Source organism: uncultured Desulfovibrio sp. (genome assembly GCF_910584445.1).
GTDB lineage: Bacteria > Desulfobacterota > Desulfovibrionia > Desulfovibrionales > Desulfovibrionaceae > Desulfovibrio.
The window spans coordinates 57,185-112,783 of the sequence record NZ_CAJUBO010000005.1 but is presented as its reverse complement, the minus strand read 5'-3'; the positions used below and the strand labels follow the sequence as shown (position 1 = coordinate 112,783).

Below are 55,599 nucleotides of genomic sequence, written 5' to 3'. Positions count from 1 at the left end.
CCCTCGGGACCCGGTTTACGGCACACGGCCCGAAGAACCAGCTGGAGAGTCCGGCGGTGGCCGCGCATCGCGCGGCATCTGCCTGGCGCGAACGCGGGGCGCCGCGTCGGTTCGCGGGCCGATGTCAAAAAAAATTCCAGTCCTTTGTGAATAGCGTAAAGCCCATTCAAAGCGCAAGAGGGAAGGGAAATTTTTCCCGGTTCCCCCGTACGCCATCAGGGCGCCGGTTCCGATGAGCAGAGGGGAGCGATGCGCGGCGCCGCCGGCCTTCCGGCGGGAGCATGGGGCTTTGCCGCGCGCTCCCGCACATGAAGGAGGGTGCGCCATGACGGCAATGACGAAAACAGCAGCGCAGCGCGGGCTTCCGGGAGCAAGGCAGCGGAGCCTCGACCATTTTCTCGCCAGCATCTACCTGCCGCAGGCGCGGTGCCGCAAACGAAGCTGGCGGGTGGACGAGCGCATCGCCCGGCAATACCTGTCGCCCACATTCGGCAGGAGCAGGCTGCCGCGCATCACCCGGCCCGCGGTGGAGAGCTGGCTGGACGGCCTGCGCGCGGCCGGGCTGAAGCCCTCCACCTGCAACCGCATCCTGGCGGTGTTCAAGAGCGTGTGCGCCCAGGCCGTGGCCTGGGGCTGGCTTTCGCAGTCGCCGTGCCAGGGGGTGCGCTGCCTCAGGCAGCCGCTGCCCCCCGCCCGCTGCCTGGACGCGGTGGATGCCCGCCGCGTGCTCCGCGCGCTGGAGACGAGTTCCGCGCAGGAGGCCCTGGCCCTGCGCCTGCTCCTGCTCACCGGGGGCCGCAAGAACGAGATCCTCAGGGCGCGCTGGGAAAACGTGTGCCCCGAAACGCGCGTGCTGCTCGTGCCGCTCTCCAAGTCCGGCGCGGCGCGGCAGATCGCGCTTTCCGACCCGGCCCTGGCGGTGCTGGCGGCCATTCCGCGCAGGGAAGGATCGCCCTGGCTCTTTCCCGGGCAGCGGCCGGACAGGCCGCTGGCGGATATCTACCGCTTCTGGAACGCCCTGCGCCTGCGCCTGCGCCTCGGGCCGGTGCGCGTGCATGACCTGCGCCACACGTTCGCAAGCCTGCTCGTCAATGCCGGGCACTCGCTCTATGAGGTGCAGCGCCTGCTCGGCCATGCGGACCCCCGCACCACCATGCGCTACGCGCATCTGGGCCAGGGAACGCTGGTGCGCGCGGGCAATGCCGTGGGTGCGCTGCTGGGCGCCTCGGGGAACGCTGTCCCGCAGGAAGGGGCGTGAGAGACAAGAGAAAAAGGGAAGGAATGACAGTATAACGTGTTGAGAGAAAAAAACAAACCGCATCAACAGAAGCACTGTCGATGCGGGAGGCGCGCCTGTCGTTGACAGAAGCACTGTCGCTGCCGTTTGGAATCCTCTACTACAACGGCGGCGCATTTGGCAAGCCCCGGGGCACGGTAAAATAAAAAAATTTTTACCGCACCCCGGGGCTGCTTGCTTGCAGGCCAAGGTTTTTCCTTCCTTTTCCGCCTCCCGCATCGACAGTGCTTCTGACAGTTCCTCTCCCGCACGGGAGGACCCTGTCGGACGGGGCTTTTCCCGCGCCTGGCCGCCGTATGCCGCCCGATGCGGCCGGCCCGGGGCGCGCGCCCCCAATGCCGGAGGGATGCCCATGGAACCTTTGCACAACGACGACAGCCACCGCGCGGACGCGCGCCGGACAGGGCGCGATGCGCCCTCGCTGGCGGACTTCGTCCGTGGCACATGGCTGCCGCGCATCCGGGCGCGCAAGGCAAGCTGGAGGCTGGAGGAAAACACCGCCAAGAACCACATCCTGCCGGTGTTCGGCCAGGAACGCCTCGACGCCATAGCCGAGGCGGACGTGCGGCGCTGGCTCGCGGGCTTTGAACGGCAAAACTGCGCCCCGGCCACGCGGAACCGGCGCTTCCATGTGCTCAAGGGCATTTTTGACCTGGCCGTGGAAACGGGCGCCCTGGCGGCGGCTCCCACCCGGCGCATACGTTGCCCGCGAGTGGCGAAGACGCGCTGGCCCTCGCTGGACAGGGAGCGTCTCTCCCGCCTCCTGGACTTTCTGGACAGGAGCGGCCGGCGCGAGGCCCGCGCCCTTGCCCTGCTGCTGCTCACGGGCGCGCGCAAGAACGAGATCCTCACCGCCCGCTGGGAAAATCTTTTTCTGGAGGAAAACCTGCTGCTTGCGTCCAGAACGGGAACGTCCGCCCTGCGCCGCGTATGGCTCTCGCCCGAGGCCGCGGCGATCTTCCGGCGCATTCCCCGGCAGGCGGATTCTCCGTGGATATTTCCGGGCAGGGACAAGACGAGACACGTTTCGGATGTCTTCCTGTTCTGGAAGGAGGCGCGCGCGGTGCTGGGGCTTGAGGACCTGAGCATCCGCGACCTGCGCTATGTGTTCGCGGACTGGCAACTGCGGTCCGGCATGGCCCTGCCCACGCTCCAGCGCTGCCTGGGCATCACGGATATGCGGGAACTGCATGCGCGGTTGCTGTGTCCGGGCGCGGGGCGGGGTCCGGTCCCCGCCTGACCGTTCCGTCAAGCCGCTTCAGCGGCTGAGATGGCGCAAACACCGCGAAGCGGGGTTTGTCATCAGTCTGACCCGGCCATGCGCCGGGCCAAAACCTTTTGCGATTACGCAAGGGAGGAAGGTATGCAACTCACCAACAGCGCCTTGAGCATGCTGCTCAAACGCTACCGGGCGGTTCTGTTCAAGTGCCGCACCCTCAACTGGCTCGGCGGCACCGTGCTGGCCGCGGGCCTTGTGCTCGGCGCGGCCTCGGGCGCGCTGGCGGCGCAGCCCCCCGTCAATGTCTGGACGAGCCAGGCCGATGTCGTCTCGACACAGGATGTTTTTGCCAGTGAGGCGCTGGTACTGGAGAAGGGGCAGTTCACCTTCGGGGCGGACACAACGCCCGGCGGCATCTATCTTACCGTGCGGGATGGCGCCAAGATCACCCTTAACGGCAATGATTACTATACCACGAGCCTGTTCGGCTACAGCGCCGAGGCGGATGCCGACGATGCCACGGCAGTGCCCACCACCATCACGGGCGCGGGCACCCAGGTCACCATCAACACCGGGTCCATTGGCGCGGGCCTGCCCGGCGCCGGCAACGGGGCGGGTCCGTACGCGTTCACTATCAGCGATGGCGCCACGGTGCTCCTGAACGGCGCGGAGAAGCATCAGGCGGTCATTCTTGCCACGGCGGCCAAGGCTGACCAGATGGTCACCACCATCAGCGGCCAGGGCACCACTGTTGAGGTGGCCGCAGGCAAACACGGCACCATTGACGCTCCCTTTGGCAATGTCTCCGTCGCCAATGGCGCCACGCTGGCCGCCAATGGCGATTTGCGTCTGATTGCGGGCGGTCTGAGCTATGATAAGGCAACAGGCGCTGTTTCGTATGACGACACCGCCACGCATGCCGCCGCGTTTTCCATCAATGACGGCGGCACGCTCAGCGTGGGCAGCCAGGGCAAATTGCATATCGGCAAAGATGTTACGCTCAAGATCAACGGCGAAAGCGCGACCTTCGCCAATGCCGGTGAAGTAGTCAATTTCGGCACACTTTCTGCTGCAAACGGCGGCCATGCGGACCTGAGCAGCGGCACGGTGAGTGGCGCCTCCACCGGCACCTTTGCCGTGGCGAACGGCGGCCACATTAAGTTCAGCGAGGCCAATCTCAGCAATGTCGTCAGCGGTACTTCCATCGTGAAAATCAGCAAGGGCATGGTCTCTGTTGATGAGGCGACGCTCACCACGAAGCAGCTGGAGGAGCGGTTCTCCTTCGACGCCGCTGGCGGCGTCCTGAAGGTCGGGACGCTCAATCTTAAGGGTGACACGGTCGCGATCACCACCTTTTCCTCCCGGATGGCTCGCGTTGCCGTGCCCAATGCGCCCGCCATCTGGGCCGGAGAGGTGGTGCTTGACCCCGCAACGGCAGACAATGACGTCACCCTGGCGACGGACCTGACGCTCACGGGCGAAAATGCCACGCTTTCCGTGAACGGCACTGGCAGCCTGATAGTTGACGATGGTTCTCTCGGCGTGGACGGCACGGCGAATATCGACACCAAGGTCACTGTGGGTGGCACCAACGACGGAAGCGTTGCCGTGGCGGACGGCGGCAACGCCACCTTTGCCCAGGATGTGACCGTGATCAAGGGCGCCGTGACTGTCGCCCAGGGCGGCACCGCCACCGTTGACGGGGGCACGCTGAAGATTGACGGCGCCAATGCCGCGGCTGACATCAAGGGTACGCTGGATGTCACCGGGGGCACGCTGGAGACGACCACCGGCGCGGACGTGACGGTAGCCACCGGCGGCGTGGTCAATGCCACAGTCGACTCTCTGGGAATCACCGCTGCGGACGGCGATACGGCGTCCACTACTGTCAAGGCGGCACTGAACGCTGAAGCCGGTTCCGTCATCAATATTGAGGGACTCCAAAAGGTTGATGCCGCCAATGCCGGCGCCCTCGTGACCGCTCTGACGAACGATGCGGGCGGCATGGTCAATGTGGGTACAGCGGAGATTGAGAACGTTGATGTGGCTCCGGACGGCACCATTGACGCGGGCAACCTTGTTGCCGGCCTGACCAATAACGCCCTGGCCGACGCCATTGCCACCAATGTCACAAAGGCCGCCGATGTCACGAGCGCGGTCAAGGGCGTCAAGCTGGCTGACTCCGTCGCGAACAGCACCCTGACATATGATGCTGCCAGCAAGGTCCAGCTCCTCGGTTCGGAAGAAGGCAACAACCTTGTGAGCGACAAGACCGACGCTTTGGGAAAGGTGAACTTCGGCGACAATGCGGGCATCCTGACCCTCGGTTCCGGCGACACGGCCAACAGCGGCACCCTGGGCACTGTCACCTTCGGGAATGCCGATGCCACCCTCAATGTGCTTGGCAATGGCGAGGGCGGCACCTTCACGCTGGGCGCCATTGACGGAACGACCGATGACAAGGGCACGGTCACCGTCAAGGGCACCACGCTGGTGACGGAGTCCATCGGTGCGACCAAGTCCATTGAAGCGCTGAATGTCTCCAACGGCACCGTGACCAGCGGCGCAATCAACACCAAGGGGCTGACCGCCAAGAACGGCAGCACCATTGCTGCGACTGGTGACGTCACGATCGGCGCGGGCAATCTGGAGCTGGATGAGAGCAGTGTCACCGGCACCGGCGACTTCACTTCTGCCGGCGCCAATGACCTGTATAACGCCCAGATCGAGCGCACGGGCGATATCGACCTGAGCGGGGGCGCAACCCAGATTGGCGGTACAACGAGTTCGATTGCCGCCACGGGCGGCGATGTGACCCTGGGCGCCACCACCATGAACGGCGGAACCGTATCGGCCAGCGCAAAGGATGACGGTAGCAAGGGTAACGTCACTGTGGGCGCGCTCACCGCGCAGAGTGGCACAAACTCCGTCACCGCCACCGGAGGCGACCTTACCCTGGGCGGCGCGGTGACCACGGCCGTTGGCGCGAGCCTCGCCCTGGAGGCCAAGGGCGGCGACATCATAGCCACAACCGCGGATACACAGGCCACCAGCCTGAAGGCCAGCGCCGCGGGCGACCCCGCCGCCGGCGGCGATATCACCGCCACCGGCAAGAACATCGACGCGCCCGTGGTGCAGGCCGACGGGACCATCGATGTGGCCGGCCTCACGGCCACCGGTACGGAAACGCAAGCCGCCAGCGTCACGGCCACCAAGCTGAACGCCACGGCCAATGTGGCGGTGAGCGACGGCACGTTCTCCCTCACCGGCGCCAAGGATGACGGCAGCACGGACAGCACTGTCGGCGGCACGCTGGGCCTGACCAATGTGGACGCCACCGTGGCGGGCAAACTCACCGTCACCGGCGGTCTGGCTACCATTGACGGCGGCACGTTCGAGGGCAAGAAGGGAAGCCTCGTGACCTACGGCCAGGGCGCGACCATCAAGAACGGCGCCGATCAGAAGTATGCCACCCTCGCCGTGAATACCGTCCCTCTTACGGTGGGCGATGCTGCGGACACTGAAAGCACCCGCGTGGGCATCAATGAGCTGGCCCTCAACGGCCAGACGCTCGCCATTGCCGGCAGCGAGGGCGCCCCGGCCATGGCGGCGGTGAACAGCTTCACCGATGGCGGCGACCCGGCCGATACCAGGGCCAATGGCAATATCACGGTGGGCGATAACGGCCAGTTCTCCTACGGCACCGCCGATGCCGGCTATGCGGCGCAGCAGATGGCCGTGGCCGCGGCCAACGGCATGGATACCACGGGCGTCAGCTCCGTCTTTGCCGTGGCCGGCGACTCGCCGCTGGACATGAACGGCAATGACCTCACTGTGGGCGCGGCCGCCAAGGCGGGGACCGCCGTGATCGGCGACGATACCCTGACCATCGTGAGCGCGGCCGCTGCCAAGCTCACCGACGGGGCGGGCGGCGCCGTGAACATTGGCGCCAGTAACGCCGAAGTGGGCGAGAACGCCAAGCTCTTCATCCCGGATGCACAGGTCGGCGCCTCCTATGCGGTGTTTGACACGACCGGCACTGTGACTCTGGATCCAACCGCCTGGACCGGCGCCAACCTTGCGGGCGACAATCCGCTGGTGGCGCTCCGGAATGACGATGGCGTCATCAACGCGCGCCTCAACTCGGCGGCCAATGTCATGCCCAGGCTGGACAAGGAGCTGGTCGGCGCCATCAACGCGGCGGCCGTTGCCAACCAGATCGGCACGGGCGAGCGGTTCGTGAACTCCCCCGAAAAGGGCGTGCGCTTCCTTTCGCGCGCCATTTCGCCGGACTATCTTGACGCGGCGGCCAATCCCGACCTGGCGGCCCAGACCATCGAGGGCGCGGCGCGCATGATCACCGTGGGCGCGGTGCCGCAGATGACCCGCGCGGCCAACCAGGCCGCCGGCGAGGCCGTGACCCAGCGCACCAGCCTGGCGCAGCCCACCGGCATCCAGACGCAGGAAGCGGGCGACCACTTCGCGCTCTGGATCATGCCGCTCTACCAGTCCGTCAACGGCTTCGGCATGGAGGCCGGCAACTTTGACGCCGACTTCAACGGCGGCCTGGGCGGCGTGGCTATCGGCGCGGACTACACGTTCGCAAACGCCATCCGCGCGGGCATCACCTTCAACATCGGCGGCGGCTACGCCACCGGCGGCGGCGACTTCGCCGACACCACCAACAGCATGAACTTCTGGGGTATCGGCGCGTACGCCGGCTGGACGAAGAACAACTTCGGCCTCGCGGCGGACGTGAACTTCACCAGCGCCTACAACAAGCTGGAGCAGGATCTGCCGGCCGCCATGGACATGCGCGACCTCAAGGCCGACGTGCGCTCCTACGCCTTCTCCACCGGCCTGCGGGGCGAGTACAAGCTGGAGACCGACGTGCTGGACATCATCCCGCATGTGGGCGTCCGCTACATGTACCTCAGCACCGAAGACTACAAGGTGAAGAGCGAGGGCACCGTGCTCAAGGGCGACGGACTCAACCAGAACATCTGGACCTTCCCCGTGGGCGTGAGCTTCTCCAAGAGCATCGACACCGGCAACGGCTGGCACTTCAAGCCCATGGTGGACCTCTCCGTCATCCCGGCGGCGGGCGACATCAAGGCCAAGGAGAACGTGCGCTTCACCGGCACGGACACCAGGGCCGAGCTTGAGACCCAGATCATGGACTACATCACCTACCAGGGCGGCCTCGGCTTCGAGGTCGGCAACGAGAACCTCGCCTTCGGACTCAACGGCAATGTGCAGTTCGGCGCCCAGACCTCCGGGTATGGCGTGCTGGGCACGTTCCGCTACGAGTTCTAGGGCGTGAGATCCGCGCGGCGGCCCCACTCTCCCGGAGCCGCCGCGCACGGGCCGGAAGCTGCGTACTCCGGCCCGGTTTGTCAGGGAATCCCGCGTCCTCCGGGGCGCGGGATTTCCCTGAGGCTGCCGACAATGTCGGCAGCCCCGAAAATCAGGAGCAGGTCGCGGCTTGGCCGCGCCGTGAGCGACTGATTTTCGCGTCTTTCCGTCAGGCCGCCGCGGCGGCCTTTGACGGCGCAAACACCGCTTTGCGGTATTTGTCATCAGTCTGAGGGGATCCCGCGTCCTCCGGGGCGCGGGATTTCCCGCTCTTTCACCGCAAACGGAAGTTCCGCTTCCGCTCCCGGAATCCCGCATGAACAACGGATGCAAACTTGCCCTGGCCCTTGTGCCCCTGGTCCTGCTCCTCACCGCCTGCTTCGGGGACCCGCAGAACAGCGCCGCCGCGCCCGCCGTCTATGTGGTGGACGTGGACAGGGTGCTCACCGCCTCCAACGCCGCCGAAGCCGGGCGCGCGCATCTGGCGCAGGCCCGCGCCGCGCTGGAAAAGGGCTATGCCGACCTTTCCAAAGCCTGGGAAAAACAGCCCGAGGCCGAACGCGCCCGCGTGCTCGCCGAGGGCGCCCGGGCGCTCTCCCGCCAGATGGGCATTGAACAGCAGGCGGTGACCGGCGTGGTGGCCGCCCTGATGCTGGAAGAGGTGAAAAAATGGCGCGCGGCCAACAAGGCCGGCCTGGTCATCGCCCGGAACAGCGTGCTCGACGCCGAGCCGGAAGCGGACATCACGGCGGCCATCATCGCCGCCATGAACACGCGCACCCCGAAATTCGCGGACCTGCCGGTGGTGAACGTCACGCGGCCCACGGCGCAGGGGACCGCCAAACGCGAGCTGCGCCCCGCGGAAAAGCCGGAACCCGCAAAGGCCCCGGCCCGTGAACGCGCGGGCCGCAACGGCGCGCAGGAAAAGAGGCGCTGACATGTCACAGGAACAGAACCCGGAAAACGTGCGTGTGGTCGTGGATGCCAGCCAGCTGCGGACCGGCTACGCCAATGTGTTCCAGACGCGTTTCACCCATGCCGAGGTGGTGCTCGCCTGCGGCACCGGCTTCAGGGAAAGGGCCGGAGAGGAAGATGTGCTCATGGTGCGGCTGGATCACCGGCTCATCATGACGCCGGACTCGGCCGCGCGGCTCCACGCCGCCCTGGGCGAGACGCTCGCCCAATGGCGCGGGAGCCAGGGCAAGGGGGACGCCGTGTGAGGCCGCGGAGTTTTTTATTCTGCCATAACAGTTGATGGATACTCTTCAAGTCCGCCCGAAGCGGAGCGAAGCGCCGTGCCCGTTCGAGCGAAGCGAGGTACGGGCATCGTCCGCAACGCGTCAGGCCAGCGCAAAAGCCACCCGGAGGGCGCGCCGCAGGCGCGTTTGCGTTGCCGCGCGAAGCGCGGCTTACGCAAATGGACAGCAACGCAAGGCTGTTTTTGACGGATGATTGTGGCATTGCATAAGCTGCATCTCCCAGGCAAGCAGCCACATCAACAGGTCCAGACTCTCAGGATGCTTCCGTGCCACTGCGGCCCGGAACGCCGCGCGGACGTCTTCCCCAGGGCTGTGTGGCCCGCGTCCGCCACTTTGGGCGGAAACTACCCCCCGCCCCGGCCATTTGGCCGTCTGGCCCGCGCCTGTCGCCTTCCGCAGGCGCGGGCATCTTTTCACGCTTTCGCAGGAGTTGCGCCATGGATGACTGGAATGAAGGCTATGTGACGGATACCGACTATACCTACGGCTACTATGCCGAGCTGAACCCGGCCCGGGCGCGTCTGCCCCTGCTGCACGCGGGCATCGCCGTGCCTGAGGTCGCCACCGCGTGCGAACTGGGCTTTGGGCAGGGCCTTTCGGTGAATATCCACGCGGCGGCGTCGGACACCTTCTGGTTCGGGACGGACTTCAACCCCGCCCAGGCGGCCTTTGCCCGCTCGCTGGCCCGGACCTCGGACAACGGCGCCCTGCTTTTCGACCAGTCCTTCGCGGAATTCTGCGCCCGCGAGGACCTGCCAGATTTCGACTTCGTGGGCCTGCACGGCATCTGGAGCTGGATCAGCGACGACAACAAGGCCGCCATCGTGGACTTTCTCCGCCGCAAGCTCCGGGTGGGCGGCATCCTGTACATCAGCTACAATACCATGCCCGGCTGGGCCGCCATGCTGCCCATGCGCGAGCTGCTCCTGCGCTACGCGGACGGCATGGGCATGGGCGGCGTGCTGGAACGGGTGGACATGACGCTCGGGTTCGCCGGCCGCCTTCTGGCGACCAAACCCGCCTTTGCCGCCGCCAATCCCCAGATCGCCACGCGCCTTGAGTCCATGCGCGGCCAGAACCGCCACTACCTCGCGCACGAATACTTCAACCGCAACTGGGAACCCATGACCTTTGCGCGCATGGCCGAATGGCTTTCGCCCGCCAAACTGGACTTTGCCTGTTCCGCCCATTTTCCCGACCTCGTGGATGTGCTCAACCTGAGCGACGAGCAGCGCGCGCTCCTTGCGGAGATCCACGATCCCATCCTGCGCGAGACCGTGCGCGATTTCATGTGCAATACCCAGTTCCGCAAGGAGTACTGGATCAAGGGACGGCGCGCGCTGCCCGCGCACGAGGTCCGCGAGGCGCTGGCGCGCGAGCGCCTCATGCTCGCCTGCCCGCGCGAAAGCGTGACCCTCACGGCCAGGGGCGCGCGGGGCGAGGCCCGGCTGGCGGAGGAAGTCTATGCGCCCCTGCTGGACATCCTCGCCGACCATGCGCCGCACAGTTTGGACGAACTGGCGCGCGGGACCGGCGGCATGGACCTGGCAAAGGTCGTGGAGGCGGCGCTCATCCTCTGCGGCAAGGGCGCGTGCCTGCCCGTGGCGCGCGGGGACGGCGCCGGGGAGGAAGCGGCGCGGGCCTCCTGCGCGCGGCTCAACGCCGCCCTTGAGGACCGCGCGCGCTCCGGCGGCGACATCGCCTGGCTCGCCGGGCCGGCCACAGGCGGGGGCGTGCCCGTGGGCCGCATCGAGCAGCTCTTTTTGCTGGGGCTGGAGAGCGGCGGGGAATCGCCGGAGGCGCTGGCGGCCTTTGCCTGGGAGCAGCTTGCCGCGCAGGGGCAGAAACTGCTGCGGGATGGCGCGGCCCTTGAGACGCCGGAAGACAATGTGGCCGAGCTGACACGCCAGGCAACGGATTTTGTGCGGACGCGCCTGCCCCTGCTCCGCGCCCTGGGGGTGACGGCCGGCCGCTGAGGGGCGCGGCATCGATGCAAAAGGCAGCAGGATGCTTTTTGGTCGATGTCGCGTTTGTAGCTATTGGGTACTGCCGAAATTCTCCGTCAAAAACACCTCCTTCGGCGCCGGCTGCGTCAGAGAAAAATTTTCTTGGTCGAGTACTTGAGTACACTCCCTGCGAAAATTTTTCTCTTCCTTGCCGGCTCCGAAGGATCTTATTTTTTAGGATTCTTCCGGCACCAGCATCCGTCTGTCGCTCCGCTCCAGACGGAACGTGGAATATCCATCAGCCGTAGTGGATGACAGATATGACAGCGCCATGCAAAAACGATAACGCCAGAACGCAACGGGGCGCGCCCTCTCTGGTGGAAGGCGCGCCCCGTGTCCTGTACGGCCCCGTGGGGGCCGTTTAGTCTTTCTTGAGGTTTTCGGCCAGCAGCTCGGAGATGTGCTGCACCTTGACCTTCATGCCCTTCTTTTCCGCGCCGCCCTTGATCTGCATGACGCAGCCGGGGCAGTCCACCACCACGCGGCTGGCGCCGGTCTCGTCGATGTGCTTCAGCTTGTTGTCCATGAGCTGGCCGGAGATTTCCGGGAACTTCATGGAATAGGTGCCGCCGAAGCCGCAGCAGACCTCTTCCTCCTCGCAGGGCACATATTCCGCCGCGTCGGCGATGAGCGCGCGCGGGGCTTCCTTGACCTTGAGCCCGCGGCAGAGGTGGCAGGAGGCGTGATAGGTGACCTTCTCGCCGCTGTTGGTGAAGTCCTCGGGCTTGAGGCCCAGCTTGTCATGCACGAAGGAGCTGAAGTCGATGATCTTGTCCGCGAAGGCCTGGGCCTCGAAGCGTTCGGGATCGTTCTCCAGCAGCTTGGGATAGACATGCTTGAGGTGCGAGGCGCAGCTCGCGCAGAGCGTGACGATATAGTCGTAGTCCTTGGGGTTGAACGCCCCGATGTTCTGTTTGGCGATCTCGATGGAGGTCTTGCGCTGGCCCATCATCTCCACGGGCAGGCCGCAGCAGGTCTGCTCCATGGGGAAGTCCACGGCCACGTTTTTGGCCGCCATGATCTTGACCGCGGCCTCCAGCTCTTCGGGATAGATGAAGTCCTGCGCGCAGCCGCCGAAGATGGCGACCTTCATGACCGGGTTCTGCACGCGGGGCGCGATGGATTCCCACTTGTCGCGGAACGCCCTGGGCGCCAGGGCGGGCAGCGCCTTGAAGCCGTGCTTGCCCAGGAACATGTTGGGCAGATGCCGCTGGAACTGCGTGCCGCCGGTGAAGGGCTTCTGGGCCTTGCTGGCAAAGCGCAGCAGCGTCTGGAAGAGCTTGCGGTTCTTCATCACCGAAGCCAGGAGCGCGGCCTGGGCGCCGCCGCCCTGCTCGTCGGTGACGCGGGCGCGGATCTCACGGATGAGGCGCGGCAGGTCGATGCCGCCCGCGCAGACATTGGCGCAGGATTCGCAGCCCACGCAGTTCTGGCAGAGCACCTTGGCCTTGTCCTTGCCGTGGAAGAAGTAGGTCAGGATGAGTCCGATGGCGCCGATGTAGATGTAGCCCATCTTGTGGCCGCCCACCAGGCGGAAGACCGGGCAGACGTTGGCGCAGGCGCCGCAGCGCACGCAGCGGAAGATCTGCGAGAAGAGCGGGTCCTTGGCGATCTCGGTGCGGCCGTTGTCCAGGAAGACCACATGGAGTTCCTTGCGGCCGTCCGGGCCGACGGCGCAGGGCACACAGCCGCAGATGAGGCTCACATAGGCCGTGAGGCGCTGGGCCGTGGCGTTGCGCGGCAGCACCTGAAGCGCCGTGAGCGCCACGTCGAGAGTGGGCACCAGCTTGTCCAGGCCGGCAATGGCAACGTGCAGGGGCGGCAGGGTCTCCACCATGCGGGCGTTGCCCTCGTTGGTGACGGTGGAGATGGCGCCGTTTTCGGCAATGGCGAAGTTGCAGCCGGAAATGCCCATGTCCGCCGCGATGAACTTGCGCCGCAGCTGGACGCGCGCCACCTTGACGAGCTTCTGCACGTCCTCGGCTTCCTGCTTTTCGCCGGTCTCCTTCTCGAAGTTGTCCGCCACCTGGTAGCGGGAAAGGTGGATGGCCGGCATGACCATGTGCGAGGGCCCTTCGTGGCGCAGCTGGATGATCCACTCGCCGAGGTCGGTCTCGTCCACGATCATGCCCGCCTTTTCCAGCGCGGGATTGAGCTGGATCTCCTCGGCGGTCATGGACTTGGACTTGACCACGCGCCTGACGTTGCGCTTTTTGGCGATGCCGACGATGATCCGGTTGGCCTCGTCCGCATCCTTGGCGCGGTGCACATGGACGCCGCGCTTCTCGGCCTCGGCCTTGAACTGTTCGTACAGCTCCTCCATGTGCTGGCAGGCGTCGTCCTTGGCGGCCGCGATCTCCTGGATGAGCTTGCGCTCGTCCACGTCCTTGAACACGGCTTCGCGGTTGGCCTTGTAGGCCACGGCAAAGGTGTCCAGGGTGCGGCGCAGGAACTCGTCGCCCAGGGCCTCGTCGATCTGCTTGCGATAGTCGGAAAGAGTGGACGGCGCGTTATGCATGGCCTTGGTCCTCCAGGAGAATGATGTGCAGTTCCAGCGGGCCGTGCACGCCCACCGCGGCCACGCGCTCAATGTCGGCGGTGCGGCTGGGACCGGTGACGAAGGTGGTGAAGGTGCCCGCGCCGTCCTTGTGGGCGTTCATGCGCGCGCGCAACTGGTCGGCGATGGAGGGCAGGTCGGGATAGATCTCGGACTTGCGGAGCACGACGACGTTGATCTCCGCGATCATGCCCGCAAGGCGCACATCCTCGTTGTCCGTGTCCAGCATGCAGGTGCCGCTGGCGGCCACGCCGAGGACGGCCTCGGAAAGGCCCACGTCGATGCCCGCGAGGTAGCCGCGCAGGCCCTCGCGCAGGCAGAGGAAGCCCTTTTCGCGGCAGGCCTTGTCCAGCGCGGCGAAATCCGCGTCGCCCAGGGCCGGCGCCGCCACCACGCGCTGGACGCGGGTGGGGCATTTGTTGGGACCGAGGGGGCCTGTCTCCGTGCCAGGCTCATCGGCGAGCAGCTGGGCGGGGGCCTTGCTTTCGCAGACGTCCACCACATATTGCAGGGCCGCTTCCATGGTGGGCAGTTCCTGCACCACGGCGTTGACCAGAGCGGCCTTGGCGCTGAAGGCCTCGACCAGTTCCTGGTTCACAGGGGGCATAGGTTTCTCCTTTTGGGTTCATGCCGGAAGACGGTTCTCCCGGCGTCTGCACAGGGTCCGGTCGCGCGTGGGGCGTTCCGGGGCTAGTCCAGGCTCTCGGCGTAGAGTTCCACCGTGTGCTTGACCCTGATGGGGTCCCTGTTCTGGGAAAGCACGTCCTCCAGTTGCATCATGCAGGCCGGGCAGCCCGCGCTCACCACCGCGGCCCCGGTAGCCACCACATTGTCGCGCTTGCGCTGGCCGATCTTGCGCGAATAGTCGTAGTGGAAGAGGTTGAAGGAACCGCCGCAGCCGCAGCAGCGGTCGGCTTCGTTCATCTCTTTCAGCGCATAGCCGGGGTTGGCCGCGACCACCATGCGCGGTTCCCTGCTCACGCCCAGGGATTTCTTGAGGTGGCAGGAATCGTGGTAGGTGACGGTGGTGGCGCCGGCCCTGGGTTCGGCGGGCGTGACGCCGAGCACATCCACGATGAAGACGTTGATGTCCATGGTCTTGGCGGCAATGCCCGTGGCGAGCGTCGCCTCCGAGGCCCCCAGCCGCTCCGCGTAGCGGGGCCAGAGTTCCTTGATGGTCGAGGTGCAGGAGGCGCAGGGCGTGAGCAGATAGTCAAAGTCGCCCCTGGCGAGCGCGGCCAGGTTGACCTTAAGCTCCCTGAGCATGCCTTCGGCATCGCCCGACGACACGGCCGGGATGCCGCAGCAGGCGAACTCCGCGGGCATGTAGACTGCGACCTTGTGGTGCCGCAGCACCTTGAGGCAGGCCTCGCTCATCTCCACATACATCTTGTCGCCCAGGCAGCCGGGGAAGAAGGCCACCTTGATGCCGCCGGCCGGGCGCGGTTCGTCCAGGGCGCCATAGATGGCGTGCAGGGGCTTTTTCGCCAGCGGGCGGATGTGGCGGTCGCCAAGGATGAAGTTGAACATGGGCGCGCAGACCGTGCCCTGGGCGTCGCCCGTCTTGCGGAAGAGCAGGCTCTGCACCGGCGCGCCCACGCGCATGGCGAAGTTGAACAGCCCCGGTTTGGCGAGCAGGGTGCGGAACACGAGCTTCTTGATGGGGTTGAGTCCGAGGTAGGTATAGACCACCTCGCGGGCCTCCATGAAGATGTCCATGATGTGGACGCCGGGCGGGCACGCGGCCTGACAGGAGCCGCAGAGCAGGCAGCGCCCCAGCTTGTCGGCCAGGGCCTCGGGATCTTCCAGGAGCATGTGGGCGAGATTGTTGATGAGGAAGAGCTTGCCCCGCGCCACGTCGGCCTCCTGTCCTGAAGCGCCGAACATGGGACAGACCGCCTGGCACATGCCGCAACGCATGCAGGCCGTGATCCTGTCGTCCAGCGCCATGAGGCGCTGGGCCAGCTTTTGCAGATTGTTTTCCATGGGCTAGATCTCCACCATTTTCGTGGGATTGAGCAGACCCTTGGGGTCAAGGGCGCGCCGGAGCCTGCGCGAGAACTCGATGGCGCCGCGCCCGGTCTCCTTTTCCAGCCACTTGGCCTTGGCCGTGCCGATGCCGTGCTCGCCCGAGAGCGTGCCCTGAAGGCGGATGGCAACGTCGAACATCTCGTCCACCGCGGCCTCCACGCGCGCGAACTCTTCCCTGTCGCGCTTGTCGCAGAGGAAGGTGGGGTGCAGGTTGCCGTCGCCCGCATGGCCGAAGGTGCCGACCTCCACCTTGTGCTTGGCCGCGATCTCGTTGACGGCCTTCATCATGGCCGGGATCTGCGAGCGCGGCACCGTGGCGTCTTCGAGCACCGTGGTGGGCCGGCAGCGCGCGAGCACGGGCAGGGCCTGGCGGCGGGCCTCCCAGAGGCGGTTCTTTTCTTCCGCGTCCTTGGGCACATGGACGGCCGTGGCATGGTTGGCCTTGAGGACCTTCTCCACGGCGGCGGCGTCGTCGGCCACCTGGGCGGGGTGGCCGTCCACCTCGATGAGCAGGATGGCGCCGGCCTCGCGCGGAAGCCCGGCATGGGTGAAGTCGTCCACGCGCACGATGGTGTTGTTGTCGAGAAATTCCAGGGTGCAGGGCAGGATGTGGGCCGCGATGATGCCGGCCACGGCCTCGGCGGCGTCCTGCATGTCCGCGAAGACGGCCATGAGCGCCTGGGAGGCCTGCGGCGGCGGAATGAGCTTCATCACCGCCTGCGAGATGATGCCGAGCGTGCCCTCGGACTGGATCATGAGTCCGGGCAGGTTGTAGCCGGTCACGCATTTCACCGTGCGCGAGCCGGACCGCACCAGGGCGCCCGTGGAATCGAAGAACTCGATGCCCATGAGATAGTCCTTGGTGACGCCGTATTTCAGGCCGCGCAGGCCGCCCGCGTTCTCGGCGATGTTGCCGCCCAGGGTGGAAACCGTCTGGGAACCCGGATCAGGCGGATAGAAGAGTCCCTTTTTCGCCACCTCGGCGGCGAACTGGGCGGTGATGACGCCAGGCTCCACCACGGCGTAGAGGTCATTGGAATTGATTTCGATGATCCGGTTGAGTCCCGTGGTGAGGATGACGGCGGAATCCACGCTGTCGGGGATGGTGCCGCCGGAAAGGTTGGTGCCCGCGCCGCGCACGGTCATGGGCACGCCTGCCTCATAGAGCTTTTTCACGCACTGGCCGAGCTGCTCCGCGCTGGTGGGGCGCAGCACCATGGCGGGCGTCACCGAGGGGAGGACGGCCGAATCGAACGAATAGCTCTGCCGGTCGGCCTCGGAGGTGAAGACGTTTTCCTTGCCGAGCAGGTCTTCAAAATCCTTGATCAGTGCCTGACTTGCCATAGAACCTCCTCGCTCCTGCGGGATGGTGCCGATGCGTGGGATGCGCATCCGGCGCGCCGGAATGCCGCGGGCGCACGGCCCTGCCGCGCGGGCGCGGTTCCGGGATATTCCGAAAAAAAGGGATGCCCCGCGCCGGTCGCCCCGCGCCGCCGGGCCGGAAGTCCGGCCGGCCGCCGGGGGATGCCGACGGTACATTGCCACTGCCTGTACTATCTCTTTCACTGTAGCAGCCGCCGCACAAATACGCAATGAAAACCCGCGTGCCGACCGGCCGGATGACGGCGCGCGGTCCCGACGCGTCAGGCCGCGCGGGAAGGCGCGCCTTGACGGCCGGGGGCCTCCCGTCTATGGTGAAACTGCCGGGCCGCGCCCCCCCCCACCCCCGGGCGACCCGGCCCGCCGGTTCCGGAAAGAATGCCGTCATGCCCGCACCACGTTTCGCCATGCCCTTCTTCCTGCCCGTGTTCGCCTTTGCGGCGGCCATCGGCGCGGGCGGTTTCCTTCTGGGGCTGGACGTGTTCGCCACGCGGCCCGTGCATCCGGTGGACGCGCTCTTTCTCGCCACATCGGCGGTCTGCGTCACGGGGCTTGCCCCGTTCGACATCTTCGCCGTCTATACCCGGCCGGGCCAGTGCGTCGTTCTGGCCCTCGTCCAGCTGGGCGGCATCGGCATCTTCACCTATGCCACGCTCTTCGTCCATCTGATGGGCCGCAGGATCTCCCTCACGGACCGGGTGGCCGTGGAGCAGGGCCTGTTCTACGATCACGGGTTCAGCCTGTCGGCCTTCGTGCGCCGGGTCGTTGCCCTGGTCTTCGTCATCGAGTCCGCGGGCGCCCTCTGCCTGCTTGCCCTGGGGGAGGAGGAGATCGGCCTGTTCAACGCGGTCTTTCTTTCCGTCTCGGCATTCTGCAACGCGGGCTTCGCGCCCTGGGGCGACAGTCTGGAGCGCTTCCGGGGCGCTCCGGGGCTGAACGGCATCATCATGGCGCTCATCGTGCTGGGGGGGCTGGGCTTTTTTGTGCTGGACGATCTTTTGCGGCGCCTGCGGCACGCTCTCGGCCGTCACTTCGGCCCGGCGCGCCGGCTGCCGCAGCCGGAAAACGCGGCTCCCCGCCTTTCCTGGTGCAGCCGGCTCGTGCTGCGGACGACCTTCTGGCTCATCGTTGCCGGCGGCCTGGGCATCTTCGCGCTGGAATGGCGCAATCCGGCCTTTGCGGGCATGCCCGTCCACGAGCGCCTGCTCTCGGCGTTTTTTGAAGCCGTGACCTGCCGCACGGCGGGCTTCGACACGGTGAACCAGGCGTCGTTCAGCACGGCCAGCCTCCTGTTCGCGGTCCTGCTCATGGGCATCGGCGGTTCGCCCGGTTCGTGCGCGGGCGGCATCAAGACCACCACCTTCCGCGTGGTGCTGGCCCAGTTGCGCGCGCGGCTCACGGGGCGGCCGCAGGCGGTGCTTCAGGGACGCGGCCTGACGGATGCCACCATCAGCCGGGCGTTCCTGCTCTTCTTCTGCGCCACCTTCATCATTCTGGCCGCGAGTTTCATCATCCTTCTGCTGGAGCGGGGCGCCACGCCGCACACGGCCTCGGCGCCGCTTTTCGACATCGTGTACGAAGTGGTCTCCGCGTTCTGCACGGTGGGGCTTTCCCTCAATCTGACGCCCAGGCTCTGCGGGTCCAGCAAGCTCGTGCTCTGCTGCGCCATGTTCATCGGCAAGCTGGGACCCATCTGGCTCATCGGCGCGGTCAGCCAGCTGGCGGCGCCCCAGGCGTTCCGGTACCCTGAAGAAACGCTGCCCGTGGGCTAGACGCCCGCGGCGGAGGAAGACCAAAGGCGGATGACATGAAACATGCGGGCGAGACGGGCATCATCGGTCTCGGCAAGTTCGGCCTCCAGTTCGGCACGGTGCTTGCCGGCCTGGGCGGCAGGTGCGTGGGCGTGGACGTGGCGCCGGCAAGGGTGCAGCTTGCCCGGGAGGTGCTGACCCAGGCGTGGGAGGCCGATGCCACGGACAAGACCGCCCTGGCGCAGCTCCATTTCGCCGGGCTGGAGACCGTTGTCATTTCGGCGGGCGACGATCTGGAAGCATCCATCCTGGTGGCGCTCAACCTGCTGGAGCTGGGCGTGCGCAACATCATCGCCAAGGCGGCCACGCCGCTGCACGCCAAGGTGCTGCGGCGCATGGGGGTGAGACGCGTCATCCAGCCGGAGATCGACGCCGCCACCCAGCTGGCCCATGCCCTGGACAATCCGGGCCTCCTGGACCTTTTGCCCATCGGCAAGGGGGTGGCCCTGCAGGAAATGACGGTGGAGCGCCTGGCGGGCAAGAGCCTGCGGGAGCTGGAGCTGCGCCGCGAGAACCATGTGCTGGTGGCCGGGGTGCAGGGAGCCGGCGACCGGGAATACCGCTTTGTGCCCGACCCGGACAGGCCGTTGCAGGCCGGGGACAAGCTGCTCGCCATCGGCTACCGGGAGGCGGTGGCCGCCCTGGCCGCCCGGGCCTGAGCCGCGCCTGGGGAAGGCCGGCGCGGATTGCCATGCGCGGCGGCTTTGGATATGATGCCGGACCATTTGCCGTTGAGGTGCTCCATGGCCGATACGAAGCCGGATGTTCTGGAAGAACCGGAAAGCTGGTTCGCTCTCGCGTGTTCGCAACGCGCGTTCATCAACCTCGTCTTCCTGCTGGACAAGTGCGAGGTCTCCCGCTTCGCCGCGCCGTGCATCATGATCAAGAACGGCCACTTCGTGGTCCGCGCCGAGCTGGAGCAACTGGCGGCGCATCCGCTCATCTGGGGTTCCGAAGTCAGCGGCTATTTCACGGTCATGCGCGACAAGCCCGTGACCTGCCACTTTCTGTCGCGGCTCGCCCGCATCTACAACGGGCCGCTCAATTCCATGTATCTCGTCTTTCCCCTGCCGGAAGAGATCGACCACAACCAGCGCCGGTTCAGCAAGCGCGTCAACCTGGACAGGGAAAGCGCCGAAGGTTTCGGCGTCTGGTACGGGCGGCTGGTGCACGGCGGACCCGAGGAGCTGCCGGAACTCGCCTGGACGCCGCTGGAAAATGACGAATGCGAACTTGGCGAGCTTTCGGCCTCGGGCATGCGTCTGGACGCGCTGGGCGCGAGTCCGCTCTCGCATTCCTCCCTCAACGACCCCGTCCTGCTCAAGGGCGATTTCGGCAGGAGCGGCGAACCCAACCCCATCTTCGTGCGCGGCGCCATCGTGCGCGCCATGCCCAAGCCCGATGCCGAGGGCGTCATGAGCTACGGCTGCCGCTTTCTTTCGTGGCGCAAGGTGGTGACGCCCTTCGCCAATACCTGGTTCCGGGTGGACGAGGACGGCGTGGGAGCCATCGCCGAGTGGCTCAACCGCAATTTTCGCGCGGTCTCTTCCTGAAGAACGGTCTTCCGCGGGCGGCGTCAGGCGCTGCCGTCCGTGTTTGCGGGGCGGCCGGGGCCGTCGTCAGCGCGGCGCCACCTGCGGGGCGGCGTGGCCGTGCGGCGCGGGAGCGCCGGGCTGCGGGGCGCCGGCCAGGGCGCGCAGTTGCTCCATGGACTGTTCCAGCGATTGCGGGTCGCTCACTTCCTGGCGGAGAAAGCTGTTGATGGCGGGCATGGCCGCGATGGCTTCGTCGATCTCCGGGTTGCTGCCCCGCGCGTAGGCGCCGATATTGACCATGTCCTCCACGCGGCGGAAGGTGCTCATGCGGCGCGTCACCACGCGGCCGGCCAGCACGTCCTCGCGCGGGCAGATGTCCGAGCGCAGGCGGCTGATGGAGCGCAGGACGTCGATGGCCGGGAAGTGCCCCTGGTCGGCCAGGTCGCGCGTGAGCACGATGTGTCCGTCCAGGATGGAGCGCACCGCGTCGGCGATGGGTTCGTTGAAGTCGTCGCCATCCACGAGGACGGTATAGATGCCGGTGATGGTGCCGCTGGCCGAGCGCCCGGCGCGCTCCAGCAGCTTGGGCAACTGGGCGAAGACCGAGGGCGTGTAGCCCTTGGTGGTGGGCGGTTCGCCCACGGCCAGGCCCACTTCGCGCGCGGCCATGGCGAAGCGCGTGACCGAGTCCATCATGAGCAGGACGTCCATGCCCTTGTCGCGGAAGTATTCCGCCACCGCCGTGGCCGCATAGGCGGCGCGCATGCGTACCAGCGGCGACTGGTCGGACGTGGCGATGACGAGCACCGAGCGCGCCATGCCCTCCGGTCCCAGGTCGCGCTCCATGAACTCCACCACCTCGCGGCCGCGTTCGCCGATGAGGGCGATGACATTGACGTCCGCGCGGGTGTAGCGGGCCATCATGCCCATGAGCGTGGACTTGCCCACGCCGGAGCCGGCCATGATGCCCACGCGCTGCCCCTTGCCCAGGGTGATGAGGCTGTTGATGGAGCGCACGCCCACATCGAGCATGTCCGTGATGCGCGGGCGCTGGAGCGGGCTTGGCGGGTCCGTGTAGAGCGGGGCCAGCTCCGGCTGCCAGAGGGAGCGGGCCTTGACGGCCCATTGGGGCGCATGGGGGGCCTGAAGCTCCATCTGGCGTTCGTAGTCCGCCTTGGCCTGGTCGCCGGGGGGCAGGGGAGAGGAATACAGCTCCGCGCTCACGGGCGGCCCGGCGTCAAGCGGCGTGCCGAAGGCGTCAAAGGCGCGGCCGAGCAGGTCAGGACCCACGGGAAAGACCGGCGGCATGCTCGTATTGCGGATGAGGCTGCCGGGCCTGATGCCGCGCATGTCGCCATAGGGCATGAAAAGAAGATTGCCGTCGCGGAAGCCCACCACCTCGGCGGCCACGCCCTCGTCCTCGCCGTCGGGCAGCATGTGGCAGACCGCGCCCAGGGGCGCGCGCAGGCCGCTGCCTTCGGCCACCAGGCCCACCACCTTGTTCACCTTGCCGAACAGGCGGAGGGGATTGGCCTCATGGAGGAGCCTGCGGCAGGCGCGGGGATCGAGTTTCATGGCGACAGTGTCCTGGCGGGATTCCGTTGGCTGCGCGTACGGCCGTCCGGGCGCATGGTTTTTTCCGCGATGCCCCGCCGCCGTGCGGACGGCGCGCCCCGGCTCAGGCGCCGGGGAGAAAGCCCCCGTGAGCGAGCACCTCGTCCCGCGCGTCCGTTCCCGGGGCGTCTTCGGGGGCGGCGGGCTGCGGCCCGGCGGCTTCCGGGGCGTCGAGCGGGAAAAGTTCCTCTTCCAGTTCCGCGATGCTGGGATCGGCCTTTTGGGCGGTCGCCCGCGCCGCCAAGGACGCATGCGGGCCGTCGGGGGCGGTGGGCGGGAGAGGACCCGCGCCGTCGTCGCCAAGGGGCGGCAGCCAGGCAAGCCCGTCATTTTCGCTGTCCGCGGTGGCGGCCGCGGGTGCCCCGGCCGCGGGAGGGGCCGCGCCATCGTCCGGAGGCGCGGCCGCTGTTTCGGCCGCTGCCGTCTGCGCCGCGCCGGTCGCCGCAGGGGTCTCCATCCCGGAGGCGGCGCCTTGGGGAGCCGCTTCCTCCGCGGGAGCGCCCATGTCGATGTCGTCCGGGGGCAGGCGGGAAAGGTCAGGTTCCGCATCCGCCAGCGCGGGGTCCTCCGCGGGCGTCTCCGGCGCGGCGGCTTCCGGGGCTGTGGCTTCCGGGGCGTTGTCCGCTGCCGGCGCGGCGGGCGAGGCGGCAGCTTGCGCGGGGGGCGCCGGGGCGGCGGCTTCGGGAGGCGCTTCCGCTCCGGGAACGGTTTCGGCGGGAGCGGGGACCGCCTCCTGCGGCGCAGGTCCCGGCGGTGGCGCGATCTCGGCCAGGCGCGTGGTTTCCCGCTCCACCAGCGTGTCCACGGCGGCATCCGCTTCGGACTCTTCCTCGCGTTCGGGCAGGGCAAGGTGGCAGAGGATGGAATCCACCATTTCCCGGAAATGTTCGCGGCGGCAGTCCACGCTGCCGCTGCCGCTCTCGGCCACCAGGCCGCCCGGTTCCATGCGCTCGTCGCCGTGGACGATCCACTGGACAAGTTCCGGGGCGTGCTCGCGCGCGGCCGCGAACATGTCGCTCACCGCCGCCTCGTCCGCGGGATTGACGCGCACCGTGATGGTGGCTCGGTCCTCCAGCAGGCCCACGGCCCGAAAAACAAGCGCCCTGAGCAGTTCCGCATGGTCTTCGCGGAGCACATGGCCCGTGCCCGCGGCCACGGCCTCCTGGGCAAGTTCCGCCAGTTCCTCGCGCCAGGTGGCGGCCAGGGCCGTGCGCTGGGCGGCCACGGCCCGCAGGAGCGCCCCCAGGGACTGCCCCAGTTCCGCCCGGAACTCGCGCAGTTCTTCCCCCGCCTGATCCATGCCTGTCTGGAAGCCTTCGCCGTGGGCGGCCTCGCGCACGCGCACGGCGGCCTCGCGCTCGGCCTGGGCGCGCGCCAGCTCGGCGGCGGCCTCCTTGTGCAGGGCCTCGGCCTCGGCCTTGAGCGCGGCGCAGTGGGCGGCGGTCTCGCGCTGGCGGGCGGCCACTTCGGCCCTGGCTTCCTCAAGCACTTTCAGGCGTTCGGCATAGGCCTCGCCGAGGATCTCCCTGGCGCGTTCGGCGGCGCGGGCGCGCACGCGCTCCATGTAGTCGGCTTCCTGCTCCTGCCGGAGCTTTTCGCGGCGCATGGGTTCCTGCATGGCGTCGAGCTGCTCCACCGTGGCTTCGCGCTCGCCCATGAAGATGGTGCCCCATTTTTTCCGCAACTGCTCGGAGGCCATGCCCGTTCCCATTGCCGGAGGTTATGCCGCCAGAGGGGCGCTACACGAAGACGTCGCCGCCGCCCCTGCTCACCACCACCTTGTTTTCCGCCTCCAGGCGCCGCACCACCTTGACGATGCTCTGCTGCGCGCCTTCCACGTCGGAGATCTTGGTGGGACCCATGAATTCCAGTTCCTCGCGGATCATGTTGCCCGCGCGTTCGGACATGTTCTTGAAGAACTTTTCGCGCAGGTCCTCGCTGGCGCCGCGCAACGCGAGGGTGAGCACCTCGTTGGAGATCTCCTTGAGCAGCTCGCGCACGCCCTTGTCGTCGATATTCTTGCAGTCCTCGAAGACGAACATGAGGTTGCGGATATCTTCGGCCATCTGGGCGGATTCCTCCTCGATCTCGGAGAGGACCTCCTCTTCGGTGGCGCGGTCCACGGCGTTGAGGATCTCGGCCACCGACTGCACGCCGCCCACCTTTTTGCCTTCCTTGCCGCCCATGGCGATGAGCTGGCTCGTGAGCACCTTGTCCACCTCCATGAGCATTTCCTCGGGCACGGATTCGAGCTTGGCGAGGCGCGTGAGCACTTCGGCGCGCACGCCGGCGGGCAGGCTCGTCAGCAGATTGGCGGCCTGGTCGGGATGGAGATGGCCCATGATGAGCGCCAGCGTCTGCGGATGCTCGTTGCGCAGGATCTGCGAGAGCAGGCGCGGGCTTACCTGTTCGAGGTCGCGGAAGGGCGCCGGGCCGGTATCGAGGCTCAGGGCGTCCATGACGTACTTGGCGGTCTCGGGGTCCAGGTTGCGGACAAGGAGACGCTTGGCCGTGTCCGTGCCGCCGGAGATCATGTCCACGCCGTCCACCAGGGATTCGTGGAAATTCCTGAGCACTTCCTCCACGGTTTCACGCGGGATGGGTCCCAGTTCCACGATGGCCTTGGAGACGTCGGCGATCTCCTGGCGCTCCATGCGCTTGAAGACATCGGCGGTGAACTTGTCGCCCATGGCGAGCAGGAGGACCGCGATGCGCTGCTGGCCGGTCAGTTCCATTCTTGCGTGACTCCTTTCCCGATTCCGCGTCTGTGGTCATCAGCCCCGGCGGGGGCGCGCTAGTGGTTCTCATCCTTGAGCCAGCGGCGGATCAGGCTCACCGCCTGATCCATGTGCTGCTCCGTCATGCGGAATACCCTGAGCTTCAGTTCCTCCACCCGCTGGTTGGTGGCCTTGTGCGCCAGGCGGATGGCCCTGAGGTCGGCAAGAGCGGGCGGCTGCGGCCCGCTCCTGCTTCCTCCGGACAATGCCTTGATCTTAGGCTCTTGCTTCATCTTTCTGCATCCAGCCGCGCACCAGGCTCACCACCTGCTCCATATGGTTGTCGGAGAGGGTGAAGATGTGCGCCTTGAGGGCTTCGATATCCTTGAAGACGAGGTCTTCTTCTTCCTCAATGGGTTCCGGCTCTTCCTCCTCGACCTTGGCGGCTTCCTCAAGCGCTTCGTAGAGCGCCAGCTGCTCCTCGGCGGAAGGCAGACCCTCCAGCCCCTCGACCATCTCCCCGGCTTCGACCTTGGGCCGGATGAGGGCCAGCACCACGGGCCGCACCACGAGCATGAGGAAGAGGAAGGCCAGCAGCGCGTTGAGCAGGGGCTTGCCCAGGCGCTCGGCATAATCCGCCAGCACTTCGGCGAAGTTCGGCTCGTGGGGCGGTTCGGAATCGTTGAACGGCGCCGAACTCACTTCCAGGGAGTCGCCGCGCGTCGTGTTGAGTCCCACCGCGTTGGACACGAGCTGCCGCACCCGGTCCAGCTCTTCGGGCTTGCGGGGCACGAAATTCCACACGCCGTCCGTCTTTTCATACGACCCATCAATGATAACCGCAACCGTCAGGCGGCGCAAATCTCCCACATTGGCGATGATCTGCTGCTCTTCCTTGTTGATCTCGTAGTTGGTGGTGCGCGTCTCGCGGGTGCCGTTCTGGTTGGAGACCGAACCCGTGATGCCGTCGCCGCGGAAGTTGGCATCCGGCGCGCCGGCTTCAAGGTTGGCCTGGCCCTGCTGGCTTTCTTCGCTGCGCTGCTCGCTGCGGACGACGGTTTTTTCCGGGTCGTAGATCTCGCGGCGGATGGTCTTCTGGCTGAAGTCCATGTCCGCGTTGACCTTGGCGATGACGCGGCCGGGTCCGAAAATGGGTTGCAGCAGTTCCTCGATGCGGCGCTCGAGGTTGCGCTGCACCGTGAGGCGATGCTCCATCTGGGTGGTGCTGATGCCCGCCAGCGTGTCCTCGTCCGGCTCGTAGAGCACCTTGCCGCCGTTGTCGGTAATGGAGACGTGGTTCTTGTCCAGCCCTTCCACAGCCATGACCATCATGTTGAGGATGGCCGTGATCTCCTTCTGGTCGGGCTTGGTGCTGGGCTTGTTGAGCTTGAGCACCACCGAGGCCGAGGGGTCCTGCCGTTCCTCCACAAAGAGGCTGCGGTGCGGGATGACCAGATGGACGCGCGCGCTCTCCACACTGGGAAACTCGCTGATGGTGCGGGAAAGCTCACCCTGCAGGGCGCGGGTGTAGTTGATCTTCTGCACGAAATCCGTCTGGCCGACCTTGACCTTGTCAAAAATCTCAAAGCCGATGCCCTGCCCCACCAGGCCGCCTTCGCCGGCGATCTTGATGCGCTGGTCATAGACCACTTCCTGCGGCACCAGGATGGTGGCGCCGTTGTCGGCGAGCTGGTAGGTGATCTTGTCCGCCTGGAGCGCCTTGATGACGGAACTGGCGTCTTCCGGACCCAGGTTGGAGTAGAGCACCTTGTACTCCACGCGCCCGGCCCAGAGCGAAAGGCCGATGACGCAGGCCACCACGGCTACGGCGCCCCCGGCCACGGCGATGCGCTGAAGTGTGTTCAGTCGGCCCCAGAGTCCCTTGATGCTGTCGACAAAAGTGGTGATGAAAGCTGGCATGACGGTTCCCCTCGTTCCTGGGCGCCCCATGGCGCCGCAACCCTGTGATGCCTCTGGAGATAGCAAAGGATGTGCCAGTGCTTGTTATCGATAACTATTTGATTATATATGCTATTTTCTGGATTTCCCCTGTTCAAAAAACTGACGCGAAACACGGCCGGCCCCGCGGGACACACGCGGGACCGGCCGTGACGAAAAAGAGTGTTCGGAATGGAGTGGCGCGGGGCTTCGGCGGGGAACGCCGCGAAGCCGCACGGGTTTTTTCGTTTCCGCGCGAAAGCGCCCTAGAACTGCATGCGCGAGAGTTCCTTGTAGGCCTCGAGCACCTTGCCGCGCACCGCGCTGGTGAGCTTCATTGCCATGCTCGACTTCTGCATGGTGATCATGAGTTCGTGGACGTTCTGGCTCCGGCCGGAGGCGAAATCGTCGATGGCCTGCGCCTTGGCCGCCTCAAGTTCATTGACGCGGTTGAGCGAGCTTGTGACCGTATTGGTGAAGCTGTTCTGCGGCGTGACCGGGATATGCTCCTGCTCCGGGTAGCGGATGAAATCCGCCTGGGCGCCGAAGTTCTCGGGGCGGTCGACGCGGTCGCGCAAGAGCGACTGGTCCAGCGTGCGCGAAAAGAGCGTCTGCTTGCCGACGGGCGTGCCCTGCCTGAGGGAACCGTCCACCTTGTTGAAGTGCTGAAGCGCTTCCGTATATGCCCGCATGCCCGCTGCCTGAATGCTCATTGTCTGCTCCCGCGTGGTCCGTCGCTGTTTCCGTGTCCGTCAAAAAACCGTTACGACCTGCCGATCTCCAGGGCCTTGTTGAACATGCCCTTGATGGCTTCCACGGTGGTGACGTTGGCCTCGTAATTGCGCTGCGCGGTCATGAGGTGCGCCATTTCCTCCACCACGTTGATGTCCGGATAGGACACATAGCCCTCGGCGTTGGCATCCGGGTGCCCCGGTTCGTAGACCTGCTTGAGCGGGCGCTTGTCCTGCGTGACGCCGAGGATACGCACGCCCTTGAGTTCGCGGTCCAGCGCCGAGCGCATGTGGACGGAAAAGGGATCGTCCACATCGGTTGCCACCTGGACCACGGTGCGGCGGCGGTAGGGACCGCCGAACGGCGTGCGCGTGGTCTTGGCGTTTGCCAGGTTCATGGCGATGGTATTGATGCGCGTGCGGTCCGCGGTGAGTCCGGATGCGCTGATGTCCATGGCGGTGAGAAAATCCATGACTGCCTCCCGAAACGCCGGCTAGTACTGCTTGCCGTCCTGAATGATGGTGGACAGCCCCTCGAAACTCTTGGTCATGACCTGGGTCAGGGCCGTGTACTGGAGCTGGTTCTTGGCGTGCTTCGCCATTTCCTTGTCCAGATGGACGCGGTCTTCGCCGTGGATCTGGCGCGGCTTGAACTGCTTGGACCATTCAGGACCGAAATTGTCGGGATTGAAGGCCGCGGGCATGTGCCCCTGGCTCGTGATGCTCATGCGGCCGCGCATGTCCAGGCCAAGGGCGCTTTGCAGCTCCTTCTCGAATTCGATTTCACGCGGTTTGTAGTTGGGCGTCTCCACGTTGGCAAGGTTGCTCATGATGACGTTCTGCCGCTGGAGCTGCATGTTCATGACGCGGCCCACAAGGCCGATCTGGCTGTTGAACAATGATTTCATGACGCCTCCCGCATGGCCGGACTCGTCCCGGCATGGCTTCGCTGTGTCGTGCCCTTCCAAAAGCAAACACTGTTCCAGCAGCGGAAAGTGGTGTATTTTCATTGGGATATGAGCGTATTTTTCTGCGGGGGACAGGCGGGCGGCGTGGGCGGCGCGGGTTTTTTGACGCGGGACCGGACGGGTCCATGCCGGAATTGGCGGAACGTGCAGGAATTTTTCGGACGGCGCGGGGCGGAGCGGCGCATGGCGGCCCATGCGCGGGGGACCTGCGGGGCTGTTCCCCGCCGAAAACACGCGGGAGAAAAAGGTGGTCGGAGCGAAAGGATTTGAACCTTCGACCCCCTGGTCCCAAACCAGGTGCGCTACCAGACTGCGCCACGCTCCGACAAAAGGGCGCGGGCATGGAGAATGCCCGCATGCTGGACCTTCGTATTTAGTGGAATATCCGCGCGCTGTCCAGCGGCGCGCTGTCCTCGCGGGTCCTGCGCCGCCGGGAGGGCCAAAAACGGCGAACGCCCGCCGGAGCTGCCCGGCGGACGTTCACGCGCGAAAATTCTGGGGCGAAAGATGGGACTTGAACCCACGGCCACCTGGGCCACAACCAGGTGCTCTACCAACTGAGCTACTTCCGCCGCAAGGCATTCTTCATACACAGGGGCAGTGCTTTTGGCAAGCGATTTTTCCTGTCATGGCGCGGCCGAGAGCGCACGGCCGACGGCGCGGCGTTCTTCCGGCAGCGGCGGCGTGCCCCGACTCTGGATTTTCTTTAGAAAATCGCCTAGACTGCGGCTTTCATCTTCGCGGGCGGGCACGCCCGCGCACCAGGCGGGAGGCCTATGGACAAGCTCGTCATCCGGGGCGGCGTTCCGCTCGCGGGCGCCATCAGCGTCAGCGGCTCCAAGAACGCGGCCCTGCCCATCCTTTTCGCGTCCATCCTTGTGGACGGCACCGCGACGTTCCGCAATGTGCCGCGCCTGCGCGACATCGACACCACCCTTGACCTGCTCGGCCGCCTCGGCTGCGCGTGCCGCCGTGAGGACGACCATGTTTCGGTCGCGCCCGGGACGCTTTTGCCGGAAGCTCCCTATGACCTCGTACGCACCATGCGCGCCTCGGTGCTCTGCCTGGGACCGCTTCTGGCGCGCATCGGCCGGGCGCGCGTGGCCCTGCCGGGCGGCTGCGCCATCGGCGCGCGGCCGGTGGACCAGCACCTCAAGGCGCTGGAGCTTATGGGCGCCTCCTTCGATCTGGAGGAAGGGTATATCGTCGGCCACTGCCATCGCCTTGCCGGGGCGCGCGTCACGTTCGACATGCCCACGGTGGGGGGGACGGAGAATCTGCTCATGGCGGCCAGCCTCGCCCATGGCGAGACCATTCTGGAGAATGCCGCGCGCGAGCCGGAGGTGGTGGACCTCGCCAATTTCCTCATGGCCTGCGGCGCGCAGATCTCCGGGCAGGGCACGGGCGTCATCCGCATCCAGGGGGTGCCGTCGCTGCACGGCGCGGACTACACCGTCATGCCCGACCGCATCGAGGCGGGCACGTTCCTTGCCGCCGCGGGCATCACCGGCGGCGACCTGCTGGTGCGCGGCTGTCCCTTTGGGGAGCTGGAGGCGGTCATCCTCAAGCTCCGCGACATGGGCATGGAGATCGAGGCGGAGCCTGACGGCGTGCGCGCCCGCTGCCATGCCCCCCTGCGCTGCGTGGATGTGAAGACGCAGCCCTATCCCGGCTTTCCCACGGACATGCAGGCGCAGATCATGGCCCTCATGTGCGTGGCCCAGGGCGCGGGCGTGGTGGAGGAAAGCATTTTCGAGAACCGGTTCATGCATGTCCAGGAACTCACGCGCATGGGCGCGCAGATCAAGGTCTCCGGGCATACGGCCATGGTGCGCGGCGGCCGGGAGCTTGCGGGCGCCCCGGTCATGGCCTCGGACCTGCGGGCGAGCGCGTCGCTGGTGCTGGCGGGTCTGGCCGCGCGCGGCGTGACCGAGGTGCGGCGCATCTATCACCTGGACCGCGGCTATGAGCGCATCGAGGACAAGCTCGGTGCGGTGGGCGCGCATATCCGCCGCGAGGCGGAGTAACCCCAGCGGAGCAGCATCATGTCCCGTATCTTTTTTTCCGGACCAGTGCGCGGCGCGTTCCTCGCGGTCCTGCTGTGCGCCGCCGCGCTGCTTCAGGGCTGCGCCTACAGCGCCTACGGCCTGTATGACGACCAGCGCCTCATGGATACCATCACCGACGACAAGGCCATGGCTACGAGCATCAAGACCGCGCTCATGAAGGAGCATTTCACCGACGGCTGGGCCGTGGCCGTCTATTGCTATTACGGCAATGTCTTCCTGGTGGGCGAAGTGCCGAAGAACATGCAGGCAAAGGCCGTGAGCATCGCGCGGAGCTACAGGCCCAGGTCCGTCACGCCGCACTGGTTCAGCCCGGCCTCCAGCGATACCTCCAACCTTGCCCTCGCCACATCCCTGCGCGCGGACCTCATCAGCGCCAAGGGGCTTTCGTCCACGCGCATCGATACGGAGGTCAACGCGGGGCGGGTGGTGCTGCTGGGCGTGGTCAGGGATGACGCGGAAAAGCGGCTGGCGATCAGCGTGGCGCGCAAGCTCAAGGGCGTGACCTCGGTGACGAGCTATCTCATGCTGCCGCAAAAGCCGTATGCGCCGCAGGGCAAAAGCGGCGGCAAGGGCGCTGATCCGGAAACGGCGGGTTCCCCCGGGGAGCGCGAACTCCCCGCCGTGCAGCCCGGCTCCGCCGTATAGGCGGCACACCGGGGCGCCCGCGCATTCAGGCCCGGCGCCGCGCCCTGCGCGCGGCAAGGGCCGCGGCCAGGCGCCGCAGGGCCGGTTTTTCTCCGCGCGTGGTGCCCGTGGCGGGCGCGTCCGCCGCGCACAGCCGCGCGAGCAGCTCCAGGGCTTCCTCCACGCTGTCCACCCAGACGGTGGCCGCGCCGTGGAGCATGAGTCCCGGTCCTTCCAGCGGACCGCGGATGCCGAGCACCGGCACCCCGGCGCCGGCGGCCAGCCCGACCTCCACCCCGGCGTCCTGCCCCGATGCCCCGTAGTAGATGACAAGATCCGCAGCAAGGCAGGCATCGCGGCAAAAGGCATAGACCGCGCCGCCCTCCCTGTCCGTATCCATCCAGAGGCGGCGCTCCGCCGGCGTCAGCCCGGGGGGAGGCGCGGCTTTTTCCGTCCAGTCCAGAATGCGGCAGCCAAGGGCCTTGAGTTCGCGCCCGAGCAGGCGCACCCCATGCTTGTGCTTGAAGGAGCCGGCCACATAGATGGTCAGGGGCGCGGCGCCGGCCGGCCCGGGGAGCGGGGGTCCGGCCGCGTTCCGGGCGCGGCGTTCACCGGGGTTCGGGGGGATGCGGCGGGGACGGCGCACGGCTAGAACTCGATGCCCGGCGCGGCGGCGATGCCCCGCCGCCACGGATGTTTGCGTTCCCGCATTTCGGTCACCAGGTCGGCCTCGGCGGCGAGCCAGTCGGGAAGGCCCCGGCCGGAGAGGACAAGATGGCGCTCAAGGCCGCGGCTGGTCTCCATGAGAGCGCGAAGTTCCTCCTGGCGGAGCAGTTCCGCGCCCAGGGCATACAGCGCCTCGTCGAGAATGAGCATGTCCACGGCGGGAAGCTGTTCCCCGGCCCAGGCCAGAAGCTCCAGGGCGGCGGCGCGGTGGGCGGGCCGGTCCTTTTCGTTGCGCAGGAAGCCGAGGCCCCCGGCGCGGAACCGGACGCCAGGCAGCCGCCGGAGCATGACCTGCTCCCCGGCGCCGCAGTCGCGTTTCATGAACTGGGCGAAGGCCACGGCCATGCCCTGCCCGAGGGCGCGCAGGGCCTGCCCCGCGCAGGCGCAGGTCTTGCCCTTGCCCTCGCCGGTATAGACAAGGATCATTGCCAGACTCCGGGGAGGCTGGTCCCGCAGGCCGGGCACACCCCCGGCGTTTTTCCCTGGCGGATCTGGTAGCCGCGCCGTTCGATGACCGGCGCGCCGCAGGAGGGGCAGAGCGTCGAACTGCCGATGATCCCTGTGGTATTGCCGATATAGACGTGGCGCAGCCCTTCCTCGCGGCCGGTGCGCCAGGCATCCTCAAGCTGGAAGAGCGGAGTGGAGGGGTGGGCGGCCATCATGGCCGCGCCGTGAAAGGCCGTGAGGTGCCAGGGCGTGTCCGGCCCAAGCTCGTCGCGGATGAAGCGGGCGATGTCGCGCAATTCCCCGGGGCTGTCGTTGCAGCCGGGGATGAGCAGGGTCGTGACTTCCAGCCACCAGCCGAGCCGTTTGATGATTTTCAGGTTGTCCAGCACGGGCTGGAGCCTGCCGCCGCAATATTTGTGGTAAAATTCCTCCGAAAACGCCTTGAGGTCGATATTGGCCGCATTGACGCGCCGGCTCAGGGGCAGGAGAAAATCCTCGGTCATGAAGCCGTTGCTCACGAGGATGACCTTGAGGCCCCGCGCCTGGGCCTGCCCGGCGGTCTCATAGACCTGTTCGAAAAAGACCGTCGGCTCGTTGTAGGTGAAGGCGATGCTCGGCGCCTGCTGCGCCGCCAGGCGGGCCAGCGTGTCGGGCGTGGCGCGGCGTCCGGGTATGGTGCTCCTGGGGCGCACATGGGCGATCTTGTGATTCTGGCAGTAGCGGCAATGGAAGTTGCAGCCCGCGCTGCCGATGGAATACGTCTTTGTCCCCGGCAGAAAATGGTAGAGCGGCTTTTTTTCTACCGGGTCAAGCTGGATGGCGGTGACGACATCCCCGGCCAGGGTGATCATTTCGCCGCGCACGTTGACGCGCACGCCGCAACGCCCATGCGCCCCCTCCTTGAGGCGGCAGGCGTGCGCGCACAGATCGCAGCTGAGCGTCCCGTCCGGTTCCCGATCCCAAAGCATGGCACGCATTTCTAGCGTCCTCCTCCCGCAGCGCGCGGGGCGACAACAGGCCCGAGATGCGGGGAAATGTTCCCGGGCATGGGCGGCATCCCGGCAAAACCGCCGGGAGTGCCGGGCATGCCGTAGCCGCCGCGCGGACGTGTGCCCCCTGCGGGGGACCACGGACTCCAGCTGCGGGGCTGCCATCCGCCCCGGGGCGGCTGCCCCGGCGTCCAGCTTTTGGGTCCGCCGGTGAAGCCCGGCTGCTCCCAGGGGCGCCAGGCCCCCTGCTGCGGGCCGGATGGTCCCTGCCACCGGGCCGGAGGCCACGGCATCCCGGGATCAGCGCCCGGAGCCGGGGGACGCGTTCCCCCCTGCGCGGGCGGCGGGGGCGGCATGTCCGGCAGGGGAAGGGCACCGGGGGGTGTCACATCCGGGGGCTGCGGCGGCCGAAAATCCGGCAGGCCCGGGGACGGCGGCGCGGAAGGGAGCGACGGGCGCGGCGGCCGGGATGGAGGCCGGAATGGAGGCTGGAATGGCGGCCGGACGGAAGGCGGCATGGTTGGCGGCACAGCCGGGGGCATCAGCCCCGGCGGCGGTGGCCCCGGATTCCAGCCCGGATTCCAGCCCGGATTTCCGTCGGGATTCCAGCCGGGATTCCACCCCGGACCCCAGCCGGAGTTTCCGCCGGGTCGCGTGCCGCTGTTCCCGCCGGGCCAGTCAGGCTCGATCTGGGGAGCAATGTAGATGGGTTGCTGCGGCGCCTGTTCCTGCGGGCGGCGCGGCGCGATGACGGAGGTGATGATGTCGCCTGTCGCCGGGTCGCGCCAGGTGCCCGCGAACCCCTCATAGCCGGGCGCGTCGTTGCGGATGGTGAGGGCGTCCTCCGTGGCGTCCGGCCGGGGCGGGGCGGGCCGGGCCGGTTCCGGCGCGGCGGCAGGCGCGGCGGGTTGGGGCGCCGTTTCCCGGGCGATTTTTGCCGTGGCGCCCTGCGCGCCGGGGGCGTCGCCGGCATCGGGGTTTCCGCCCATGGCGAAGGCCCCGGCTGTGCCGGGGGCGTCCGGGGCGGCGGTGACAAGGCAGAGCAGAAGTCCGGCGGCGGCAAGCGCGGCAAGGCGCCTTCCTGCCCGGCGGACGCGCGGGGAGCTGTTCATGCTGCCAGTATAGCAGGGGCGCCGCCCGGGGTCCATGAAAAACCGTCCGGGGGACGCATGCCGGTAAAGGCCGGACCATGGGGCGACGAAACGCCCGGCCGTCCGCGCGGGCATGTCCCGCATCGGGACCGCCTCCCGGCGGACGGGCAAAAAGACGCTTGGGCTTCGCCGCAAAGTCTGCTAGTTTTTACGGAGCAAGGAGGGAACTATGTCCAGTGAACGCGCGCGTGCCTATACCGCCGCCGGCGTCGATATTGAGGCGGGCAATGCCCTGGTGCGGCGTATCAGGGGGCTTGTGGCCTCCACGCAGACGCGGGGTGTCCTGGCCGATATCGGCGGTTTCGGCGGTCTTTTCCGTCCCGATCTCGCGGGCATGGCCGAGCCGGTGCTCGTGGCCTCCACGGACGGCGTGGGCACCAAGCTCAAACTGGCCTTCGCCTGGAACCGGCATTCCACCGTGGGCATCGACCTTGTGGCTATGAGCGCCAACGATATCCTGGTCCAGGGCGCGGCGCCCCTGTTCTTCCTTGATTATTTCGCTACCGGCAAGCTGGATGTGGACACCGCGGCCGCTGTGGTGGGCGGCGTGGCCGAAGGCTGCCGGCAGGCGTCCTGCGCCCTGCTCGGCGGCGAGACCGCCGAGATGCCGGGGATGTACGCGCCCGGCGAGTACGATCTGGCCGGGTTCTGCGTCGGCCTGGTGGACAATGCCAGGCTGGTGGACGGCTCCGGCATCCAGGTGGGCGACGCGGTGGTGGGCGTGGCTTCCTCCGGACTCCACTCCAACGGGTATTCGCTGGCGCGCAAGATCCTCGACGGATCCGGACTCGGTCCCGACGATCCCTTCCCCGGCGCGGAAGGAAAAAGCGTGGCCGATGTCTTCCTTGCGCCGACGACCATCTATGTGGAGGCCGTGCGCCCGCTTCTGCGCGACCTGACCATCAAGGGCATGGCCCACATCACGGGCGGCGGCTTTTACGACAATATTCCGCGCATCCTTCCGGCCCAGGTGGAGGCGCGCATCCGCTTCGGCAGCTGGACGATGCCGCCGGTCTTCACCTGGCTCAGGGAGGCCGGAAAGCTCGAATGGCAGGAGATGCTCCAGATCTTCAACTGCGGCATCGGCTACGTGCTCATTCTGCCCGAGGCCCAGGCGGAAGAGGCCGTCAGCCGCATCCAGGCGTTCCATCTGCCCGCCTGGCGCATCGGCGAGATCGCCCGGCGCGAGCGCGGCGCCGCGTCGGACGGGCAGGAGTCCGGCGGCGAGCAGGTGGTCGTGGAGTTCTGAGGACGGCCCCTGGCCGCGGCGCGGAAAAACTCCCACGCGGCGCCGCGCTCCTCCGCGCGTGGGACGGCGCGGCTGTGGTGACATGGTTCCATGGGGCGACGGGCGGTTGCCATGCATGCGGTGAATTTTCTCGGCAATATCCTCTGGTTTCTTCTGGGCGGCGCCTGGATGGGCCTGACCTGGTGGTTTTTCGGGGTGCTCTGCTTTCTCTCCATAGTGGGCATCCCCTGGGGCCGGGCCTGTTTCGTCATGGGCGAGTTCGCCTTTTTCCCTTTCGGGAAGATGCCCGTCTCGCGTGACGTGCTTAACGGCACGCCGGATATCGGCACCGGGCCGCTGGGCACGGTGGGCAATATCGTCTGGCTGGTGCTCGCGGGCATCTGGATCGCCCTCGGGCATCTTGGCTGGGCCTTGTTCTGCGCGGTGAGCATCATCGGCATCCCCTTCGCCTGGCAGCATGTCAAGCTCGCCGCCCTGGCGCTCTGCCCCATCGGCAAGACCATCGTGCCCGCGGATGTGGCCGAGGCGGCGGAACGGCGCGCGGCGGAGCGGCAGGCGTCGGACGCCGCCACCCGGTCGCGGCGGGACGGCGCGCGCTGACAAGGGGCCTCGGCAGCCCGCACGGAAGCGAAGGCCCAGGACGGCGCGGCCATCCGGGGCTTCAGACGAGGGCGCCATCGTCGCCTCACGGGCGCGCGCCTGGACAGGACGCACGATCCCGCCGGGCGCCGTCAACGCGGCGCCGGCCGGAGCAGGAGCCAGAGGCCGACGCCCATGAGCGGCAGGCACAGCACCTGCCCCATGGTGAGCCAGCCAAAGGCGAGATAGCCCAGATGGGCGTCGGGCACGCGCACGAATTCCACCAGAAAGCGGGCCAGCCCGTAGCCCAGGGCGAAAAAGCCCGAGACCGCGCCCGGTTTGCGCGGCGTGGCGGAATAGATCCAGAGCGCCACAAAGAGCACCAGGCCTTCCAGCAGCGCCTCATAGAGCTGCGAGGGGTGCCGCGGCCACGGCCCGGCCCCGGGAAAGACCATGGCCCAGGGCACATCGCTGACCTTGCCCCAAAGCTCGCCGTTGATGAAATTGCCGATCCTGCCGAAAAAAAGCGCCTGGGGCACGAGCGGGGCCACGAAGTCCGAAACCTGGAGGAAGCTGCGCTTCCTGCTGTGCGCGAACCACAGGAACGCCCCGGCGGCGCCGAGCAGGCCGCCGTGGAACGACATCCCCCCGTGCCAGATGCGGAAAATCTCCAGCGGATCGGCCAGAAAGGCGGGCAGGTCGTAAAAGATTGCATAGCCGAGCCGGCCGCCCACGATGACGCCGAGCATGACGCAGGTGAGCAGGTCGTCCACTTCCACGGGGGTCCAGCCGGAACCGGGGCGCCGCGCGCGCAGGCGGCCCAGCAGCCAGCCCACCACAAAACCCACCAGATACATGAGTCCGTACCAGTGGAGCTGGAGCGGCCCGATGCTCACGGCCACGGGGTCGAGACGCGGACTCAGCACGGCATGCCTCCGGCGCGGGTCACGCCGCGCAAGTTCAGGGGATAGGACAGGGCGTTCTGGGGATGGTGCACGGGTCGTCTCTCTCCTGAGTCAGACAGGGTTCAGCGCAGGCCCACGAGCCATTGCACGAAGGTGGGCGGCGCGGGCGGCTCGGGCGCGTGCCAGCGGGAGTCGCGGCCGCTGTCGGAAAAGCGCAGGCGCAGGCGTTCCAGACGTGGGGAAGCGCCTTCCCCGTCATTGCGGCCTGCCGGGGCAAGCTCCACCATGAGCTGGAAGGGAATGTCCGCATGGGGGCGCATGGCGAGCAGCCGGCGCACAAAGGCCAGCCCGCTGCCGAAGCGCAGGTCGTAAAACAGGGCGCCGGCGCGATCGGCCTCCCGGGCATCCGGCGGCGCGTCCTCCGGCCGCAGGGCGTCCATGACCGGGAGCATGGCAAAGCGGAAATAGCTGTCGCAGGCAACGGACTGCTCCGCCAGCGCGGCCACGAGCGGCGCGGGCGCGGCGGGGTGGACGGTTTCCGCCGCGCGGGGGCGCCCCAGGGCATCAAGGCTCTGGGCGCGGACTGTCTCCCCTTCCCTGAAGATGACGCGCCAGAAAAAGGGCGCGAAGGCATCGGGCAGCACATGGAGGTGGCTGACGGAGCGCCCGTCATGCTGGAACCGTTCACGGCACTGGACGGTATGCCAGGCGTTGAGTCCCACGCCGAGCGCGGGGTAGGCGAAGATCCAGGCCAGCGTCAGCAGAAGGAGCCAGCGCCGCGCCCGCAGGCGCCATACCGCCCAGAGCAGGGGCACCGTGAGGAGAAGATCGATGATAGAGACGCTGTTCAGGCGCACGCGGTAGTGGGAAAAGGGGAGGAAGACCATGGTGCCGTAGGTGGTGACCACATCCAGCCAGATATGGAGGAGGAGCAGGCCGCAGCAGAGCAGCCAGACCCTGGGGAAGCTCCAGCGGCCAGGTGTGGCGGGGTTCCAGAGCGGGCGGCAGCACAGGGCGAGCAGGAGGCCGAAAACGGGCATGGCCGCGAAGGAATGGCTGATGCCCCGGTGGAGGAGCAGGAACTGGAGCGGCGTCTGCGCGAAGAGGATGTCCAGGTCCGGTGAGGCGGCGGCCATGGCCGCGAGCGGTATGCCCCAGCGCGTGAGCGGGCGCCGGGGCAGGGCAAGCAGGGCCACGGCCCCGCTGGCGGCATGGGTGACGGGGTCCATGGCGATTATTGCCGGAAGGGGCTGCGCTGTTTGGGCACGGCCCGGTAGGCGGGGTCTTCCGGCGAAGGCTGCACGCCCATCCGGCGCTGGTATCCCTGAAGGTTCCAGTCCTGCACCCGTTGCATGACATCAGGGCGGTTGCTCAGATAGAGCATGCGCTCCCGCGCGCCGGACCCGGTCATGGGATAGCGCATCATCTCGGCGGTGGGCGCGCCGCCCCCGGAGGCCATGCTTTCCTCGGAACTGCCGGTGCCGATCTCTCTGGGTCCGCAGGCGCCGAGCGCCAGGGCAAGAAGGACGGCGCCAAGGCCCGAAAGCAGGCGATGGCGGCGGCGCAAAGAGGCGTTCGTGGTTCGCATGTCCGGAGTATATGCGCGGCGGGGATGGCGCGCAAGGGACGAGTGGCGGACAGCTCCCACGGAGGGGCGCGCTTGCGGATGGGGGCGGCTCCTGCTAGCCTCCACGGAGCATCGTCTCCCTCACCGGCCGGCAGCCACGGGATGCCCATGAAGACGGTTTTCTGCATTGACGACAATCCGCGCTACCTTCTCCTGCTCAAGGTGGCGGCGCGTTCCCTGCGCGCCCTGCACGGGGACGCCGCGCCCCTGCTCTGCGTCTATGGCGGCGACGACGCCCATGTGCTTGCCGAGGTGGCGGCCGAGCGCATCCCGCTGGCGCGCTACCGGCCGCGTCTGAACCGCGAGACGCTGCCCGCCTTCACGCATCCGGTCATCGGCTGTTTTCTCCGGCTGGAGCTGGCGCTCGTGCCGGAACTTGCCGATGACGACGCCGTTCTCTACTGCGATTCGGACGTCTTTTTCCTGCGCCCGCTGGACGAGCTTTTTGCCGCGCCCGCGCCGCCCTATCTCGGCATGGTGCGGGAGGCCACCGCGCCCTTTTATCATGAGTACCAGAGCCTGGACTATTGCTACCGGGAGCGGCGCTATACCGTGCCCATGCCCTTTCCCATCTGGACCTTTTCCAGCGCCGTGACGCTTTTCAACCTCGCCCGCCTGCGCCGCCGGGACCTGGTGGAGCACTTTCTCGCCTTTTCGCAACAGAACGTGGGGCGCATCGGCAATCTGGACCAGTCGCTGCTCAACTATTTTTTCGGCAAGCGCATCACCCGGCTGGCGGACCGCTGGAACCGGCCGCCCTATCAGGCTGATTGTCCGCAAACCGCGCATATCGTGCATTTTCATGGTCCAAAACCCTGGGACCTCAGCAGCCCCTGGGGGGCGGAGCTGCGCGTCAATCACTTCCATGCCCTGCGGCGCGCCTGGTACGGGATGCTCTCGGAAAGGGAGCGCGCCCTCGCCGATTCGTGGAGCTGAACCCTCCCCCCCGCGGCGTCCGCCACCGGGAAAATTTTGCCGCCTCCCGGCGGGGGGATATCCATATTTTCTTGAAAATCAATTTGTTACAGGTAGGAAAATTTTTCCTCCCGTCCCTAATCCTTTGCGCCGGAATGACGATAGGCTTTCTGAGGCGGAAGGACGCAGGGACGCGTCGCATGGTGCGCCGCCCGCGACATACAACATTCAGGGAGGAATGTATGTATATCAATCACAATCTGATGGCGAGCAGTGTAGGCAACAATCTTGCGGGGCATTACAGCAATCTGCAAACATCGACGCAGCGTCTGTCCTCGGGCCTGCGTGTCAATAACGCGGCCGACGATGCGGCCGGTCTCGCCATCCGGGAACTCATGCGGGCGGACATCGCTTCCCTGCAACAGGGCGTGCGTAACGCCAACGACGCCATTTCCCTCATCCAGACGGCGGACGGCGCCCTGGGCATCATCGACGAAAAGCTCATCCGCATGAAGGAGCTGGCCGAGCAGGCGGCCACCGGCACCTATGACTCCACCCAGCGTTTGATGATCGAGTCCGAATACCAGGCCATGGCCTCGGAGATCACCCGAATCGCCAATGCCACGGACTTCAACAACATCAAGCTGCTGGACGGCAGCCTGTCGGGCACGCATAACGGCGGCGCCATGAAGTCCACGGGTGATCTGAAGGTCCACTTCGGCACGGCCAACGCCTCGGCGGAAGACTACTACTATATCCAGATCGGCAACAGCACGGCCTCCGCCCTGGGCGTGGGCAGTGCGGCGGGCAGCTCTTCCGCCGGATATACCGTTTCCACGCAGGCGGCCGCGCAGAATGCCCTTGAGGGCATCAACCAGGCCATCATTTCCAAGGACAAGATCCGCGCGCACCTGGGCGCGCTCCAGAACCGGCTGGAGAACACCATCTCCAACCTCACGACCCAGGCCGAGAATCTCCAGTCCGCCGAGTCGCGCATTTCCGACGTGGACGTTGCCACGGAAATGACGCAGTTCGTCCGCAACCAGATCCTGACGCAGTCGGCGGTGGCGATGCTCTCGCAGGCCAACAGCATGCAGCAGATGGCTATGCAGCTCATTCGCTGAGCAGCGGGATCATAGGGGAGGGGACCGCCGGGAGTTCTTCCCGGCGGTCGGGAAAAGGGCCGGTTCGTTACCGAACCGGCCCTTTTTTGCGTGTGCGAAAAGTCCCGGCGCGGCCCCATGCCGCGCCGGGACTTCGGCCATGGGGCCGGCCCGGAGGAGGACGTCAGGATATTTCGGGCCGGCGTTACTGCCGGGCGATCTCGATGGTCCGGTGCTGCGGCTCGGGAGCCGCCTTGCGCGGCACCGTCACCGTCAGGACGCCGTTTTTGGTGGCGGCGCTGATGGCATCGGCGTCGGCATCCTCAGGCAGGGACCACATGCGCCGGAACGCGCCGAAAACGCGTTCGCCGGCAAGACGTGCGGCACCGGCGTCATGGGGGCTGGCCTTTTCGCCGGAAATGACCAGGGCCTCCTCGCAGACTTCAAGGGTGACCTGGTCCGGCTCCACGCCGGGGATCTCCATGCTCAGACAATAGGCGTCCGCGCCGGCGACAAGGTCCACGCAGGGCAGGATCCCGGGGGCGCGGCGCTCGTCGCGGGCGGCGGCATTCTGACACATGGCGTCTATATCGTCACGCACGGGCGAGGCGGCGTTGCGGGCGGTTTCGGCGGCCGCGAACCACCGGCGGGGCAGGACAAACATGGTATTCATTCACAACCTCCTGTGGAAAATTTGTGAAGGAAAAGTAAGCATCGACACTTTCACGTCAACACTCTGTTGAAAACTTTTTCCCCATGTCCGCGTTTTCCGCGCCGCATGCCGCCATGCCCCGGGAGGCATCCGCGGAAAAAGCCGCGAAGTCCGCACGGGCGCGCCGGCATGGCGCGCCGTGAAATCTGGCACGGATCATGCTTAATACCGGGCGCAGGTTTGATTCAGGCAATTTTTGCCACCCCTGACGCCACGAGTCAGGAATCGGGAGGAAACTCCCTGGCAGGGGCAGGCGGCCGGAGCATCCGTCAGGATCGCGGAGAGCGGCGGCCGCGCGTAACGGGGAACGACAGCCCTGCACAGGCAGGCATCGTACGGTGGTAGTCCGCAGGGACGCGGGCGCGCGTGGTGCGCCACCGGGCAGCAGCACATTCATGGAGGAATGTCATGTACATCAATCACAATCAGATGGCTTCCAATGTCGCCAACACCCTGACCAACCATTACGGAAGGTTGCAGACCTCGACCCAGCGCCTCTCTTCGGGCCTGCGCGTCAACAGCGCGGCCGATGACGCGGCCGGTCTCGCCATTCGCGAGCTGATGCGGTCGGATATCGCGGCTCTGAACCAGGGCGTGCGCAACGCCAATGACGCCATTTCCCTCATCCAGACAGCGGACGGGGCCTTGGGCATCATCGACGAAAAGCTCGTGCGCATGAAGGAACTGGCGGAACAGGCGGCCACGGGCACCTACGATTCCACCCAGCGCTTGATGATCGAGTCCGAGTACCAGGCCATGGCTTCGGAAATCACCCGAATCGCCAATGCCACGGACTTCAACAACATCAAGCTCCTGGATGGCAATCTGTCCAGCGAGGACCATGTTGGCACGGGTCTTACGTCCACCGGCAAGCTGAAGGTCCACTTCGGTTCGGCCAACGACTCGGCGGAGGACTACTACTACATCCAGATCGGCACGAGCACCGCGTCCGCCCTGGGTGTGGGCAATCAGGCGGATACCTCCGCCAAGGCCTACACGGTCTCCACGCAGGCGGCCGCGCAGCAGGCCCTGGTGGGCATCAACGACGCCATCGTGTCCAAGGACAAGATCCGCGCTCATCTTGGCGCGCTTCAGAACCGGCTGGAGAACACCATCTCCAACCTCACGACTCAGGCCGAAAACCTGCAGGCTGCGGAGTCGCGCATTTCTGACGTGGACGTGGCCACGGAAATGACGCAGTTCGTCCGCAACCAGATCCTCACCCAGTCGGCGGTGGCTATGCTCTCGCAGGCCAACAGCATGCCGCAGATGGCTATGCAGCTCATCGGCTAGCCGCCGATCTGGTTGAGGGCCTCCGTAGGGGGGCGCAGACCACATATCCCCGGAGGGCGTACCCTCCGGGGATATTCGTTTGGCGCGCATCCGCGCTGATATTGCAGAGTGCCGTGGCGGGTCCGTCCGCGCGCCCGGGCCGGAACGGCGCGGCGGCGTTAGCCGTTGGCGGTGTTCTGCTGCTTTCTGGCTTCGTCCAGGGCCTTCTGGAGCTTCTCCTCATCGGGGGTGGAGAGCGAGGTCTGGAGGATCTTGCCGCCCGTGCCCTGAAGTTCGGCGCGCACCTTGTCCGTGATGGCGGAATCCACAAGGACGAAGAGCGCCGAGGAGCCGGGGGTGATCGTTGCGGCAAGCTTTTTCATGAAGTCGTCATTGATGCCCACATCGCTGAGCGCGCCGGCCACGGCGCCCGCCCCCGCGCCCACCACCAGGCCGAGCAGGGGATTGAGGAAGATGAGTCCGATGAGCGTGCCCCACAGGCCGCCGCTCATGGCGCCGCCAAGGGGCAGATTGTACATCTGGTTCAGCTTGACCTTGCCGTCGGGCTTTTTCACGGCGATGACCGCGTCTTCCAGGCTGACAAGGTATTCCTTCTGCATTTTGAGAAAATCGAGCCGCACCTGTTCGGCCTTGAGTTCGTCGGGATAGACAATGACGATAAGCGTACTCATGGATGTCTCCGTCGATGTATGTCTACGGGCATCGCGGGCCGCGCGGGACGCTCCGGCACATGCCGGAGGCGGCGCGGGCCGCTGCCGTTCTTGTACTGAAGTAGCCGTCCGGCGCGCCGTCTGTCAAGGGAGCCGGCTCTTGAAAAAAAACCGCTCCTGCGGAATGATGCGCAGCCATCAGAAACCGCCCCCAACCGGGGCCGAGCCGGGAAAAACCATGAAGTGCAAGATCTGCAAGGCCACAGCGGTCGTGGCCCTCAAAAGCCATAATGCGGCCTTTTGCGCCGACTGCTACCGGGAATTTTTCGCCCGTCAGGTGGAGCGCGGCATCCGGGGAGCGCCGGGACCGGACGGAACGCATGGCGAACCGCTGTTCCACAAGGGGGAGCGCATCCTCGTCGCGCTTTCCGGAGGCAAGGATTCCCTGGCCCTCATGCTCGAGCTTTCCCGGCAGGGGCATGACGTGACCGGGCTTTTCGTGGATCTCGCCATTCCCGGCTCGTCGGAGGTGGCCCGCGCCGTGGTGGAACGCTTTTGCGCCGCTCACGGCCTTCCGCTGCGCGTGGCGGAACTCGCCGCCGAGGGACTCGCCATCCCGCGCGTGCGGGAACGGCTGCGGCGCCCGGTCTGCTCGGTCTGCGGCAAGATCAAGCGCCATGTCTTCAACCGCGCCGCTCTGGACGGCGGTTTTGACGCTCTCGCCACAGGTCACAATCTGGACGATGAGGTGGCGCGGCTGTTCAGCAATACCCTGCGCTGGGACACCGCCTACCTGTCGGACCAGGGTCCTCTGCTCCCGGCGGAGCCGGGGTTTGCCCGCAAGGTCAAGCCGCTCTGGCGCCTGACGGAGTTTGAGACCGCCAATTACGCCTTCCTCATGGGCATCGAGCATCATCACGCCCCGTGCCCCTACAGCCCCGGCGCCAGCTTCACCACGCTCAAGGGCGTGTTGCAACGGCTGGAAGCGGCCATGCCGGGACGCAAGCTGGATTTTTATCAGGGCTTTCTCGCGCGGGGCAAGGCCGCCTTCGCCCGGCGCGAGACCGAGTGCGGCGCCCCGCTGGCGCCCTGCGCCCGGTGCGGCTCTCCCACCTCGTCCGGGGAGCTGTGCGGCGTGTGCCGCATCCGCCAGGCCGTGGCCGAGGGCGGGGCCTAGGGTCTGGACCTGTTGATGTGACTGCTGGCTTGAGATGTGGCAGCTTGTGCGATGCCACAATCATCCGTCAAAAACAGCCCTTTTTGCGCTGGCGGCGTCACTGGGCGATTTTTGTCGGTCATGTACGTGAGTACACTCCCTCCAAAAATCGCCCACTTCCTTGCCAGCGCAAAAAATTCTTATTTTTTAGGATTCTTGCGGCGACAGCCCCCGCCCTTCGCTCCGCTTCGGGCGGTAAGTGGAAACCCTCCCTTTTTTTAAAATGCTTCTATGCTCTTTTCATGTGTCCGGTCTCGCGGCCAGGGGCGGCGCTCCGACGCGGGACCGTTCAGAGTCCGAGGCCCAGGCTCGCGAGCCTGCGGTGCGGCGCGGGCATGGGCAGGCGCGCCAGCTCTTCCGGCGTCGCCCAGCGCCAGGAATGCCCCGGCGGCAACGGCGGGGCGGCGCCCCTCTTCTCGGGGGCGATGAGCCTGCGCCAGTGCAGGGTGATCCTGTAGCGCGTGCGCGTGTGGACGATGCTGCCGCCGCCCTCCCCAAGGCGCGCGGCAATGCCGGTCTTGTCCCTGAGGAGACGGAGCAGGGCGTCCTGCGGCGTTTCGTCCGGGCGCACGTCGCCGCCGGGAAATTCCCAGAGTCCGCCCCACACGCCACCCGTCGGGCGCCGGTGGACAAGGACGCGGCCCGCCGCTTCAAGCAGCCCGGCCACGGTTTGCAGGGCCGTCATGCCCCGCGCGTCGTCCTTTACCGGCCGCCGGTCGGCCACGCCCAGGTGCCGCGCCCGGCAAAAACCGCTCCACGGGCAGAGTCCGCAACGCGGGGCCTTGCGGCAGACAAGGGCGCCCAGTTCCATCATGGCCTGATTGTGGTCCCGCGCCTGTCCCTCCGGCACGAGGCGCAGCGCCCAGCGGCGGATGAAGCCCGCGGCGGGTTCGCGGCGCACCGGCGTTTCCACATTGAAGAGCCGGGAGAGCACGCGCTCCACATTGGCGTCCACGCAGGCGACGCGCGCGCCGAAGGCGATGCTTGCCACGGCCGCCGCGGTATAGGGTCCAACGCCCGGCAGGGCGCGGATCTGTTCCGGATCGGCGGGGAAGACGCCGTGGTGCGCCTCCATGATGCGCCGCGCCGCGGCCATGAGGTTGCGCGCGCGGGAATAGTAGCCCAGGCCCTCCCAGAGGCGCAGCACCTCATCTTCGGAAGCGGCGGCCAGCGCCGCCACATCGGGCAGGCGCAGCATCCAGCGCCGGAAATAGTCCACCGCGCGTTCCATCTGGGTCTGCTGGAGCATGATCTCCGAGATCCAGACTTCATAGGGGCTGTAGCGCACGCGCCACGGCAGGTCGCGGCGGTTGGCCGCGAACCAGGCGCACAGCAGGGGGGAGAGTTCCTCCGCGTGGCGTTCGGGGTCCCGCGGCGCGGCGGCGATGCCGGGCAGCGATCGCTGCCCCCGTGTGGCGGCTGTGGTGGCACGCGCCGATCGCATCCTGTCCCTGCCTCCCCGGCGTCCGCCGGGCGCCGGCGCTCGCGCCGTCCCGGTTTCCGGCATTGTCTTCGGCGTCATGTGCGCCTATAGTCGTCCCGCGCGTCCGGCGCGGAAAGCTTCCGTTGCCAAATCCTACCGCGCCAGGGAGTGTGTATGGCCGATACGACCAATCCGGTCGTCCTTCTCGAAACGACGGAAGGCGACATCCTGATCGAACTGTTCCCGGACAAGGCCCCCAAGACGGTGGAAAATTTTCTCAGGTATGTGGATGAGGGCTTTTACGACAATACCATTTTCCATCGCGTCATTTCCGGCTTCATGATCCAGGGCGGCGGCATGGACGCGCGCATGCGTGAAAAGCCCACCCACGAACCCGTGACCAACGAGGCCGACAACGGCCTGAAGAACGGGCGCGGTACCATAGCCATGGCCCGCACCAGCGATCCGCACAGCGCCTCCGCCCAGTTCTTCATCAACCTTGTGGACAACGACTTCCTCGATCACCGCGCCCCCAGCGTGGACGGCTGGGGCTACTGCGTTTTCGGCAAGGTCACCGAGGGCATGGACGTGGTGGACAAGATCGCCAAGGTCAGGACCAAGACCGTGGGCATCCACGAGAACGTGCCCGCCGACATGGTCATGGTCACCAGCGCAAGCCGTTTCGAGTAAGCGAAAACTCCCGCGCCTGCCCCGGCGCCGGCTCCACGCAGGCGCACCCGGGGCAGGTGGCGGCGAGTGCCTGGCGGAAGCCGTCCACATCCTGCGCCAGCACCGGGAAGGTGCCCCAGTGCATGGGGACCGCCGCCGCGCAGCCCAGCAGCCGGCAGGCCAGGGCCGCCTGGGCGGCGTCCATGGTGAAGACCCCGCCCACGGGCAGGAGCGCCACATGGATGCCGTACAGCCTGCCCAGCAGCTCCATGCCCGCGAAAATCCCCGTGTCTCCCGCGTGGTAGACGACAAGGCCGTCCGGCATGCGCAGGATATAGCCCACGGGAACGCCCGAATCGCTGGAGTGGAAGGCCTGGGTCATGGTCACGGCCATGCCCCGGCATTCCAGCGTGCCGCCGATATTGAAGCCGATGCCGTTGAGGATCTGCCCCTCGGGCACGCCCGCATCCCGCAGTTTCTCCGCGGTGCCCACCACCGCGCCGAGCATGGACCCTGTCTTTCTGCACAGCGATACGGCCTCGCCCACATGGTCGCCATGGTCGTGCGTCACGAGGACAAGGTCCGCGGCGCCCACGTCGGCGGCGCTCTGCCCCCAGCGGGGCGCGAAAAAGGGGTCGAGCACCGCGGCGGCATGGCCGCAGGCGATTTTGAACGCCGAATGTCCGTACCAGGTGATGGTGCTCATCGTTGCCTCCTCAGGGGCGGGTCTCTGTCGCGCCTTTCCCGCATCAACGCGCAGGATGCGCGCACGGGGCAAGGCGGGCCTCAGGCGCCCCCCCGTCGTCTTCCGGCGTCCAGCGCCCGAAAGCGTGCGGCAGCCGCGCCTGGTCGAAAATGCGGCCGCAAAAGTGGTCGAGCATGTCCTCAAGGCTGCGCGGGCGCAGGTAAAAGCCCGGGGAAAAGGGCATGATGACCGCTCCGGCCTCGCGCAGGGCGAGCATGTTGCGCAGGTGGATGGCCGAAAGCGGGCTTTCGCGCGGCACCAGGATGACGCGCAGCCCTTCCTTGAGCGCCACATCGGCCGCCCGCTGGACGAGATTGCGCGTGGCGCCCGACGCAAGCGCCCCGAGCGTGCCCATGGAGCAGGGCACGAGGAACATGGCCGCGCCGTCCCCACCGGGCGCGCCGTGCCACCAGGAACCGCTGGCCGGTCCCGCGCCGAGATTGTCCGCGTCATGGATGTGGCGGGCATGGCGGGTGAGCGCTTCGGTGCCGGCGCCGCATTCTGCGGCCAGCACCGCGGCAGCGCCCGCCGAGACGGCGCAGTGCAGCTCCACCTCCGGCATGGCGGCCAGATGCCGGAGCAGCCGGAGGGCAAGGGGCATGCCGCTGGCCCCGCTGACGCCTACAAAAATTCTACGCATGATTGCCGGAACGCCCTGCCTCGAAACGATGTGCGGAAACTGTGGCCCTGCCCCGTTGTTCCATAAAACTCCGGGGCGCGCAATGCCGCCGCCCCGAGGCATGCCGCTTGACAGGCGCCGGGATTCGGCATACCAAGAATGTCTTGCGCCCGTAGCTCAGCCGGATAGAGCGTTGGCCTCCGGAGCCAAAGGTCGTGCGTTCGAATCGCGCCGGGCGCGCCATTTTCAGGCACTTGCGATACCCTCGCAGGTGCCTTTTTTCGTCAGGCGCGGCGCTCGCCCCGCGGGGCGGCAGGGGTCAACGGGCATCGGGGTCCGCATCGCCGGCGGCGGTCTGGAATTCCGGCGGCAGGTGGTTCAGTATCCAGCGCGCGCAGCGGCCGGGCGTTCCCCTGGCGGCGTCGCAGCGCAGGGCCGCCCAGGCGGCATAGAGCGGGGCGCGTTCGTGGTACAGGTCCGCCACGGTCTGGCCCGGTCCGAGGGAGAGGCCGCGCTGGGGGTTGCGGGCAATGCGCCGCTGGATCTCGTCCAGCGGCACGTCCAGATAGACCACATGCCCCAGGGAGGCCAGATGGCGCATGGCCGCCTCCCGGTAAACGACGCTGCCGCCGGTGGCGATGACCGCGCGCCGGGCGCGGATGGCGCGGATGACGGCGCATTCCACATCCAGGAAGGCGTCCCTGTCGAGCGCGTCGGTAAGATCCTGCAGGCGGCAGCCGTACAGCGCCTCCATGAGGTGGTCGCTGTCGAGAAAGGCCCAGTCCATCTCCAGCGCCAGCCGGGCGCCGATGGTGCTCTTGCCGGAACCCGCCATGCCGATGAGGATGACGCAGGGCAGGGCGTCCGCCGGCGCGGACACAAGGCCGTGGGAAGGATCCGGGGAATCGGCGGCGGACATGGGCACTCCGGGTGGCGGAACGATGAGGGGGCGGCGTTGTCGAACAGGCCCGCAGGGGCATATGGAGGCGACTCTGCCCAAGGCGTTTGTCCCTGTCAAGCCGCTCCCGGGCGCCCGGACGCGGAACAAAAAGGCAAGATTTTGCCGGAAATGACGCTGGCAGCGGCCGTTCCGCCCTGCTATGCTGCGCGGGCAGACGATTTGTGCCATCTTTCGACCCTGGAGGTATGCCATGGACCATGCGCGCGTTTTCGCCGGACTGCTGCTTGTGGGGATGCTTGCCCTGCCGGGCGTGGCCCCGGCCGCCGCGGACGACGCGGCCCCGGGGGAACAGGCGGTCATCCGCGCCGGGGAAAAGGCGTCGGTGCCCGGGCCGGAGGCCTGGTTCACCGGCCGGGTGCGGATCGACCCGCTTTTTCCCGCCACCGCCGACGCCAATGTTTCCGGCGCCTATGTGACCTTTGAACCGGGCGCGCGTTCCGCGTGGCACGAGCATCCCGCCGGGCAGACGCTGGTGGTGATCTCCGGCGTGGGCCGCACGGGCACGGCCGACGGCACGGTGACGGAGATCCGGCCGGGCGATGTGGTCCGCTGCCCTGTGGGCGTGCGCCACTGGCACGGCGCTTCCCCCACCGTGGGCATGACCCACATGGCGCTCACCGGCGTCAGGGACGGCAAGAACGCCATCTGGTATGAGAAGGTCAGCGATGCGGACTATGCCCGGCCGCTTTCCGGACCCGCGTCCCGCTAGTGTCTACTTGCAAAAAAGCGTGGTTTTTTCGCTCACTCACGGCGGCTATGCCGCCGCAAAACCCTTACGGGTTTTGTAGTGTCTACTTTTGCAAGCAGACACTAGTCAGGGGAGTCCGCGCCGCGTGTGCGCGGGCGCGCCGGGGAACGGCCGGCAGGGAGGCTGACGCCATGCAGCGCGCCATTTTTCTGGATCGGGACGGCACGCTCAACGAGGACCTGGGCTATGTCCACAGGCCGGAGGACTGGCGCTGGCTCCCGGGCGTGCCCGAGGCCCTGGCCCGGTTCCGCGCCGCCGGGTGGCTGCTGGTGGTGGTGAGCAATCAGTCCGGGCTGGCGCGCAGCCTGTTTGCGCCCAAAGATCTGGCCGCGCTGGAGCGCTGGGTGGACGCGGGGCTTGCGCCGCTGGGCGCGGCGCCGGATGCCTGGTATCATTGCCCGCATCTGCCGGAGATCACCGGCCCGTGCTCCTGCCGCAAGCCCCTGCCGGGGCTGGTCCTTCGGGCCTGCGCGGAACTGGACATCGCGCCCGGCGCCTCCTGGATGCTGGGCGACCGACAGCGGGATGTGGCCGCCGGCGTGGCGGCAGGCTGCCGCGCGGGCCTGTTGCGGCCCGACCCCGGGGATGCCGAAGCGCGCGCCACCCTCGCCGCCTTTCCGGGAACGCCCGTCTGGCCGGGGCTGGCGGCGGCCTGCGACGCCATCCTCAGTTCAGGACGCGACCCGTCCGCCGGTGGGGGCGCGGCGTGAAGGGCGGGCAGCCTCAAAGCTCCGCAAGCTTCCGTTCCGTCGACGATGATGCCGTGGAAAACCCGGCGCAGGGGCTGACGAGTTCGGCATTCGCCAGCGGAATGACGCGCACCTGACCGACCTGGGGCGTTTCCACCGTGAATCCCGGGGCGGCATATGCCGGAAGTTCGTCGCACAGGCCCGCCCCTCCCGGGGGCAGGGCATGGAGACAGGCGCTGAGGAGCAGGGCTGCGCCCCAAAGCCAGTAGGGCAGGTCTTCCGCGTCGCACAGGGTATCCATGGCTTCCTCCCCGCGGCGGCCCGGTCTCGGGCACGGCCCGCAGGAAAATGGAAGCAAGATCCATGCCGGGAAATGGTTGCCGGGCGGGGGAGGTTCCCCGAGGGCGCCCGTCCGCCGGTGGCGCGCGTCCTCAGACTTCGCTGATGACCGGCACCACCACCGGGTCGCGCTCCAGCACGCGCCGGAAAAAGCGCCGCAGGGAGGTGCGGATGTTCTCGCGCAGGCGGCTGGTGCTGTGGGGGGATGTTTCCAGTTCGTCCAGCACCAGACACTTGGCGTCTTCGAGCACATGGCTCAGTTGCTGTTCGAACACGAAGCCGCGCGAGATCATTTCCGGCCCGTGGAGGACGCTCCCCGTCTCCGCATCGAGCACCAGGGCGACGATGACCACGCCTTCATCGCCCAGGATGCGCCGCTCGCGCAGCACCGAAGCGCCCACATCGCCCACGCCCTTGCCGTCCACAAGGGTGCACTCCACGGCCACCGGCGTTTCCAGGCAAAACTCGTGCGGCAGGATGGTCAGCGGCTGGCCGTCGCGCAGGAGGATGACGTTTTCCCGGCGCACGCCGCAGCTTTCCGCTAGGCGGCCGTGCATGACAAGATGCTGGTATTCGCCATGCACGGGCACGAAGAGTTCGGGCCGCACGGCCAGGAGCAGGTCGCGCAGTTCCTCGCGGTGGGCGTGCCCCGAGGCGTGGACCGCGTGCGAGCTTTCGTAGAGCACTTCCGCGCCGAGGCGGTACATTTCATTGATCAGGCGCGAAATGGGCCGGGCGTTGCCGGGAATGACGCGGGAACTCATGACCACCGTATCGCCCTCGCGGATGGCGAGCTGGCGGTGGCCGCCCCAGACCATGCGCGAAAGCGCCGAAAGCGGTTCCCCCTGGGCGCCCGTGACCACGAGCACCACCTTGTCGTCCGGCAGGTCCGGCACGCCGTTGTGCGCGTTGAAAAATTCGGGCGGCAGCGTGAGAAAGCCCAGCTGCGCGGCGATGTCGATGTTGTTGGCAAGCGATTTGCCGCTGATGATGACCGTGCGGCCATAGTGGCGGGCAAGGTCGCAGACTTCCTGGATGCGCTGGATGTGGCTGGAAAAGAGCGTGACCACGATGCGGCCCCGGGCGGCGGCAAAGACGCGCTCCAGCGAGGCCTTGACCTCCCGCTCGGTGAGGGAGCGGCCTTCGCGCAGCACGTTGGTGGAGTCGGAGAGCAGAAGCCGCGCGCCATCAGGCCCGGCAAATTCGCGAAAGGCGGCCAGCTCCGTGCCCGAACCCGCCAGCGGCATGGGGTCGATCTTGAAATCGCCGCTGTGGACCACGCGGCCCACAGGCGTTTCCACCCCCAGGCCGAAGCCGTGCGGGATGGAGTGGCAGACCGGGATGAAGTGAAAGACCAGGTCGCCCAGGGGCTGGACGGTCTCCGCATCCACAGGGCAGAGTTCCACGCGGTTGAGCAGCTCGTGCTCGCGCAGCTTGTGCTCCACCAGGGCAAGGGTGAAGCGCGAGCCGAAGATGCGGGCGTTTTTGAGTTCCGGCACGATCCAGGGCAGCGCGCCGATGTGGTCCTCATGGCCGTGGGTGAGCACGATGCCGAGGAGCCTGTCGCGCACTTCGCGCACCGCGCCGAAATGCGGGATGAGGACATCCACGCCCAGATGGGCGTCGTCCGGAAACATGAGGCCGCAGTCCACCATGACCACGCCGTCGCCGCTTTCCCAGAGCTGGCAGTTGAGACCGATTTCGCCGAGTCCCCCGAGGGGGGTGATGGTGAGGCGGGGTTCGCTCATGGCTTTCCTTTGTCTGTCCGCCGGCGGCGCCGGCGTCGTGGGCGTTGGGGCTAGCGGCGCCCGAGGTCGGGATGGTATTCGCCCATGGCAACATAGATCTGGGCGAGCGCCGTGAGATAGTCCGCCCTGGCTCCGGTGAGCGAAGCCTGGGCGCGGGTGAGATTGGCCGAGGCGTCGAGCACGTCGAAGTTGGTCCCCACCTGTTCCTGATAGCGGGCAAGCGCCGCGTCGTAGGCTTCCCGCGCCTGGGCCACGCCCTTTTCCGCCACGGCGATGCGCTTCTCGGCCTCATGCACGGCCAGGAGCTTGGACTTGATGTCGTAGCCCACAGTGAGCTTGAGGTCCTCCTCCTCGTGACGCAGCCGCGTCACGACCCAGCCCGCCTGCTGGTCGGCATAATAGGTGACGCCCCACTGAAAGACGTTCCACACGGCGCGCGCGCCGACCTCCCAGGTGGCGGAGCGGGAGCCTTCGTCGCCGCGCATCTGGAGATCCGGGGTGTTCCCGGTCTGGTTGATATTATAGTAGGCCTCGATCTGGGGGTAATAGTCGCTCTGGACCATGCGGCGGTCCCTGGCGGCCATCTCCACGGCCCTGGCCGCCATGAGGAGGTCGGGGCGCTGCCGGTAGGCGGCCTCCAGGCATTGCTCCAGCGAGCGGCGGAACGGCACATGGCCGAGGCGCCCCACATAGCGCGCGGGCGCCGTGGCCGTGAAGCCGAGCAGAGTGTTGAGCCGCGCCTGGGCCGTGTCGCGCGTGTTCTCGGCCTGGATGAGGATGTTCTCGGCCTCGCTCACGTTCACTTCCGCCTGGAGCACATCCAGGCGCGGGCGCAGGCCCACTTCATAAAAGGCCTTGGTGATGCGCAGCTGGTCGCGCAGGCGCGCCAGGGAATCGCGCTCACTGCGGACATTTTCCTCGGCGCGCAGATAGGCGAGGAACTCGGTCTGCACCTGCTCGGTCATGGCAAGCTCGGCCCGACGCAGGGCCGCCTTGTCGCTTTCGGCCTGAAGCGCGGCTTTCTGGTAGCTGTTGAGCAGCCGGAAGCCCTGGAAGACCGGCTGCGAGATCTCCACCCCCCAGGAATAGGTCCCCAGTTCCGGCGGCCGCACGCTGCGCGGGGAGGACTTTCGTTCCTGCTTTACGGCGGAATAGCTCATGCCGAGCTTGGGACCGAACGCGCCCCGCGCGGACTTGCGGCCTTCTTCCGAGGCGCGGCTCTGCGCTTCCTGGGCGCCGAGCGAGGGGTTGCGCTCCAGCGCGCGGGCCACGGCGGCGGCCATGTCCAGCGCGCCCGCGGGAGCGGCGTCGCCCCCCGACTTCAGGGTGCGGCCCCCGGTAAAGATGGGGGCAGGGGCGCTGCCGCGCGCGGCGGCGAAACCCTCCGGCGGCAGCAGCAGCGCGGCAAGAAGACAGACGACGCCCATGAGGCGCGCCATGGACCGGCACCCGGCGCAGGCCGCGAGCGGCGCCCGGAAAACGGTGACCTTGTGCATGGCGGCCAGCATATACACGACGTCACCCCTTGGCAAGAACAGCTTCCGTCGCCCGCCCCCGGAAGCCGGGCGAAACCCTGGACATCTTTTGATGGAAGATATCCCTGCCAAACCGCGCTACGACGGCAGGACCAGCGTCGCCCTCGTATAGCCCCGGGCGTGGGTGATGCCGAACCTCCAGCCCAGTTTCGCCGTGAGGCGTTCCGTCAGTTCAAGGCCAAGGCCGAATCCCGTGTCCCCGCGCAGTGCGCCGCCCCTGCCCATGGTGTTCGTCACCGTTATGCGCGTGCCGCGCTGCAGGATGCAGATGGCATTGCCCAGCGCATGCTGGAAGGCGTTGCGGATGATGTTTTCCAGCACGATACGCAGGGCCGGTCCGGGAATGAGGGAAACATGGCGCTCCACCCTGATGCGAAGCTTCTGGCAGTCATGCGGAAAGAGCCTGCGGACATCATTGATGACGCTGTGGAGGAAAAGCGAGAGTTCGATATGTTCGTTGGGCAGGGGGTGGATGTCGTTCCGCCCGAGCCAGAGCAGCGTTCCCACAAGATGCGACATGGAGTACGTCGATCGCTGAAGTCGGGAAAGTATTCGTATTTCCTGCTCGGTGTTCCTTTCCTGGCGTCCCAGTGTCTTTTTCAGGAGGTCAAGGCCAACGCGCATGACGCTGATGGGCGTCCGCAATTCATGGCTGCAATACCGCCATATCAGTTCTTCGCGTTTCGCGATCCTGTACTGCCGTTTCAGGCTTTCCTGTATCACGCCGGCGATGGCGTAGACCTCGGGGTACACAAAATCCGGGAGGGGCGCGTCGATGTTTTCCGCATCCAGCGCTGCCGTCCACTGGCTCAGGGCCTTTGTGGGCTGCTTGATCCTGCGGATGACATACAGAAGGAAGACGAGGAGCACGACAAGGATCACGCCGCCTGTGCCGAGCAGGAGATATATCGTGGAAAGGATCTGCGGACGGATGAACGTTTCCCCCTCCTGCCGCGAGACCCGCTGGTAGGCGTAATAGCGCGTGCCGCGCAGCGGCATGGTGAGCACCACATAGATGCTTTCGTTTTCTCCGGCGCCGTCGGCGATGACGGACATGCGCGTCTCATCATGCAGCGCCGGCGGGAGCGCCTCGCGCACGCCGGGGGGCAGTTCCTGGCGCCGCGCGGTCACATGGAGCCGGTTGATGCCCCCGGTCGGCACCGGGGCGCCGGCGGTGGCGCCCGCCGTCTGCCGGGCGTATTCCCCGATGGCGCTGGTCAGTTGCGCCTCATGGAGACTGTCGATGCCGGTCCTGAAAAACACCATGCTCAGGGCGCTGTAGATGAGGACGGGCAGGAGGGCGATGCCGATGCAGGCAAGCGAGATGAACAGCGTCAGGCTGATCCTGGCGCGGGGTTTCAGCGTTTCGCGCACAGGACATACCCATGACCAGGAACGGTCTGCAGCAATGGCGTTTCTCCGGGGAGATCGACGGCCTTGCGAAGATTGT

The 55,599-nt window shown here is 67.0% G+C and carries 50 protein-coding genes and 3 tRNA genes (1 of these 53 running past the window's edge); 21 read left to right on the top strand and 32 right to left on the bottom strand.

The features are described from left to right. Positions 1-325: 325 nt before the first annotated feature. From QZ294_RS03930 to QZ294_RS03905, 6 genes are all read left to right on the top strand, one after another. A complete protein-coding gene (locus tag QZ294_RS03930; RefSeq protein WP_297047063.1) occupies positions 326-1,258 on the top strand; it encodes a site-specific integrase in 933 nt (310 codons plus the stop codon). A gap of 391 nt (positions 1,259-1,649) precedes the next feature. Beyond that, positions 1,650-2,537 carry a tyrosine-type recombinase/integrase gene (locus tag QZ294_RS03925; RefSeq protein ID WP_297047061.1) on the top strand — a complete coding sequence of 296 codons (888 nt, stop codon included), beginning with the start codon at positions 1,650-1,652 and terminating at the stop codon, positions 2,535-2,537. A gap of 123 nt (positions 2,538-2,660) precedes the next feature. Next, positions 2,661-7,832 (top strand): autotransporter domain-containing protein, encoded by a 5,172-nt coding sequence (locus QZ294_RS03920; RefSeq protein WP_297047060.1) that lies wholly within the window; start codon positions 2,661-2,663, stop codon positions 7,830-7,832. A 355-nt stretch (positions 7,833-8,187) separates the two neighbouring features. Continuing rightward, positions 8,188-8,808 (top strand): OmpH family outer membrane protein, encoded by a 621-nt coding sequence (locus QZ294_RS03915; protein WP_297047058.1) that lies wholly within the window; start codon positions 8,188-8,190, stop codon positions 8,806-8,808. Between the two features lies 1 nt (position 8,809). Then, positions 8,810-9,091 carry a DUF3467 domain-containing protein gene (locus QZ294_RS03910; protein WP_297047057.1) on the top strand — a complete coding sequence of 94 codons (282 nt, stop codon included), beginning with the start codon at positions 8,810-8,812 and terminating at the stop codon, positions 9,089-9,091. A 476-nt stretch (positions 9,092-9,567) separates the two neighbouring features. Then, complete coding sequence (locus QZ294_RS03905; RefSeq protein WP_297047055.1) at positions 9,568-11,106, top strand: class I SAM-dependent methyltransferase; 1,539 nt, start codon at positions 9,568-9,570, stop codon at positions 11,104-11,106. 391 nt (positions 11,107-11,497) lie between these two features. Here the strand turns inward: QZ294_RS03905 and ldhH are convergent, their stop codons facing one another. The 4 genes from ldhH to QZ294_RS03885 all read right to left on the bottom strand — a co-directional run bounded on the left by ldhH (position 11,498) and on the right by QZ294_RS03885 (position 17,068). Next, positions 11,498-13,654, bottom strand: coding sequence for an L-lactate dehydrogenase (quinone) large subunit LdhH (ldhH, locus tag QZ294_RS03900; RefSeq protein WP_297047053.1), 2,157 nt, complete (start codon positions 13,652-13,654; stop codon positions 11,498-11,500). Then, complete coding sequence (locus QZ294_RS03895; RefSeq protein ID WP_297047051.1) at positions 13,647-14,300, bottom strand: lactate utilization protein; 654 nt, start codon at positions 14,298-14,300, stop codon at positions 13,647-13,649. The genes ldhH and QZ294_RS03895 overlap by 8 nt, the downstream gene beginning before the upstream one ends. A gap of 83 nt (positions 14,301-14,383) precedes the next feature. Further along, positions 14,384-15,679 (bottom strand): (Fe-S)-binding protein, encoded by a 1,296-nt coding sequence (locus QZ294_RS03890; protein ID WP_297047050.1) that lies wholly within the window; start codon positions 15,677-15,679, stop codon positions 14,384-14,386. 3 nt (positions 15,680-15,682) lie between these two features. Then, positions 15,683-17,068 carry an FAD-linked oxidase C-terminal domain-containing protein gene (locus tag QZ294_RS03885; RefSeq protein WP_297047048.1) on the bottom strand — a complete coding sequence of 462 codons (1,386 nt, stop codon included), beginning with the start codon at positions 17,066-17,068 and terminating at the stop codon, positions 15,683-15,685. 422 nt (positions 17,069-17,490) lie between these two features. On the opposite strand from QZ294_RS03885, the gene QZ294_RS03880 reads away from it, so the two are divergent. The 3 genes from QZ294_RS03880 to QZ294_RS03870 all read left to right on the top strand — a co-directional run bounded on the left by QZ294_RS03880 (position 17,491) and on the right by QZ294_RS03870 (position 20,468). Further along, on the top strand, positions 17,491-18,876 hold the full coding sequence (locus QZ294_RS03880; RefSeq protein ID WP_297047047.1) for a TrkH family potassium uptake protein: 1,386 nt from the start codon (positions 17,491-17,493) through the stop codon (positions 18,874-18,876). 35 nt (positions 18,877-18,911) lie between these two features. Beyond that, complete coding sequence (locus tag QZ294_RS03875; protein ID WP_297047045.1) at positions 18,912-19,574, top strand: TrkA family potassium uptake protein; 663 nt, start codon at positions 18,912-18,914, stop codon at positions 19,572-19,574. Positions 19,575-19,658: 84 nt separating this feature from the next. Then, positions 19,659-20,468: a hypothetical protein gene (locus QZ294_RS03870; protein WP_297047043.1), complete on the top strand. Its 810-nt coding sequence runs from the start codon at positions 19,659-19,661 to the stop codon at positions 20,466-20,468. Between the two features lie 66 nt (positions 20,469-20,534). On the opposite strand, the gene QZ294_RS03865 is transcribed toward QZ294_RS03870, so the two are convergent. The 10 genes from QZ294_RS03865 to QZ294_RS03820 form a co-directional block, all read right to left on the bottom strand. Beyond that, on the bottom strand, positions 20,535-22,025 hold the full coding sequence (locus tag QZ294_RS03865) for a FliI/YscN family ATPase (RefSeq protein ID WP_297047041.1): 1,491 nt from the start codon (positions 22,023-22,025) through the stop codon (positions 20,535-20,537). A 103-nt stretch (positions 22,026-22,128) separates the two neighbouring features. Next, positions 22,129-23,763, bottom strand: a complete 1,635-nt coding sequence (locus tag QZ294_RS03860) for a FliH/SctL family protein (protein WP_297047039.1) — start codon at positions 23,761-23,763, stop codon at positions 22,129-22,131. A 40-nt stretch (positions 23,764-23,803) separates the two neighbouring features. Beyond that, positions 23,804-24,799 carry a flagellar motor switch protein FliG gene (gene fliG, locus QZ294_RS03855; protein ID WP_297047037.1) on the bottom strand — a complete coding sequence of 332 codons (996 nt, stop codon included), beginning with the start codon at positions 24,797-24,799 and terminating at the stop codon, positions 23,804-23,806. Between the two features lie 59 nt (positions 24,800-24,858). After that, on the bottom strand, positions 24,859-25,074 hold the full coding sequence (locus QZ294_RS03850) for a flagellar M-ring protein FliF (RefSeq protein ID WP_297047035.1): 216 nt from the start codon (positions 25,072-25,074) through the stop codon (positions 24,859-24,861). Continuing rightward, positions 25,058-26,701: a flagellar basal-body MS-ring/collar protein FliF gene (gene fliF, locus QZ294_RS03845; RefSeq protein WP_297047033.1), complete on the bottom strand. Its 1,644-nt coding sequence runs from the start codon at positions 26,699-26,701 to the stop codon at positions 25,058-25,060. Before fliF ends, QZ294_RS03850 begins: the two co-directional genes overlap by 17 nt. Positions 26,702-26,985: 284 nt before the next feature. Further along, complete coding sequence (fliE, locus tag QZ294_RS03840; RefSeq protein WP_366140551.1) at positions 26,986-27,432, bottom strand: flagellar hook-basal body complex protein FliE; 447 nt, start codon at positions 27,430-27,432, stop codon at positions 26,986-26,988. Positions 27,433-27,482: 50 nt separating this feature from the next. Beyond that, positions 27,483-27,923, bottom strand: a complete 441-nt coding sequence (gene flgC / locus QZ294_RS03835) for a flagellar basal body rod protein FlgC (RefSeq protein ID WP_297047031.1) — start codon at positions 27,921-27,923, stop codon at positions 27,483-27,485. Between the two features lie 21 nt (positions 27,924-27,944). Then, positions 27,945-28,358 (bottom strand): flagellar basal body rod protein FlgB, encoded by a 414-nt coding sequence (flgB, locus tag QZ294_RS03830; RefSeq protein ID WP_297047029.1) that lies wholly within the window; start codon positions 28,356-28,358, stop codon positions 27,945-27,947. A 308-nt stretch (positions 28,359-28,666) separates the two neighbouring features. Further along, positions 28,667-28,743: transfer RNA gene (locus tag QZ294_RS03825), tRNA-Pro, on the bottom strand. A gap of 171 nt (positions 28,744-28,914) precedes the next feature. Beyond that, positions 28,915-28,990 (bottom strand) — tRNA-His (locus QZ294_RS03820). A 204-nt stretch (positions 28,991-29,194) separates the two neighbouring features. On the opposite strand from QZ294_RS03820, the gene murA reads away from it, so the two are divergent. Both murA and QZ294_RS03810 read left to right on the top strand, forming a co-directional pair. After that, the gene (gene murA / locus QZ294_RS03815) at positions 29,195-30,445 is read left to right on the top strand and encodes a UDP-N-acetylglucosamine 1-carboxyvinyltransferase (protein WP_297047027.1); all 1,251 of its coding nucleotides are present in this window, start codon (positions 29,195-29,197) and stop codon (positions 30,443-30,445) included. Positions 30,446-30,463: 18 nt separating this feature from the next. Further along, complete coding sequence (locus QZ294_RS03810) at positions 30,464-31,132, top strand: BON domain-containing protein (RefSeq protein ID WP_297047025.1); 669 nt, start codon at positions 30,464-30,466, stop codon at positions 31,130-31,132. Between the two features lie 25 nt (positions 31,133-31,157). Here the strand turns inward: QZ294_RS03810 and QZ294_RS03805 are convergent, their stop codons facing one another. From QZ294_RS03805 to QZ294_RS03790, 4 genes are read right to left on the bottom strand one after another with little or no spacing between them, the layout of a single operon-like run. Continuing rightward, entirely contained in the window at positions 31,158-31,757 is a 600-nt protein-coding gene (locus tag QZ294_RS03805; RefSeq protein WP_297047022.1) for a translation initiation factor 2, read from the bottom strand. Positions 31,758-31,759: 2 nt separating this feature from the next. Next, positions 31,760-32,263: a cob(I)yrinic acid a,c-diamide adenosyltransferase gene (locus tag QZ294_RS03800; protein WP_297047020.1), complete on the bottom strand. Its 504-nt coding sequence runs from the start codon at positions 32,261-32,263 to the stop codon at positions 31,760-31,762. Beyond that, positions 32,260-33,261 (bottom strand): AmmeMemoRadiSam system radical SAM enzyme, encoded by a 1,002-nt coding sequence (gene amrS, locus QZ294_RS03795; RefSeq protein ID WP_297047019.1) that lies wholly within the window; start codon positions 33,259-33,261, stop codon positions 32,260-32,262. The genes QZ294_RS03800 and amrS overlap by 4 nt, the downstream gene beginning before the upstream one ends. Positions 33,262-33,263: 2 nt before the next feature. After that, positions 33,264-34,385, bottom strand: coding sequence for a hypothetical protein (locus QZ294_RS03790; protein WP_297047017.1), 1,122 nt, complete (start codon positions 34,383-34,385; stop codon positions 33,264-33,266). A gap of 208 nt (positions 34,386-34,593) precedes the next feature. Here QZ294_RS03790 and purM point away from each other — a divergent pair, with 208 nt between their 5' ends. Together purM and QZ294_RS03780 are read left to right on the top strand one after the other, a co-directional pair. Then, a complete protein-coding gene (gene purM, locus QZ294_RS03785; protein WP_297047015.1) occupies positions 34,594-35,673 on the top strand; it encodes a phosphoribosylformylglycinamidine cyclo-ligase in 1,080 nt (359 codons plus the stop codon). A gap of 111 nt (positions 35,674-35,784) precedes the next feature. Then, complete coding sequence (locus tag QZ294_RS03780; protein ID WP_297047012.1) at positions 35,785-36,273, top strand: YccF domain-containing protein; 489 nt, start codon at positions 35,785-35,787, stop codon at positions 36,271-36,273. A 131-nt stretch (positions 36,274-36,404) separates the two neighbouring features. On the opposite strand, the gene lgt is transcribed toward QZ294_RS03780, so the two are convergent. The 3 genes from lgt to QZ294_RS03765 form a co-directional block, all read right to left on the bottom strand. Further along, positions 36,405-37,178, bottom strand: coding sequence for a prolipoprotein diacylglyceryl transferase (gene lgt / locus QZ294_RS03775; RefSeq protein WP_297047010.1), 774 nt, complete (start codon positions 37,176-37,178; stop codon positions 36,405-36,407). Positions 37,179-37,279: 101 nt separating this feature from the next. Beyond that, positions 37,280-38,386 carry a metal-dependent hydrolase gene (locus QZ294_RS03770; RefSeq protein ID WP_297047008.1) on the bottom strand — a complete coding sequence of 369 codons (1,107 nt, stop codon included), beginning with the start codon at positions 38,384-38,386 and terminating at the stop codon, positions 37,280-37,282. A gap of 5 nt (positions 38,387-38,391) precedes the next feature. Continuing rightward, complete coding sequence (locus QZ294_RS03765) at positions 38,392-38,745, bottom strand: chemotaxis protein (RefSeq protein WP_297047006.1); 354 nt, start codon at positions 38,743-38,745, stop codon at positions 38,392-38,394. Between the two features lie 147 nt (positions 38,746-38,892). Between QZ294_RS03765 and QZ294_RS03760 the strand changes: the two genes are divergently transcribed. Both QZ294_RS03760 and QZ294_RS03755 read left to right on the top strand, forming a co-directional pair. Next, the gene (locus tag QZ294_RS03760; RefSeq protein WP_297047004.1) at positions 38,893-39,720 is read left to right on the top strand and encodes a glycosyltransferase; all 828 of its coding nucleotides are present in this window, start codon (positions 38,893-38,895) and stop codon (positions 39,718-39,720) included. A 221-nt stretch (positions 39,721-39,941) separates the two neighbouring features. Beyond that, the gene (locus QZ294_RS03755; protein WP_297047002.1) at positions 39,942-40,823 is read left to right on the top strand and encodes a flagellin; all 882 of its coding nucleotides are present in this window, start codon (positions 39,942-39,944) and stop codon (positions 40,821-40,823) included. A 184-nt stretch (positions 40,824-41,007) separates the two neighbouring features. On the opposite strand, the gene QZ294_RS03750 is transcribed toward QZ294_RS03755, so the two are convergent. After that, entirely contained in the window at positions 41,008-41,475 is a 468-nt protein-coding gene (locus QZ294_RS03750; protein ID WP_297047000.1) for an Hsp20/alpha crystallin family protein, read from the bottom strand. A gap of 447 nt (positions 41,476-41,922) precedes the next feature. On the opposite strand from QZ294_RS03750, the gene QZ294_RS03745 reads away from it, so the two are divergent. Next, the gene (locus QZ294_RS03745; RefSeq protein WP_297046998.1) at positions 41,923-42,807 is read left to right on the top strand and encodes a flagellin; all 885 of its coding nucleotides are present in this window, start codon (positions 41,923-41,925) and stop codon (positions 42,805-42,807) included. Between the two features lie 158 nt (positions 42,808-42,965). Here QZ294_RS03745 and QZ294_RS03740 read toward each other — a convergent pair whose 3' ends face one another. After that, the gene (locus QZ294_RS03740) at positions 42,966-43,478 is read right to left on the bottom strand and encodes a DUF1269 domain-containing protein (RefSeq protein ID WP_297046997.1); all 513 of its coding nucleotides are present in this window, start codon (positions 43,476-43,478) and stop codon (positions 42,966-42,968) included. 217 nt (positions 43,479-43,695) lie between these two features. Here QZ294_RS03740 and QZ294_RS03735 point away from each other — a divergent pair, with 217 nt between their 5' ends. Beyond that, positions 43,696-44,634 (top strand): ATP-binding protein, encoded by a 939-nt coding sequence (locus tag QZ294_RS03735; protein WP_297046996.1) that lies wholly within the window; start codon positions 43,696-43,698, stop codon positions 44,632-44,634. Positions 44,635-44,962: 328 nt separating this feature from the next. On the opposite strand, the gene mutY is transcribed toward QZ294_RS03735, so the two are convergent. Beyond that, positions 44,963-46,117 (bottom strand): A/G-specific adenine glycosylase, encoded by a 1,155-nt coding sequence (gene mutY / locus QZ294_RS03730; protein WP_297046994.1) that lies wholly within the window; start codon positions 46,115-46,117, stop codon positions 44,963-44,965. Positions 46,118-46,270: 153 nt separating this feature from the next. On the opposite strand from mutY, the gene QZ294_RS03725 reads away from it, so the two are divergent. After that, positions 46,271-46,786 (top strand): peptidylprolyl isomerase, encoded by a 516-nt coding sequence (locus QZ294_RS03725; protein WP_297046992.1) that lies wholly within the window; start codon positions 46,271-46,273, stop codon positions 46,784-46,786. Here the strand turns inward: QZ294_RS03725 and QZ294_RS03720 are convergent. Both QZ294_RS03720 and QZ294_RS03715 read right to left on the bottom strand, forming a co-directional pair. Beyond that, entirely contained in the window at positions 46,761-47,471 is a 711-nt protein-coding gene (locus QZ294_RS03720) for a metal-dependent hydrolase (RefSeq protein ID WP_297046989.1), read from the bottom strand. The genes QZ294_RS03725 and QZ294_RS03720 overlap by 26 nt on opposite strands. A gap of 43 nt (positions 47,472-47,514) precedes the next feature. Continuing rightward, complete coding sequence (locus QZ294_RS03715; RefSeq protein ID WP_297046986.1) at positions 47,515-48,150, bottom strand: UbiX family flavin prenyltransferase; 636 nt, start codon at positions 48,148-48,150, stop codon at positions 47,515-47,517. A gap of 145 nt (positions 48,151-48,295) precedes the next feature. Here QZ294_RS03715 and QZ294_RS03710 point away from each other — a divergent pair. After that, positions 48,296-48,372 (top strand) — tRNA-Arg (locus QZ294_RS03710). 76 nt (positions 48,373-48,448) lie between these two features. Here the strand turns inward: QZ294_RS03710 and thrB are convergent. After that, positions 48,449-49,048: a homoserine kinase gene (thrB, locus tag QZ294_RS03705; RefSeq protein ID WP_297046984.1), complete on the bottom strand. Its 600-nt coding sequence runs from the start codon at positions 49,046-49,048 to the stop codon at positions 48,449-48,451. Positions 49,049-49,280: 232 nt separating this feature from the next. Between thrB and QZ294_RS03700 the strand changes: the two genes are divergently transcribed. After that, positions 49,281-49,799 carry a cupin domain-containing protein gene (locus QZ294_RS03700; protein ID WP_297046982.1) on the top strand — a complete coding sequence of 173 codons (519 nt, stop codon included), beginning with the start codon at positions 49,281-49,283 and terminating at the stop codon, positions 49,797-49,799. A 170-nt stretch (positions 49,800-49,969) separates the two neighbouring features. Further along, positions 49,970-50,548, top strand: coding sequence for an HAD family hydrolase (locus QZ294_RS03695; protein WP_297046979.1), 579 nt, complete (start codon positions 49,970-49,972; stop codon positions 50,546-50,548). A 13-nt stretch (positions 50,549-50,561) separates the two neighbouring features. Here the strand turns inward: QZ294_RS03695 and QZ294_RS03690 are convergent, their stop codons facing one another. From QZ294_RS03690 to QZ294_RS03670, 5 genes are all read right to left on the bottom strand, one after another. Continuing rightward, complete coding sequence (locus QZ294_RS03690) at positions 50,562-50,828, bottom strand: hypothetical protein (RefSeq protein ID WP_297046976.1); 267 nt, start codon at positions 50,826-50,828, stop codon at positions 50,562-50,564. 130 nt (positions 50,829-50,958) lie between these two features. Next, positions 50,959-52,614: a ribonuclease J gene (locus QZ294_RS03685; protein ID WP_297046974.1), complete on the bottom strand. Its 1,656-nt coding sequence runs from the start codon at positions 52,612-52,614 to the stop codon at positions 50,959-50,961. A gap of 50 nt (positions 52,615-52,664) precedes the next feature. Continuing rightward, entirely contained in the window at positions 52,665-54,122 is a 1,458-nt protein-coding gene (locus tag QZ294_RS03680) for a TolC family protein (protein ID WP_297047069.1), read from the bottom strand. A 105-nt stretch (positions 54,123-54,227) separates the two neighbouring features. Further along, the gene (locus QZ294_RS03675) at positions 54,228-55,523 is read right to left on the bottom strand and encodes a HAMP domain-containing sensor histidine kinase (protein WP_297046971.1); all 1,296 of its coding nucleotides are present in this window, start codon (positions 55,521-55,523) and stop codon (positions 54,228-54,230) included. Continuing rightward, on the bottom strand, positions 55,508-55,599 hold the end of the coding sequence (locus QZ294_RS03670; protein ID WP_297046969.1) for a response regulator transcription factor. 655 nt of this gene lie beyond the right edge of the window; only the last 92 of its 747 coding nucleotides appear in the window; the start codon falls outside the window, past its right edge; the stop codon is at positions 55,508-55,510. Before QZ294_RS03670 ends, QZ294_RS03675 begins: the two co-directional genes overlap by 16 nt.

Excerpts from the sequence above, each read along its gene's own strand:
- QZ294_RS03850 (WP_297047035.1), bottom strand. The coding sequence starts at position 25,074 with ATGAAGCAAGAGCCTAAGATCAAGGCATTGTCCGGAGGAAGCAGGAGC.
- QZ294_RS03880 (WP_297047047.1), top strand. The coding sequence starts at position 17,491 with ATGCCCGCACCACGTTTCGCCATGCCCTTCTTCCTGCCCGTGTTCGCC.
- QZ294_RS03715 (WP_297046986.1), bottom strand. The coding sequence starts at position 48,150 with ATGCGTAGAATTTTTGTAGGCGTCAGCGGGGCCAGCGGCATGCCCCTT.
- QZ294_RS03690 (WP_297046976.1), bottom strand. The coding sequence starts at position 50,828 with ATGGATACCCTGTGCGACGCGGAAGACCTGCCCTACTGGCTTTGGGGC.
- QZ294_RS03780 (WP_297047012.1), top strand. The coding sequence starts at position 35,785 with ATGCATGCGGTGAATTTTCTCGGCAATATCCTCTGGTTTCTTCTGGGC.
- QZ294_RS03695 (WP_297046979.1), top strand. The coding sequence starts at position 49,970 with ATGCAGCGCGCCATTTTTCTGGATCGGGACGGCACGCTCAACGAGGAC.
- QZ294_RS03745 (WP_297046998.1), top strand. The coding sequence starts at position 41,923 with ATGTACATCAATCACAATCAGATGGCTTCCAATGTCGCCAACACCCTG.
- QZ294_RS03860 (WP_297047039.1), bottom strand. The coding sequence starts at position 23,763 with ATGGCCTCCGAGCAGTTGCGGAAAAAATGGGGCACCATCTTCATGGGC.
- QZ294_RS03720 (WP_297046989.1), bottom strand. The coding sequence starts at position 47,471 with ATGAGCACCATCACCTGGTACGGACATTCGGCGTTCAAAATCGCCTGC.
- fliF (WP_297047033.1), bottom strand. The coding sequence starts at position 26,701 with ATGCCAGCTTTCATCACCACTTTTGTCGACAGCATCAAGGGACTCTGG.
- purM (WP_297047015.1), top strand. The coding sequence starts at position 34,594 with ATGTCCAGTGAACGCGCGCGTGCCTATACCGCCGCCGGCGTCGATATT.
- QZ294_RS03920 (WP_297047060.1), top strand. The coding sequence starts at position 2,661 with ATGCAACTCACCAACAGCGCCTTGAGCATGCTGCTCAAACGCTACCGG.
- amrS (WP_297047019.1), bottom strand. The coding sequence starts at position 33,261 with ATGCGTGCCATGCTTTGGGATCGGGAACCGGACGGGACGCTCAGCTGC.
- QZ294_RS03870 (WP_297047043.1), top strand. The coding sequence starts at position 19,659 with ATGGCCGATACGAAGCCGGATGTTCTGGAAGAACCGGAAAGCTGGTTC.
- QZ294_RS03890 (WP_297047050.1), bottom strand. The coding sequence starts at position 15,679 with ATGGAAAACAATCTGCAAAAGCTGGCCCAGCGCCTCATGGCGCTGGAC.
- QZ294_RS03755 (WP_297047002.1), top strand. The coding sequence starts at position 39,942 with ATGTATATCAATCACAATCTGATGGCGAGCAGTGTAGGCAACAATCTT.
- flgB (WP_297047029.1), bottom strand. The coding sequence starts at position 28,358 with ATGAAATCATTGTTCAACAGCCAGATCGGCCTTGTGGGCCGCGTCATG.
- QZ294_RS03740 (WP_297046997.1), bottom strand. The coding sequence starts at position 43,478 with ATGAGTACGCTTATCGTCATTGTCTATCCCGACGAACTCAAGGCCGAA.
- QZ294_RS03765 (WP_297047006.1), bottom strand. The coding sequence starts at position 38,745 with ATGCGAACCACGAACGCCTCTTTGCGCCGCCGCCATCGCCTGCTTTCG.
- QZ294_RS03685 (WP_297046974.1), bottom strand. The coding sequence starts at position 52,614 with ATGAGCGAACCCCGCCTCACCATCACCCCCCTCGGGGGACTCGGCGAA.
- thrB (WP_297046984.1), bottom strand. The coding sequence starts at position 49,048 with ATGTCCGCCGCCGATTCCCCGGATCCTTCCCACGGCCTTGTGTCCGCG.
- QZ294_RS03790 (WP_297047017.1), bottom strand. The coding sequence starts at position 34,385 with ATGAACAGCTCCCCGCGCGTCCGCCGGGCAGGAAGGCGCCTTGCCGCG.
- mutY (WP_297046994.1), bottom strand. The coding sequence starts at position 46,117 with ATGCGATCGGCGCGTGCCACCACAGCCGCCACACGGGGGCAGCGATCG.
- QZ294_RS03895 (WP_297047051.1), bottom strand. The coding sequence starts at position 14,300 with ATGCCCCCTGTGAACCAGGAACTGGTCGAGGCCTTCAGCGCCAAGGCC.
- QZ294_RS03680 (WP_297047069.1), bottom strand. The coding sequence starts at position 54,122 with ATGCTGGCCGCCATGCACAAGGTCACCGTTTTCCGGGCGCCGCTCGCG.
- fliE (WP_366140551.1), bottom strand. The coding sequence starts at position 27,432 with ATGAGCATTCAGGCAGCGGGCATGCGGGCATATACGGAAGCGCTTCAG.
- QZ294_RS03875 (WP_297047045.1), top strand. The coding sequence starts at position 18,912 with ATGAAACATGCGGGCGAGACGGGCATCATCGGTCTCGGCAAGTTCGGC.
- QZ294_RS03905 (WP_297047055.1), top strand. The coding sequence starts at position 9,568 with ATGGATGACTGGAATGAAGGCTATGTGACGGATACCGACTATACCTAC.
- QZ294_RS03800 (WP_297047020.1), bottom strand. The coding sequence starts at position 32,263 with ATGATCCTTGTCTATACCGGCGAGGGCAAGGGCAAGACCTGCGCCTGC.
- QZ294_RS03910 (WP_297047057.1), top strand. The coding sequence starts at position 8,810 with ATGTCACAGGAACAGAACCCGGAAAACGTGCGTGTGGTCGTGGATGCC.
- QZ294_RS03930 (WP_297047063.1), top strand. The coding sequence starts at position 326 with ATGACGGCAATGACGAAAACAGCAGCGCAGCGCGGGCTTCCGGGAGCA.
- QZ294_RS03770 (WP_297047008.1), bottom strand. The coding sequence starts at position 38,386 with ATGGACCCCGTCACCCATGCCGCCAGCGGGGCCGTGGCCCTGCTTGCC.
- fliG (WP_297047037.1), bottom strand. The coding sequence starts at position 24,799 with ATGGAACTGACCGGCCAGCAGCGCATCGCGGTCCTCCTGCTCGCCATG.
- flgC (WP_297047031.1), bottom strand. The coding sequence starts at position 27,923 with ATGGATTTTCTCACCGCCATGGACATCAGCGCATCCGGACTCACCGCG.
- QZ294_RS03885 (WP_297047048.1), bottom strand. The coding sequence starts at position 17,068 with ATGGCAAGTCAGGCACTGATCAAGGATTTTGAAGACCTGCTCGGCAAG.
- ldhH (WP_297047053.1), bottom strand. The coding sequence starts at position 13,654 with ATGCATAACGCGCCGTCCACTCTTTCCGACTATCGCAAGCAGATCGAC.
- QZ294_RS03735 (WP_297046996.1), top strand. The coding sequence starts at position 43,696 with ATGAAGTGCAAGATCTGCAAGGCCACAGCGGTCGTGGCCCTCAAAAGC.
- QZ294_RS03915 (WP_297047058.1), top strand. The coding sequence starts at position 8,188 with ATGAACAACGGATGCAAACTTGCCCTGGCCCTTGTGCCCCTGGTCCTG.
- QZ294_RS03925 (WP_297047061.1), top strand. The coding sequence starts at position 1,650 with ATGGAACCTTTGCACAACGACGACAGCCACCGCGCGGACGCGCGCCGG.
- QZ294_RS03865 (WP_297047041.1), bottom strand. The coding sequence starts at position 22,025 with ATGAAACTCGATCCCCGCGCCTGCCGCAGGCTCCTCCATGAGGCCAAT.
- QZ294_RS03760 (WP_297047004.1), top strand. The coding sequence starts at position 38,893 with ATGAAGACGGTTTTCTGCATTGACGACAATCCGCGCTACCTTCTCCTG.
- QZ294_RS03725 (WP_297046992.1), top strand. The coding sequence starts at position 46,271 with ATGGCCGATACGACCAATCCGGTCGTCCTTCTCGAAACGACGGAAGGC.
- QZ294_RS03810 (WP_297047025.1), top strand. The coding sequence starts at position 30,464 with ATGTCCCGTATCTTTTTTTCCGGACCAGTGCGCGGCGCGTTCCTCGCG.
- QZ294_RS03750 (WP_297047000.1), bottom strand. The coding sequence starts at position 41,475 with ATGAATACCATGTTTGTCCTGCCCCGCCGGTGGTTCGCGGCCGCCGAA.
- QZ294_RS03700 (WP_297046982.1), top strand. The coding sequence starts at position 49,281 with ATGGACCATGCGCGCGTTTTCGCCGGACTGCTGCTTGTGGGGATGCTT.
- murA (WP_297047027.1), top strand. The coding sequence starts at position 29,195 with ATGGACAAGCTCGTCATCCGGGGCGGCGTTCCGCTCGCGGGCGCCATC.